Consider the following 56,319-nt stretch of genomic DNA (forward strand, 5'->3'; position numbering starts at 1 on the left):
ATGACGCGCGCACCCTGTTCCACGAATTCGGTCATGCGCTGCATCAGATGCTGTCGGATGTGCGCTGGGAGGGTGTTTCGGGCACCTCCGTCGCGCGCGATTTCGTCGAGCTGCCGAGCCAGCTTTATGAGCATTGGCTGGAGGTGCCCGAGGTGCTGCAGCGCTTTGCCACCCATATCGACACCGGAGAAGCGATGCCACAGGCGATGCTGGACAAGGTGTTGGGGGCGGCGAATTACGACCAGGGCTTCCAGACGGTGGAATATGTCGCCTCGGCCCTCGTCGATCTGGAGTTTCATGACGGTGCCGCACCCGCCGACCCGATGGCGAAACAGGCCGAGGTGCTGGCCGATCTGGGGATGCCCAAGGCCATCGTGATGCGCCACGCGACGCCGAATTTCGCGCATGTGTTCTCGGGCGATGGCTATTCCTCGGGCTATTACAGCTACATGTGGTCCGAGGTGATGGATGCTGACGCCTTTGCCGCCTTCGAGGAGGCCGGCGGGGCGTTTGACCCGGACGTGGCGGGCAGGCTTGAGGAATTCATCCTCTCCAAAGGCGGCTCGGAAGAGGCGGAGGTGCTTTATAAGCGGTTCCGTGGCCGGTTGCCGGGGGTCGAGGCGCTGCTGAAGGGGCGCGGGCTGGACCAGGCGGGATGATCCGGGAGGCACCGCTCGCCAATTTCCGAGACAGGGCAGGGCGCCCGGTTTCGAGGAGCGATATCGCCTCGGTGACCGCCACCGACGGAAGGCAACGCAACCCACTGGCTGAGGGCGGCGACTGGACGCAGAGGCAAAGCTGACTGTTCCACCCTTGGGCTGTGCTGTCTTTGCTCAGGCGCGGTTTGCGCTGAATTGTTGACCGGTGCGATCCCAACCAATATCAGAGGCTCAGGCGGGACGACCCGCTTTTCCAAATCATTCCGGGACGGCCCGGCCCAGTAGAGAGCGCCGTCTCATGGCTTGGATTTACCTTGTCTCCGCAGGGGTTCTGGAAATTGTCTGGGCGTTCTATATGAAGAAATCTGCTGGTTTCACGCTCATCGTGCCCAGCACGATTACCATCGTCGCGATGAGTGCGAGCTTCATCTTGCTCTCGATCGCGATGCGATCGCTTCCACTCGGCACCGCCTACACGATCTGGACCGGCATTGGTGCCGTCGGGGCGTTCGTCGTTGGCGTTGTCGTGCTGGGAGAATCCCTGACGACAATGCGTTTGATCGCGGCGCTTCTGATCGTCGCGGGGATTGTGCTGATGAAGGTTTCCAGCGCCGCAGCATAGGGCTGTCTCTGGCCCCCCCTGTCTGCGCGTGGAGGCCCTGCCGAAGGGCGCGGGCTGGACGGGGTGGGGTGTGAGTTTGGGGCGGTTGGCCGGGTGGTGCCGTAGCACCTTTCTGAGACAGGCCCGCGCGGTCATCGGACGTGTTCTTGTGGCCTCGGCTTCGTCCATTCGCAGACCAGCCCTGGCAAGCTTGGCGACAAGCCGCGCGCCGCCGTGTTCGCGGGGCGGCCCCCTTTTCGGCGCTTGCAAGCCATCGCCCGCCGGGCAAGGGGCGATGCCCGGCGGCCTGCGGCCCGTGAGTCCGCGCCTGTGTGCCGCCGCCCCAATCTCACCCTGCCTTGCGGATCTCCTCCAGCACCGGTTTCAGATAGGTCAGAAACACCTCCGGGTTTTCCGACATCGGGAAATGGCCCATCTTCGGCATCACTGTCACCTCGATCCCCAGCCGGGCGGCGAGTTCCTGACTGTCCTCGGGCCGGCAGGAGAAATCATATTCCCCGGTCAGCAGGTGCAGCGGGCATTTCGAGAGGTCGATCTTGTCGATCTCGGCCCGGAAATCGCCGTCGATCTGGTAAAAGAACAGATCGCCTTTGAACACGCCCGGCCCGCCCTGCATGTAATGCCAACGGGTCTCGTCCTTATGTGTCAGCGGGCTGTTCGGGGCCATCAGCCCGTCGGCAAAGGAGCCGCAGACCCGGCCGCCATGCACGTCGGGGCGGTCCAGCCAGTCGGCGTCGTAATAGCGCGGCACATGGGCGGCGCATTGCAGGCCGATCAGGGCGCGGAACGCCTCTGGATGGCGTTTGGCCAGATGCAGCACGATCCGTCCGCCGATCGAACAGCCCATGGCGACCGGGCGCTCCAGACCCATCGCCTGACAAAACGCCATGATCTGCGCGACATAGGTTTCGGAGGTCAGGGCATACTCGTCATCCACCGTCCCTGGCGCCGGGCTGGATTTGCCGTGGCGCGGCATGTCGAACACCATGACACGGTACTGTGCGGTCACCTCGGGATCGTTCAGGATCGCGCGGAACTGGCGCCCGTCGCTGCCTGCGGTGTGCAGGCAGACCAGCGGGATGCCCTGGCCGGCTTCCTCCCAATAGATGCGATGCGACACGCCTTCGATGTCGATATGGGCGTAGCGGCCAAGGATCGGTTCGATACGGATGCTCATTGCGCCACCTCCGGGCGCAGCGACGCCAGCAGGCGTTTGATATAAAGCAGGTTCTGCATCATCGGCAGCAGGTTGCCCTCAAACCGGATCGCCTCGGCGCGCAGCAGGGCAAAGATGTCGTGATAGCCGGGCCGCGGCAGAGGTGCGAGGAATTCGGCCCAGGCCTCGGGCGCGGCGGCCAGCCTTGTATCTCAGGAGGCCATCACATGCGGGCCGCTGTCGGTGGCGGTCACCGCGCCTTCGCGGATGGTGACCAGCGTGTCGGTGTCGCCCGCGCGCAGCATCAGGCGCATATCAAGCTGCGGCGCCATTGCCGCCAGGGCGCTGCCGGGGGCGGCGGTTCGGGTCAAATCCTGAAACATCTTTTCTCCTCCTCCTATCGTTGCGACGCAGTCTAGCGCCGTGTCGGGCGACCGTAAGCGCAAACTTGTGATCGCCCGGGCTTCGCAAGTCCGGCGGGATCGGCTAAGTTGCGCGGCAACACCGCCTCAAGGCAGGGACATGAGCAGGCTGATCCATCACATTCTGGGCGCGCTGGTGCTGGCACTGGCCACAACGGCACCGCTAAGCGGGCAAGAGCGGGATTTCACCGCCTTGGCCCGCGTCGACATGAGCCAGAGCCAGATCACCGATGCCGGTGCCGGGCTGAGCGTCGAGCTGACCCTCAGCCAGGGGGTGCCCTGGCGGGCCTTTACCCTGACCGATCCGCCGCGTGCGGTGTTCGATTTCCGCGAGGTCGACTGGACCGGCGTCGACAAGCGGGCGCTGCTGAATGCTGACCGGGCCACCGATCTGCGTTTTGGCGTGTTCCGGCCCGGCTGGTCGCGGCTGGTGCTGGATCTGGCCGGGCCGCTGGCGCTGGACCGCACCGGGATGAGTATTGCAGAGGACAGCGGCCGCGCCCGGTTGACCGCGCGGTTCCTGCCCGCCACCGTCGCCGATTTCGCCGCCGTCTCAGGCGCGCCGCCGGATGGTCCCGGCTGGGCGATGGCGCAGGATGGCAGCAAGGCGCCACCCAAGGGGCGCAGCGGGCCGCTGGTCGTGGTGATTGACGCCGGGCATGGCGGCATCGATCCGGGGGCCGAACGCGAAGGGCTGGTGGAAAAAGACCTGATGCTGGCGCTGGCCCGGGAAATGTCGGAAACCCTGATCCGCGCCGGGGGCATCGAGGTGGTGCTGACCCGAAACGACGACAGCTTTGTCTCGCTCGAACGCCGGGTCGAGATCGCGCATGAAGTCGGTGCCCATGTGTTCTTGTCGCTGCATGCCGACGCGCTGGCCGAGGGGCGGGCGCGCGGTGCGGTGGTCCACACCCTGTCGGACACCGCCACGGATGCGGCCTCGGCCAAGCTGGCCGAGCGCCATGATCGCGACGATATCCTTTCAGGCATCGATTTGTCGGGCAAGGCTGACGAGGTGGCGGATGTGCTGCTTGACCTGGCGCGGCTGGAAACCCGGCCGCGCACCGACCGGCTGGCCGATGCGCTGGTCGCCGCCCTGCGAGCCGCCGGGGCACCGTTGAATTCGCACGCGCAGCGCTCGGCCGGATTTTCGGTGCTGAAGGCCGCCGATATCCCCTCGGTGCTGATCGAGGTCGGGTTCCTATCGGACAAGCGCGACCGCGCCAACCTGAACGACCCGGCGTTTCGTGCGCGTGTTGCCGGTGCCGTTCGCGATGCGTTGGCGGTCTGGCTGCGCGAGGATGCGGCGCTGGCGCCATTGGTCCGGCAATAGCCGTATCGGGCGCTTTGGCGCGGGCTTTGCGGCGATCATCGCGAAAATCATTGTTTGGTGGGCCGAAAACCGGTCTCCTGAGCGCAGAGAGCAGGAGGAGGCCCGATGCCTGACACCCCGAAATCCGGCGTGCCGCCGATCCGCAAGGTCGATTTCGCGATGCTGGCCACCGCGCTGCGCCGGGCGCTGCGCGACATGGCCCGGGCGCCGCTGCACGGGCTGGTCTTTTCGGCGCCCTATGTGGCCATCGGCTGGCTGCTGGTCTGGATCACCTATGCCACCGGGCAGAGCTATTGGCTGATCTTCGCCGCCGTGTCTTTCCCGCTGATCGGTCCCTTTGCGGCGGTCGGGCTTTATGACGTGTCGCGGCGCATTGAACAGCAGCGCAGCCTGGCGCTTGGCCCGATCCTGACCGTGGTGACCCGGCAGAGCCGTCGGCAATTGCCCTCGCTCTGCGCCATCATCGTGTTTCTGTTTCTGTTCTGGTTCTTCATCGGCCATATGATCTTTGCGCTGTTCATGGGGCTGTCGGTGATGACCAATGTCTCATCCTCCTACGACGTGTTCCTGACCATCAACGGGCTGACCATGCTGGCGGTCGGCACCATCGTCGGCGCCGGATTCGCGCTGCTGCTTTACATGATCACCGTGATTGCGTTGCCGCTGCTGCTGGACCGCGAGGTCGATTTCGTCACCGCGATGATCATCTCTTTCACCACGGTCACGCTGAACCCGGTGCCGATGCTGGCCTGGGGCGTGTTCATCGCCCTGACGACTTTTGTCGCGATGCTGCCGGGATTCCTGGGTTTGTTCGTGACCCTGCCGCTGCTTGGTCATGCCACCTGGCATCTTTACGACCAGATCGCCGGGGAACCGGCGGGCTGAACCTGCCCGGGTTCAATAGTCTTTCTGAAAGTACAGCCCGATGCCGGTGTCGCCGCGATCGGTGACCTTGCCGCGCGCGGTGATGCTGTCGCTGACATCAAGGTTGATCGACAGGCTGGTGTCGCCATTCGAGGTGACCTCGACATCGGTATAGACATTCTCGGTGATGTATTTCCCGGCGCTGAGCGTGGTTTCGCCATCTGCCGTCTGGTTGACGTCCAGATCATCCAGCGCAAAGGCCGACCGGATCTTGCCCGCCACCCCTTCATTGCCCGAGCCGGTCAATTCCGCCACCGCCGCCGCCAGCTTGGCCGCCTGCAGGATCGACAGAGACGACAGGTCGCGGTCAAAGAACAGCTGTGCCAGCACCTCGTCCTGGGGCAGGTCGGGCTGCGAGGCAAAGGTCACCTCGGGCGCCGAGGCGCTGCCTTCGACGGTGATGTCGATGGTGTAATCGGCGCTTTGATGCTGGGCCACCAGGCGGATCAGCGGATCGAATGCCCCGGCCATGCGCAGCCGCCCCTCGACCAGGTCGAGGCGCTTGGTCAGGATGTTGAGCCGACCGCGCACCAGGTCGATCTGGCCGACCGGGCGGACATCGGCGCTGCTGCCCAGCACCCGCAGTTCGCCGCGCATTTCGGCGTCGAGGCCGCGGCCGCGGATGAACATCGACTGATCGGTGCGGATCAGCAGATCGAGGTTGAGCGTACCGCCGCCGCCGCCGCTGCTGCTGCCGTCGCTGATCAGCCCGGCGCGGCTGCGGGTCAGGCGGCTGGCCGAGGGTTCACCGATATGGGTGATCTCGGGAATCGCCTCGACGCCGCCGAACCCGCCTGAGGGGATGCGCATTTCGGTATCGCTCAACCCGATGAGGCCGCTCAGCGTGGCGCCCGCCGCCACCGGGCCGTTCAGCGCCAGATCGGCGTTGATCCGGGTCGACAGCAGCCCCTTGCGTTCGATGCGGGTATTGGCAAGCTGGATGCCGAGGTCGGCAGGGTAGGGCGCGCTCAGCTGCAGCGGGCCCGAGACGCTCAGGCGACCGCCGCCAACACTGCCGGTCAGCGCCAGATCGGCGCGCCCGGCGGCCAGGGTGATGGTGCCGGAAAGGGCTTCGCCGATCAGTTGCAATTCCGGCAGGACCAGCCGCCCACCGGCCAGGCTGAGCGGCCCGGACAGCGCCGCCAGCCCCGGTTGGCCGTCAAGGCGCAGGTCGAACGTGGCGGCGCCGGTCGCCGATTGCGGCGCGATCAGCGCATTGGCCAGCGCCAACTGCGCCTGGCCCTTGATATCGAGGTCCACCGCGCCGCCGGGCAGTGCCACCTGACCGCCGATACTGGCGGCGATGCCGCCGGGGCCATCGGCCTGCAGTTCCAGGCTTGTGGCGCCGTCCGCCCGGTTGACCCGGCCGGACAGGCTCAACGGTCCGCTCAACCCGGTGGTCAGCCGCGCCACATCGTCAAGCCGGGCGTCAAAGCCGAGGTCGATCAGAGCCGCTGAGAGGCTGCCGCTGGTCTTGGCCGCAATCGCTGTGCCGTCAAACCGGGCCTCCTCAAGCGTCAGCGTGCCGCCGTCCAGCTGGGCACGGACGCTGACGGTGCTGATTCCGGCGAGCAGCGGATCGACCGCGCGATTGCCGATGCCGATGTCCTGGCCTTTGGCATCAAGCTGCAGCGCATAGGCGGTGCCCGCCTGCGTCGCGCTGGCGGTGAAGTCGAGCGGCCCGGCCCGGCCCTTGGTGAACAGCGCGGTGTTCGCCAGCCGTCCGGTGGCCTCAACCCGGCGCGCGCCGGCGGTCAGATTGCCATTCAGCGCGATATCGAGTTCGGCCGTGGTCAGCGCCAGCCGCTCAAGCAGCAGCTGCTCCCCGGCGCGCAGGTCCAGCGCCAGCGTGGTTTCCCCGGCAAACAGCGCATCCACGGCGGCGCTACCAATGCCGATGTCGCGCCCGCCGCCATCGGCGGTGACATGCCAGCCGTCGGTGCCCTCTTGGGCCACACCACTCAGGCGGATCGCCCCGGCCGTGCCGCCGGTGAACAGCGCCGAATTGTTCAGCCCCGCGGCAAAATCCACCCGGCGCTGGCCCGCCGTCAGATCGCCCCGGGCGGAGAGGTCGACCGCATCGGTTTTCAACCGGATGTCGCGCAGGAGCACCTGTTTCCCGGCGATCACGTCATATCGAAAACTCGCTTCGCCGCCGAGCAGCAGGTCAGCCTGTGCCATGCCGGTCTTCAGATCGCGCCCGCCGCCGAGCCCGTGGATCCGCAGCCCTTCGGCACCCATCTCGACCGCGCCATCCAGGGTGACCGGGCCGCTGTCGCCGCCGGTGAAGATCCCGGCGTTTTCCAGCCGGGCGGCATAGCCGATGCTGCCGGACTGGCTGGCCAATTGGCCCGAGGCCTGCAGCGACAACTCGGCATTGCTGAGGTCGAATTGGGTGATGTCCAACGCCTCGGTGCTGCGCGCGATGTCGAGGGAGAGCTTGGCTGGCGGGGTCAGCAACGGGTCCAGCGCCGCGATCCCGGTCGAGAGGCCTGTGGTGTCGCCTGCGGCGGTCAGGTGAAAGGTGCCGCCAAGGGCATCGGCGGCCAGGGTCAGCTCCAGCCCCGCCGCGCCGCTCAGATCGGTGCCGCTCAGCGCCGCAAAGGCCGAGAGGTCGCGCGCATCCAGCCCTCCCTTGGCGTCGATCAGCAGGGTGCCGTCGCCCGGTGCCAGGCTGGCGTCCAGCACCGCACCATAGCTTGCGCCGTTCAGCTCTAGCCCGGTCAGGCGAAACGGCGTTCCCGCCTGCCAGGTCATCCCGGTGCGCCCCGTCAGCTGCGCGCCGATCGCCTGCGCCAGCGCCGGGTCATCGGCGTTGAGGCCGCTGGCGTCAAAGTTCAGCGCGGCGTCAAAGGCAGGGTCGCGACCCAGGGTGATGCGGCCATCCAGGGTCAGTGCAATCCGCTCTGCCGCATAGCCCGGCAGGTCCAGCCCGGCGAGGTCGAAACGCCCGCTGACGGCATCGCCTTGGGCCGCGTCAAACCGGGCTTCGATCAGCGCATCGCGCAGGTTGATCCCGGTGCCGAACGGCAACAGCACCTCTGCACCGTCCGGGCTGGCGATCCGCCCGGTCAGGGCAAAGGCGTGGGGCTGGCCAGCGGCGTCGATCTGGCCCGCGCCAGCGAGGCTCAGCGCCGCGGCGCGCAGGTCGAAATCGGCCAATGTCAGCGCGCCGTCCGCGGCCCGTACCCCATCGGCATGCAGCGTCACCTCGGGGCCAAAGAAGTCACGGTATTGCGGCAGGATCAACGCGGTAACATCGCCGTCGAGATCGGCGGCAAAGCCATGACCGCCGTCGCTGGTGCCGGTCAGGGTCACTTGGCCGTTCAACCGGTCGTCGCCGTCGGTGTTGAGCGCCAGCACCGCCTTGAAATCATCCAGCGGTCCGGCGCCGGTGACGCTGAGGTCGACCGAGGGCAGGCCGGGCAGATCGAGCATCCGTGCCGCCAGCCCGTCGGCGGGTTCGCGCAGCTGCAGATCCAGCGCCAGAGTAGCGGCACCGGGGTTATAATCGCCTTTCAGCAAGAAATCGCCGGGCTGATCGCTGCGCGTCACCACGATATCCGCCGCCGCGCCACCGTCGATGAGAGACAGCGCGCCGGAGAGGGTGAAGTCCGCCGCTTCGCCCAGCACTGCGGCGCCGAGGCTGACCTTGCCCGCCGTCACCGCGCCAATGGTGACCGAGACCGGCAGATCGGGAATGGAGAAGCCCGAGGCCTCGGGCTTGGTGGTGGCCTCGCCCTTGGGCAGCCGGGTCAGGGTGATCGAGGCAGCGCTGAGTTCGCGCACCTCCAACCGGCCCGACAACAGCGCCGCGCGGGTCCAGTCCAGCACCGCGTCGTTCAATTCCAGCCAGATGCCATCGTCGTCGGCGATGGTCATCCGCTTCAGCGTTGCCCGCGACGACAGCGCGCCCTCAAATCCGGTGATGTCGACCACCCGGCCGGTGCCAGAGAGGCTGTCCTGGATCAACCGGGTGAGGAACCCCTCGCCATCATCATCTTGCGCCAGCGACGGCGGCGCCATGGGCAGGATCAGGGCCAGGATCAGGGCCAGGGCGAGACCAGCGCGGCGCATCAGAATGCCTGCCCGATGCCGACATAGACGCCAAGGCCGGAGGGGCCGGTGACCGGCACGGCGACATCGACGCGGATCGGCCCGATCGGGGTGTAATAGCGCCCGCCGAGGCCGGCGCCACCATGCCAGGTGCCGCCGCCAAACTGGGTATCGGCGGCGACATAGCCATAATCGACAAAGCCGACGAGGCCGATCTTGCTGGTGATCTTGGCCCGCACCTCGCCCGACAGCCCGAGGAAACTGCGCCCGCCAACCTGCTGCCCGGCGATGGTGGAGCCGCCCAGCGATTGATAATCCTGGCCGCGCACGGTGCCGCCACCGCCGGAAAAGAACAGGTATTCCGGCGGGGTCCCGGACAGCGGCGCCATCACCACTGACCCGGCCTGAACCCGTCCGGCCAGTGAAAACCGGTCGCTGCCCAGCGGCACATAGGCGCGCAGATCGGTGAACAGCCGCGCCCCGGTGTCGGAGCCGTCAAGACCAAAGAACGGCTTGGCCTCGGCGTTCAGGAAAAAGCCCCGGGTCGGATCAAGGTCATTGTTGCGCCGGTCCCAGGTGATCGCGGCGCGACCGATCAGATGGTTGAAATTGCGAGTGCCGTACGCGTCCGAGACATGCGCCAGCCGCAGGCCGATATCGGCGTCGAGGGTGATCTCCTCGCTGACAAAGCGCTGCACGCCGATTGTCGCCTCGGCCAGGTTCGACCAATAGGCCGGTTCGTCGACATGCTGCAGATTGGCGGCAAAGCGCAGGTTCATGTCCGGGTGGCGAAAGGCCGGGCGGATCAGCGAGGCGGTGATCCCGTAATCAATGCCGTCGGTGTCGCCACCCAGCGTCCCGGTGTCCAGCCCCTTGAGTGAGGCATCGACCCGGAACCGTTCGGCGCCGCCCAGCAGATTGCGGTGCAGCCAATAGGTGGTGACCGAAGCGCCCTCGGTGGTGCTGGCCTCGACGCCAAAGCCAAAGCGGCGCGGCTTGGCATCCTCGACTGCGACGATCATGTCGAGGCTGGCATCGGGGTTCGGCTGTTCGGCCTCACTGACCACCGCCGAGCGAAAGGCGCCGGTGCGGCGCAGGCGGCGTTCGGCGGCGGCGACCTCATCGGGGGAGAATTGGGTGCCGGTTTCGATCCCGGCGATGGCGCGGATCCGCTCGGGGCGCACCTTGCTCGGGGTGGCGTCGCTGGCAATCTGCGTGGCACCAAAGCGCAGGCGCGGGCCGGGGTCGAGCGCGATGGACGCGCGGATCTCGGTCTTGGTATGGTTGGCGGTGATCTGCTGGCCCGCAACCCTGGCCTTGGCATGGCCAATCTCGCGCCAGCCGGTCACCCCGGCCTCGGCGGCCTTGCGCATCGCCGGGGTGGTCGCCAGCGCGCCGACGGCAAAGCCCGGTGCAGGCGTCGCGCCGCCGGGCAGCGGCGCGATCCGCGCCTCTGCAAAGCGATAGGCCGGGCCGGGGGTCACGGCGATCTCGATCCGGTCGATCTCGGGCAGTTTGTTCAGCACCGACAGCGCCGCGGCCTCGCGCCCGTCGACCTTGATCGATACGGCACCGCCGAAGCGCCCGGCGGCATAGAGCGCGGCGACCATGCGTTTGTAATCGGCCTGGGCCGCGGCCAGCAGCTCTTGCCCGTCACTGACCTCGCGGGCGATTGCCCCGACGCTGAGCGAGGCGTCGCGCAGCGCGCTCAACAAGGCCTTGTCGGCGCCCTCGGCTTTCACCTCGACCGTCGCCGCCGACAGGTCGGTGACGGAAAATAAGCCTGCGGCCAAAGCGGCCAGGAGGGGGCGAAACATGGGGCCTGCTGCCTCAGCGATCTGTGTTGATCATTTTCAGCATAGATAGCACTTTTGCGGGCACTGACCAGCGTATCCGATCACTTAGTCCGGCGCTGGCCCGACTTGGGCGAAAAAGCGCGGGTTTGTGCCACCAGCGACACCGCGCCCCTGCGGTTCAGGGCGTGTTTTTGCGACACAGTTGACCTTGTCCGCCGCACAGGCTCTGATTGCCGGGTAACAGTCGGAAGGGGCGCAGATGATCGGACCGGTGCATGAGGAATTGTTGATCGGGCTCGAGGGCTTTACCGCCACCCGGTTCAGCGACGACAATCTGGCCGCCGCACGGGAGGTCCGCCGCGACGCGGTGCTGCCGATCGGCCCGCTGCCCGGGGTGATTTATGAAGAGCGCCATATTCCTGGCCCGACCGGCGCGCCGCAGGTGCGGGTGCTGGTCTATCAACCCGAGGCTGAGGGCGAGGACCGCCCGGCGATCCTGCATTTCCACGGCGGCGGTCTGATCGTCGGCTTGCCGGAGATGGGCCATGAACGCAACGGTCAGCTGGCGCGCGAGCTGAATTGCGTGGTGGTGTCGGTCGATTACCGCAAGGCGCCCGAAGCACCGTTTCCCGCCGGACCCGAGGACGGTTGGGCGGCGCTGAGCTGGCTGCGTGCCAATGCGCAGGATCTGGGGGTCGATCCGAGCCGCTGGGCGCTTCTGGGCGAAAGCGCCGGGGGCTGCATGGCCGCGACGATGGCGTTTATGGCGCGCGACCGCGCCGGGCCGGCGCCGCTGCTGCAGGTGCTGGTCTATCCGATGCTCGACGACCGTAGCGGCCAGGACCCGGTGCCTGCGGAAGCCGAGTGTCTGGTCTGGACCGACACCTCGAACCGCTACGGCTGGTCCGCCTATCTGGATCAGGCCGCAGGCGGCGCCGATGTGCCGGTCAAGGCGGTTCCGGCGCGGCGCGACGATCTGGCCGGGCTGGCCCCGGCCTGGATCGGGGTCGGGTCGATCGACCTGTTTGCGCAGGAAAACCTCGATTACGCCCGCCGTCTGCTGGCCGCCGGGGTGGATTGCGAATTCCTGATGGTGCCGGGCGCCTATCACGCCTTTCAAAAGCTGGTTCCGGACGCCCCCATATCGCTCAGCTTCGAGGCCAATTATCAGGTCGCCCTGCGCCGCGCACTGACCCGCGCGCCGGGCTGATCCGGGGCGCTGCTTTGTCTGGTCCTGACCGGAACGGCGACGGGTTGACGCCACGTTACCGGGGCGGTGAAACCTGCCAAAACCGCGAAGATGCTGAAAAAAATATCATATGAGAAAGTGGTTTATCCGCTATCATGGGGGGGAATTGACGTGACCCTTGTGCCGGATGCTGGAAATGGCGCAGGATCAACTCATGGGCTGGCGTGGGGATGAGACAAGCCGATTACCTGCGGTCAGCCAAAACCTGAAGTGTCCACCAGAAGACGAGGCGGAATGACCGGAATCGAATTCTTCGACGAGATGCTCGACAGCGCTGGCATGGCGCGGCGACCCTATTCCGATTACGCCGAATGGTTTGCGGGCGAAGACCCGAAATCGCTGATCAAGACCTCGACCGAGGCCGAAACCTTCTTTCGCCGGATCGGCATCACCTTCAATGTCTATGGTCAGAAGGGCGCCGACGAACGGCTGATCCCCTTTGATATCGTGCCGCGGATCATCGCCGCCCAGGAATGGCGACAGTTGGAACGCGGCATCGAACAGCGGGTGCGGGCGATCAACGCCTTTCTGTCCGATATCTACAACCGGCAGGAAATCCTGAAAGCTGGTCGGCTGCCACGGGAAATCATCACCAACAACGCGGCATTCCTGCCGCAGATGATCGGGGTGTCGCCGCCGGGCGGCGTCTATACCCATATCGTCGGCACCGATCTGGTGCGCACCGGCGAAAACCAGTTCTATGTGCTTGAGGACAATTGCCGCACGCCGTCCGGGGTCAGTTACATGCTGGAAAACCGCGAAACGATGCTGCAGATGTTCCCTGATCTGTTCTCGAAAATGCGGGTGCGGCCGGTCAGCAACTATCCGATGGAGCTGCGCCGTTCGCTGTCGGAATCCGCGCCGCCGGGCTTTACCGGCTCCAAACCCTGCCTGGCGGTTCTGACCCCGGGGATCCACAATTCCGCCTATTTCGAACACAGCTTTCTGGCCGATCAGATGGGCGCCGAGCTGGTCGAGGCCTCGGATCTCAGGATCGTCGATGGCCGGGTCGCGATGCGCACCATCCGGGGGTACAAGCCCATCGACGTGATCTATCGCCGGGTCGATGACGATTACCTTGACCCGCTGAATTTCAATCCCGAAAGCCTGCTGGGGGTGCCGGGGATCATGGATGTCTACCGCGCAGGCAATATCACCATCGCCAATGCGCCGGGCACCGGGATCGCCGATGACAAGGCGCTCTACAGCTACATGCCGGATATCGTGCAATTCTACACCGGCGAAAAGGCGATCCTGCAAAACGTGCCGACTTGGCGCTGCTCGGAACCCGACAGCCTGGCCTATGTGCTGGACCATCTGCCAGAGCTGGTGGTCAAGGAGGTGCATGGATCGGGCGGTTACGGCATGCTGGTCGGCCCCGCTGCCAGCAAAAAGGAACTGGCGGCATTCGAGGCCAAGTTGCGTGCCAAGCCGGACAATTACATCGCCCAGCCGACGCTGGCCCTGTCGACCGTCCCGATCATGACGAAATCCGGCCTGGCGCCGCGCCATGTCGACCTGCGCCCCTTCGTGCTGGTTTCACCAAAGTCGATCTATATCACCGCCGGCGGGCTGACCCGGGTGGCGCTGAAAGAGGGATCGCTGGTGGTGAATTCCAGCCAGGGCGGCGGCACCAAAGACACCTGGGTCCTGGGGGATTAATGGCCATGCTGGGACGCAATGCAGGTGGATTGTTCTGGATGTTCCGTTACCTGGAACGCAGCGAGAATACCGCGCGCCTTCTGGACACCGGATTCCGGATCGCGCTGACCGCATCGGATGGCGCGGAAACGGAATGGGAAAGCATTATCAGCACCACCGGGGTGCGCGAACAATATCTGGAAAAGTTCGACACCTTCGAGCAGGCGCAGGTGATCAATTACCTGCTGCGCGACAAGGACAACCCATCCTCGGTGATGTCGATGTTTGACGGCGCCCGCACCAATGCGCGGATGGTGCGCACCGCCCTGTCGTCCGAGGTCTGGGAGGCCACCAACGAGGCCTGGATGAACATCAAGCAGATCCTGGCGCGACCGGTTTCGGTCAAGAATCTGGCGCAGGTTCTGGCCTCGATCCGGCAGCATTCCAGTCAGGTGCGCGGCGCCCTGCACGGCACCATGCTGCGCAACGAGATTTTTGACTTTGCCCGCATTGGCACCTTTGTCGAACGGGCGGACAACACCGCGCGGATCCTTGACGTCAAATATTATGTGCTGTTGCCCTCGGCGGCCTTCATCGGGTCGAGCATGGACAATGCGCAATGGGAAACCATCCTGCGCTCGGTCTCGGCCTTCCGGTCTTTCCGTTGGCTGAACGAGGCCGAGACCACGCCGATGGCGATTGCGCAATTCCTGATCCTGGACCGGCGGATGCCACGGTCGCTGGCGTTCTGCTATTCCAAGATCAGCGGCAACCTGCGCTATCTGGCGCAGAACCATGTTGGCGAACTGCCCTGTCTGGAAATGGCGCAAGAGGCCTATGCCCGCCTCGACAATTGCGAGATCGAGTCGATCTTTGACGAGGGGCTGCACGAGTTTCTTGAGGCCAGTATCGGTGGCACCGCGCGGCTCGCCAGTCAGATCCAGCAGGATTTCCGATTCACCCGATAACAATGGGACAGGGTGCGATGCGTCTGAAAATCTCTCATAAAACGGTCTATTCCTATGACCGGCCGGTGCATTACGCGCTGCAACAGCTGCGTCTGACCCCGCGTGAATCGATTGGGCAAAAGGTTCTGTCCTGGTCGCTCGAGGTGAGTGGTGCCAATCGCGAATTGTCGTTCGAGGACCAGTTCCGCAACCATGTCGATCTGCTGTCGATGCAGGAGTCGCAAAAGGTTGAAATCATCAGCCAGGGCGAGGTCGAGATCGAAGACCGCACCGGGGTGATCGGCAAGGGCCGCAGCATCACGCCGCTGTGGCTGTTTCAACAGAAAACCGATGCCACCGCGCCGGGCGCAACCATCCGGCGCTTGGTCCGCGACCTGGGCAAGACCGTCGAAGAGGATCAGCTGCAGGCGATGCACGACCTCTGCGCCGCGGTCGGCGAAGCGGTGGCCTATACCAAAGGCAGCACCGGCGTCGCCACCAGCGCCGAAGAGGCCCTTACCGCCGCACAGGGAGTGTGCCAGGACCAGGCGCATGTGATGATCGCCGCCGCCCGGCTGATGGGGCGCCCGGCGCGCTATGTTTCGGGCTATCTGATGATGGACGGGGCCACCGACCAGGAGGCCAGCCATGCCTGGTGCGAGGTCTGGGTGGACGGGCTCGGCTGGGTCGGGTTTGACGTCGCCAACGAGGTCTGCCCGGATGATCGTTATGTCCGGGTCGCCATCGGGCGCGATTATTCCGAGGCGGCGCCGGTGCATGGCCTGCGGCAAGGTGTGGCCGAAGAGGAGCTTTGCGTTTCCTTGCAAGTTCAGCAATAGAGTGCTCTCGCAGACTCACGGGCCAGGAGAGCCAAAGCGATGACCTATTGCGTCGGGATCCAATTGCAGGCCGGGATCGTGTTCATGGCCGATACCCGGACCAATTCCGGCGTCGATAACGTGTCAATCTTTCGCAAGATGTTCACCTTTGCGACCCCCGGCGACCGCTCGATCACTCTGATGACCAGCGGCAATCTGGCGACCACCCAGGCGGTGGTCAGCCTGCTGCAGGAACGCTCCAAGCGTCCCTCGGATCGGGCGCCGGATATTCTGCAATGTGAATCGATGTTCCAGGTCGCACAGCTGGTGGGCGCGACGCTGAAAGAGGTGATCGCTGCGCACAGCGATGCCGGCATGCGCGCTGACAGCGCCTTTGGCGCGACGCTGATCCTGGGCGGTCAGATCAAGGGCGGCGAACCCCGGCTCTATCTGATCTATCCTGAGGGCAATTTCATCGAGGCCAGCGAGGACACGCCGTTCTTTCAGGTTGGCGAGACCAAATATGGCCGCCCGATCATCCTGCGCGCCTATGATCCCGCGATGAGTTTTGAAGAGGCGATCAAGCTGTTGCTGGTGTCTTTTGACAGCACCATCAAGGCGAACCTGTCAGTGGCGTTGCCGCTGGATTGGCACGTCTATGCGCGTGACTCGCTCTGCACCGGTCGGATTGGCCGGATCGAGCGTGACGATCCCTATTTCGAACTGATCTCGAACGGCTGGGGCGGGGCGCTGCGCGATGCCTTTGACGCATTGCCCGATTTCGAGATGCCCGATTCCCAAGTGTCGGCCGAATCCTGACCTTTTTGGCGGTGTTCTGACCCGTTTCAGAGCCATCCCGGCCCCCGAATGTTGACCTTAAGGAAGCACGACTCGCGGTGGTTTCACGCTTGGGTTGAGAGGTTTTTGGGCAGGTTGATTAGTCGAGCTGCCCAATTATCAGGCGCCGACCGAAACATCGCCCATTATTCAGGCAAGATCCCCGATTCTCCACCTCGGACAGCGCCCGCCCGATTTCCCAGCTGCAGCAAAGCGGTTTTGGTGAGTGTCGCGCCACATGGCGCACCGAAAAACTGCGACGGCACGCTGACTAGCCAGACACGCCCGCCGCCGCAGTGACGCAACAAGACGTCGCCCGGGGACTTAAGGGGGGATCGTGACGGCTGCAATCGTCACACACCCGTTTCCGCGAAGGCGATATTCATAAGGGATACTTTGTTATCATGTCGCAATTTCTGAAAACCATGCTGGGCGCTGCCGCCGGGTCGCTGATGTTGAGCACCGCCGGTTTCGCCGCGGACACGATCAAGATTGGCGTTCTGCATTCGCTTTCCGGCACCATGGCGATCTCTGAAACCACGCTGAAAGACACCATGCTGATGCTCATCGATGAGCAGAACAAAAAGGGCGGTGTCCTGGGCAAGCAACTCGAAGCCGTGGTTGTCGACCCGGCCTCTGACTGGCCGCTCTTTGCTGAAAAAGCCCGCGAATTGCTGACCGTCTCGGATGTCGATGTGATGTTCGGCTGCTGGACCTCGGTGTCGCGGAAATCGGTTTTGCCGGTGATCGAAGAGCTGAACGGCCTGCTGTTCTACCCGGTGCAATATGAGGGCGAAGAATCCTCGAAAAACGTATTCTACACCGGCGCCGCACCGAACCAGCAGGCAATCCCGGCCACCGATTACTATCTTGAAGAGCTGGGCGTCGAGAAATTTGCGCTGCTGGGCACCGACTATGTCTATCCCCGCACCACGAACAACATCCTGGAATCCTACCTGAAAACCAAAGGCATCCCGGCCGAAGACATTTTCGTCAACTACACGCCCTTCGGTCACTCGGATTGGTCGAAAATCGTCGCCGACGTCGTGGCGCTGGGCGCTGACGGCAAAAAGGTCGGTGTGATCTCGACCATCAACGGCGACGCCAACATCGGTTTCTACAAAGAACTGGCGGCCGCCGGTATCTCGGCTGACGACATCCCCGTCGTGGCCTTCTCGGTCGGCGAAGAAGAGCTGTCGGGTCTCGACACCTCCAACCTCGTCGGTCACCTGGCCGCCTGGAACTACTTCCAATCTGCTGAATCCGACGCCAACGCCGCGTTCATCAAACAGTGGAAAGCCTTTGCTGGCGAAGAACGCGTGACCAATGACCCGATGGAAGCGCATTTCATCGGCTTCAACATGTGGGTGAATGCCGTCGAAGCCGCTGGCACCACCGATGTCGACGCCGTGCGCGCCGCGATGTGGGGCCAGGAATATCCGAACCTGACCGGCGGCACTGCGGTGATGGGGACCAACCACCACCTGTCCAAGCCGGTTCTGATCGGTGAAATCCAGGCCGATGGTCAATTCGACATCATCTCGGCGACCGAGCCGGTTCCCGGCGACGCATGGACCGACTTCCTGCCGGAATCCGCGGTGCTGAAATCGGATTGGAACGACCTGGATTGCGGCATGTACAACACCGCCACCAGCAGCTGCGTTCAGCAGAAATCCAACTACTGATCGGATCATTGATCCCGACCTGGCGGCGGGACTATCCCCGCCAGGTCACTGCCTCTGCCTTCGCAAATGCTCCCAACTTACCCGAGCAGGTCCAAAATGAACCGCATCCTCCGCGCGGCCCTGATGCTGCTCGCCGTTTCGGCCATGCCGCTCGTGGCCCAGACGACGCCGACACCATCCCCGATCCAGGCCCCGATCCAGGCCCTGCTGCAAGAGCATCGCGAGACGATTGAAAAATCCTCACGCAGATCCATACAGCCCGCCATCGACGCGATCCGCGACAGCGGTTTGCCCGCCGCCAAGCTGGTGCTGGAAAAATGGGGCGCCCGTGACATGTGGCAACGCAAGTCCGACGGGTTGTTCTTTTATGTCGAAGAGGTGGCTGGATCTGATCTGACCCTGTTCGACTTTGCCGACAGCACCCAGATCGGCAACCTGCCCAAATCCGATTTCAAACAGATCAAACCGAATTCCGGCATCCAGGGGCTGATCGCCCTGAGCCTGGTCAAGTTTCAGCTGAGCGATCCCGATCCGGCCCGCCGTGGCGCGGCGTTGGACGCGCTGGCGCGGATCGGCGAGGCGGCGCAATTGCCGGCGCTGCGGGCCAGTATCGACAGCGAACCCGATCCCGCCCTGAAGTCCCGCAAACAGCGGCTGGAACGGCTGATGACCATCCGTTTTGGCGAAACCGACGCCGAGCGGATCGCCGCCATCCGCCATTTCGCCGGTGACCTTGGGGTCGATGTGCGCGGCGCGCTGAACCCGATCACCGCCACCACCCGCCGGGCCGCGCCGGGCTCGGTTCCGCCGCAAGACATGAATGTCGCGCGGATCCTGCGCCCGGGCGGCGAGGCGCTGAGCCGGACCGAGGCCTATGACCTGCTGATCGCCGCCGGGTTGGCCCCGGCGCGGCTGACCATCGCCGATCAACGCGCCGCGCTGATCGCCAATATCAACGCTGGCTCATCCGGCGGCGTGGCGGTCAGCGCGCTTGACGACCCGGCGGCCCGCGACCGCGCCTATGCCGGTCTGGTTGTCGCCGGGCTGGCCCCCGCAGCGGCCACCGGCACCGAGATTGACGCCGCCCTCGCGGCACATGTGTTCTTTGATACCTTCGCTGAACCGGCCAGGCCTGTCACCGATGCCGCCCAAGAGACCCTGCGCTCGATCGAACTGAAGGTCGGAATCAATCAGAGCCTCGATCTGGCGCTCGACGCATTGTCGCTGGCCTCGATCTACTTCCTCGCCGCGATTGGCCTGGCGATCACCTTTGGGGTGATGGGGGTGATCAACATGGCGCATGGCGAATTCATCATGATGGGCGCCTATACCGGCTATGTCGTGCAGCAGGTGATCCCGGATTACACGCTGTCGCTGATCGTCGCGATTCCCTGCGCCTTTGCCGTAACGTTCGCCGCCGGGGTGGCGATGGAGCGGCTGGTGATCCGCTGGCTCTATGCACGGCCGCTGGAAACCCTGCTCGCCACCTTCGGCATCTCGATCGCGCTGCAGCAGCTGGCCAAGAACATCTTTGGCACCCAGGCCCGGCCGCTGACCTCACCCGCCTGGCTCGACGGGCAGATGGTGATCAATGACGTGGTCAGCATTTCCTATATCCGCATCGCGATCTTCGTGTTGGCGTTGATCTTCCTCGGCTTTTTCCTGTTCCTGATGAAGAAGACCCGCCTTGGCCTGGAAACCCGCGCCGTCACCCAGAATCCGAAAATGGCCGCCTCGATGGGGATCAACCCGGACCGGGTGAACATGCTGACCTTCGGCCTCGGCTCCGGCATCGCCGGCATCGCCGGGGTGGCGATCGGACTCTACGCCAAGGTGACGTCAGAGCTCGGCGCCGATTACATCGTGCAGAGCTTCATGACCGTGGTGGTCGGGGGTGTCGGCAATATCTGGGGCACCCTGCTGGGCGCCACGATGATCGGTTTTCTGCAAAAGGGCATCGAATGGTTCAACCCCTCCAACACCCTGGCGGCACAGACCTACATGATCGTTTTCATCATCATCTTCATCCAGTTCCGGCCACGCGGCATCATCGCGCTCAAGGGCCGGGCTGCGGGAGATTGACCATGCTCAGAGCCGCCGCCAACCGCGACCAGCCGCCACTCCGCCTGCTTCCTCTGGTCAAAAATATCCCGGGGGAGCGCCAAAGGCGCGGGGGCAGCGCCCCCCCTTGCGCCCCCCCTCCATCTGCCTCTCCCCACCGGGGAGGGGGTCGGGGTGAGGGGGCCAAAGCCGCGACCCCAGCGTCACACCACCCCCACCAAAGCGCCACATGCGCTCCCCATCCAACTCCCTCTCCCCAGGGGGGAGAGGGTCGGGGTGAGGGGGCCAACCGCTGCAATTGGAGCCATCCGAAATGAGACAGAGCTTCATCTTCCGCAACCCGTCACTGCTGATCTTCCTCGCTTGCCTGGCCGGTTTCACCCTTGCCATAACTCTGCTCAGCCATGCCTATGGCAGCGCCTTCATCTCGACCTCCTTCGTCAAGACGCTGGGCAAGACCCTGTGCCTGTGCCTGGTGGCCATCGCGATGGATCTGGTCTGGGGCTATTGCGGCATCCTGTCCCTCGGCCATTTCGCCTTTTTCGGGCTCGGCGGCTATATGATCGGCATGTGGCTGATGTATGCGCGCACCGAGCTGATCATCGTGCAGAGTCTGGCCAATGCGCCGATCCCGGCGACCCCGCAAGAGCTGCGCGATGCCATCGGCACTCAGATCTTCGGGGTGGTCGGCAGCGCCGATTTCCCGGCGATCTGGATGTTTGCCCACAGTTTCTGGGCGCAGATGGCGCTGGTGGTGCTGGTCCCGGGCCTGTTGGCGTTGGTCTTTGGCTGGCTGGCGTTCCGCAGCCGGGTCACTGGCGTCTATCTGTCGATCCTGACCCAGGCGATGACCCTGGCGCTGTCGCTCTACCTGTTCCAGAATGAATCCGGACTGCGTGGCAACAACGGGTTGTCCGGCCTGCAAAACCTGCCCGGGGTCACCGCGTCACAGGATTTCATCTCGATCTGGTTCCTCTGGGCCTCGGCGCTGGCGCTGGGCCTCGGCTATCTGCTCGCCGCCTGGGTGGTCTCGGGCAAGTTCGGCTCGGTGGTGCGTGGCATTCGCGACGACGAGGCGCGGGTGCGCTTCCTTGGTTATTCGGTCGAGGGCTACAAGCTGTTCATCTTCACGCTCACGGCCATCATCGCAGCGATTGCCGGGGCGCTCTATTATCCGCAGGCCGGGATCATCAACCCGGGCGAGGTGGCACCGATCGCCTCGATCTATCTGGCGGTCTGGGTGGCAATCGGCGGGCGCGGTCGGCTCTATGGCGCGGTCATCGGCGCCGCCTTGGTCAGCCTGGTTTCGACCTGGTTCACCGGCGGGCTGGTGCCGTCGATCCGGCTCGGGTTTTATACCATCGACTGGGTCGATTGGTGGCTGGTGCTGCTCGGCCTCAGCTTTGTCCTGGTCACCCTGTTCGCACCCAAGGGCATCGGCGGGCTGGTCGATCTGATCGCCGGGCGACTGGTTCCGAACCGGCACGGCGCCGATTACGGGCCGGACACTGGATCGCTGCAGGAATCGGAGGGCCGCGAATGAGCAATCTCCTCGAAGTTTCGGGTGTCTCGGTCACCTTTGACGGCTTCCGCGCGATCAACAACCTCAGCTTTCAGATCGGCAGCGCCGAGATGCGGGCGATCATCGGGCCGAACGGCGCCGGCAAGACCACCTTCATGGATATCGTCACCGGCAAGACCCGGCCTGACTCGGGCAAGGTGCTCTGGGGCGAAAAAACCCAGAACCTGCTGAAGATGTCCGAGGCGCGCATTGCCCAGGCCGGAATCGGCCGCAAGTTTCAGCGCCCGACGGTGTTCGAGGATCAGAGCGTGCGCGACAATCTGATGATGGCGTTGCAAAACCCACGCGCCCCGGTGCCGGTGCTGTTCTGGCGCCCGGCCCGCAAGGACAGCACGCGGGTCGAGGCGCTGGCCGAACAGATCGGCCTTGCCGACGCGCTGGCCCGCAAGTCGGGCGAGCTCAGCCATGGCCAGAAACAATGGCTGGAAATCGGCATGTTGCTGGCCCAGGAGCCACGGCTTCTGTTGGTTGACGAACCGGCGGCGGGGATGACCCTGGCCGAACGCGAACACACCACCGATCTCCTCAAGGAAGCGGCCAAGAGCCGCGCCGTGGTGGTGGTTGAACATGACATGGAATTTGTCCGCCGCCTGGAGTGCAAGGTCACCGTCCTGCACGAAGGATCGGTCCTGGCCGAAGGCAGCCTCGATCATGTGACGGCCAACCAAGAGGTGATTGATGTCTATCTGGGGCGCTGAACCATGCTGAACGTGACCGACCTGACCCTGCATTACGGCCAGAGCCAAATCCTGCATGGCATCGATATCGAGGCGGCGACCGGTCAGGTCACCTGCATCATGGGCACCAACGGGGTCGGCAAGACCTCGTTGCTCAAGGCGATTTCGGGAACCCACATGCGCTCGGGCGGCACCATCACGCTGGACGGGGTCGATCTGGGCCGCGCCCCCGCGCATCAGCTGGCCCGCGCCGGGATCGGCTATGTGCCGCAGGGGCGGATGATCTTTCCGCTGCTGACGGTCAAGGAGAATATGGAAACCGCCTTTGCCTGTCTGCCGAAATCCGAACACCATATTCCAGATGAGATTTACGAGCTGTTTCCGATCCTCAAGGATTTCCTCGGTCGTCGCGGTGGCGATCTGTCCGGCGGCCAGCAACAGCAATTGGCGATTGCCCGGGCGATGCTGACCAAGCCGAAGCTGCTGCTGCTGGATGAACCGACCGAGGGCATCCAGCCCAATATCATCCAGCAGATCGGCCGGGTGATCGAATACCTGCGCGACCGCGGCGACATGGCGATCATCCTGGTCGAGCAATACTTCGAATTCGCCTATGGGCTGGCGGATCGTTTCTACGTGATGAAACGCGGTGCGGTGACCGCCTCCGGCGCCAAGGGCGATATCGCCAAGGAACGGTTGATGGCCGAGGTCTCGGTCTAGAAGGCGATCCCTTTGGCCTGGTCCTCGACGCCATCACCCGGCGCGGCGCCGACGGGCTGGCGCCCAACCCCGGCACCGGCCCGGCAGCGGCTGGCCGGTCATATGCTGCAACCCTGCGGATAGAGGGTATGGAATGCGCTGCAACCCAGGTGCCTAGATATCCAGGCCCTCAACCTCTTGCATCATGTCGGCGACGTTTTCCGCGATCATCATCGTAGGCGCATTGGTGTTTCCGGCAATTAGATTCGGCATGATCGAGGCATCGACGACCCGCAGGCCCTGAACGCCACGCACCCGGGCTTGCGGATCGACAACCGACGCAGAATCCTGCCCCATCCGGCAGGTTCCGACCGGGTGATAGATGGTCTCGGCGCGGGCTCTGATATCGGCGATCAGCGCGGCATCCGATTGCAGGGCCGCGCCGGGCACGATTTCGGCCTTGATCCGCAGCGCCAAGGCAGGCGCGGCCATGATGCGCCGGGCGATTTTCAGACCGCTCAGCAGGGTTGCGATGTCGTCGGGGTGGCTCAGATAATTGGCCTCGATCTTCGGTGGTGACAATGGATCGGCGCTGGCCAGCCGGATACGGCCACGGCTCTTGGGGAGGAGGTTGCAGACATGCAGGGTAATCCCGTAGCCCCAGGAAACCCGGCGCCCGTGGTCCCGCAGATAGGCCGGAATGAAATGGAACTGCAGGTTCGGGCGGGGCTGGGATGGGTCGGATTTGGCGAACCCCCCGGCTTCGGCCACGTTGGAGGTGAGTTCACCGGTATTTCTGGTCATGAACTGCCAAGCGGCCTTGATCGCGCGCGGCAGAAAGCGCGGCGCCAGACCGATGGGTTCGCGGCCTCTGGTGGAGGACATGACGCTGATATCGAGGTGATCGGCCAGGTTCTTGCCGACCTCGACGGCGTCGTGAAGCAGCGGGATGCCATGTCGCGCCAGCTCGGCGGCCGGACCAATGCCGGACAACATCAAGAGCTGCGGAGAATTCACCGCACCGCCCGACAGGATCACCTCGCCGCCCGGGTTTAGCCTCAGCACTCGCCTCCCGAGCTGCACGCCGATGGCACGCCGGTTTTCGAAAAGGACGCGTTCGACCTGCGCCCCGGTTTTGATCGTCAGGTTGGACCGCTGCCGGATCGGATCAAGAAAGGCCCGGGCGGCGCTGAGACGTTTGCCGTCGCGCTGGGTGACCTGATACAGGCCGACACCCTCCTGTCGAGCGCCATTGAAGTCGGGATTTTCGGGAAGCTGGCAGGTGACACCCGCCTGCACGAAGGCGCGGCTCATCGGGTTCACCGCGCGCAGATTGCTGACCGAAAGCGGGCCGTTGGTGTTGTGATGCGGGTCCGTGCGGGCGGTGTTGCCTTCCATCCTCAGGAAAAGGTCGCGCACGCGCTGCCAGGACCACGCCGGGCCAGCGGAGGCGGCCCAGCCGTCGTAATCTGCGGGATGGCCCCGGATGTAGATCATCGCGTTGATCGAACTGGACCCGCCCAGGGTCTTGCCCCGCGGCCAATACAGGCGGCGATCATTCAACGCGGCCTCGGGGGCGGTGGCGTAGCCCCAATTCAGCTTTTTCATGCGTGCCAGTATCGCCAGCCCAAGCGGCAGGTGGATCATCGGGTTCCAGTCGCGTGTGCCAGCCTCCACCAGGCAAACCCGCGTCTTCGGATCCGCCGAAAGCCGGTTTGCCAGAACGCAGCCCGCCGATCCGGCGCCGACGATGATATAGTCATACATGCGCTATCCCAGAAATCGCTTGGCAAGGCCGATCAGCCGTTTCACCCGCGCGGTATAGGGCGGAAACAACAGAGGGAGCGACGAGAAGTGATTGGTGAGAATGGCGCGTTCGTGGCTGAAGGCGCGGTAGCCGTCCTGGCCGTGAGACGCGCCAATGCCAGAGGAATTCACCCCGCCAAACGGCAATCCGGTGTGAGAAAAATGCGCCATCGTCAGATTGACGCCAACCCCGCCAGAGCTGGTGGTGGCGATGATATGGTCAATGCGTTCGGATGACTTGTCAAAGACATAAAGGGCCAGCGGTTTGGGCCGGGCATTGATCCGCCGGGTCACCTCGTCGATATCGTCATAGGTCAGTATTGGCAGGATCGGGCCAAAGATTTCTTCTTGGTCGATCTTCATCTCCGGGGTGATCGCCTCGATCAGAGTCGGGGCCATCCGCCGCTCTTGCCGGTCGCTGCCGAGGGTGACCTGTGCGCCCTTTGCAATGGCATCGCGCAGCAGCCCGGACAGGCGTTCGGCGTGGCGATCATTGATGATCCGTGCAAGGTGCGGGCTCTTGGCGCCCGTGCCATAGGTCCTGGCGATCCGGTCGCGCAAGGCTGCCAGGAAATCATCCTTGACCGACGCGTGGACGAACACATGGTCAGGGGCGATGCAGGTCTGTCCGGCATTGGCGAATTTACCAAAAGCGATCCATGATGCTGCACGTTTCAGGTCGGCGTCGGGCCCGACGATCGTTGGTGACTTGCCACCCAGTTCCAGCGTGATCGACGCCAGTGTTTTTGATGCGGCAGCCATCACGATCTTGCCCACAGCGGGGCTGCCGGTGAAGAAGATGTGGTCAAAGGGCAGGGCCAGCAGGGACTGCGATGCCTCCACACCGCCTTCGACGACTGTCACCAGCTCGGCCGGGAAGGTGTCTTTGATCAAACGCGCCACCACAGCCGATGTCGCCGGTGCCATTTCGGACGGTTTGATGATGGCGCTGTTGCCGGCGGCTAGGGCCGAGACCAAAGGGCCGATTGCAAGGTTGAACGGATAGTTCCACGGCGCGATGATCAGGCAGACACCTCGCGGCTCTGACCGCACCCGCGCCCTGGTGCCGAAGGTCACGAGGGTTGGCGCAACCCGGCGCGGACGCATCCAGCGCCGCAGCTGACGTGAGGCGTGGCGGATCTCCTGCATTACCGGCAAGACTTCCGTCAGGATCACCTCGGTCTCGGGTTTGCCGAAATCCGCAGCCATGGCGGCGACCAGCGCGGATTCGTTGACCCGGATGGCGGCAGCAAGGCGGTCCAGTGCCGCCCGGCGTTCGGCCAGGCCAAAGGTCAGCCGACGCGTCACAATCCCCGCGCTTTGCGCGGCAAAGGCCGCGGTTGCGCGCTCAGTGAGAGGTGCGGTGATATCTGTCATTCGATCGCCAGTTCTGTCCGCGTCACGGGCTGCGACGACATGTCAAAACCCACTAAAGAGAGCGGACCGACGACCGTCAATTCCGCAAACATTCTGAGGCGCCGGATGATCTGGCGGGTTTCGGCGGCGGCCAGGAAAATCCAGCGCCTGTCCGCAAGACGATCCTGAGTCCCAAGCGCCCTATGCAGGGCTGTGCTGTCGCTTTCGCCGGGTGTTGGTCGGTCGCTGTCATCGCTCAGCCTCAGATGCCAGTGCCGGTCATTGGTTTGTGCATTTCGATCCAGCGCCCGGATGACCGCATCCGGCCTTCGCTTTCCAGACGTTTCATCAGGCGGGACAAGGTTTCCGCCTGAACCCCCAGAATATCGGCCAGATCCTGACGCGAGATCGGCAAACGCATCCGCCGGATGTCGTGTTTCTCTGTGCCGTGGCTGGCCATCAAGTCGTCCAGCAACTGCGCCAGCCGGTCCTTGTTGGACGAGCGGGCCGCGTCCTGAATGCGGTCGTGGCAGCGGTCGAGCTCATCGGCGCAGTGTATGGCCAATCCGGCGAGAACCTCGGGACAGGCCCGCAGGACATTCTTGGCGTCACGATGTGCGACAATGCAAACCCGCGACGGCAACAGGGCCTGAGCTTCGGTTCTGTGATCCCGCTCGGTCAGAAACGCGCGGTAGCCGATCAGCTCGCCAGGATAGGCCAGCCGCAGCAGGCTTGAAGACCCGTTCGGGGCAAAGCTGCGGATGGCGATCAGCCCTTGCGAAACACAATAGACCCCGTCGCTGGGCGCGCCCTGGTGATAAAGCACGTGTCCGGCATCCAAATTCCGCCGGGTAAAGCTGCGATTGAGGGTTGAGATGTTGCCGCCAGCAACAGGCCGCCACAAGCTGTGCTCGTAGAAACTGCAATTTGCGCAGGGATGTGCCTCAATCGCCATTATGTAATCCGGCCACACCTCGTGCAGCATTGTCCAATGCGGTCAGCCGCATATCCGTCGGAACAGAAACCAGACTTCAACCCCGTGACATGATCTGAATCAAATCCAGAACTCGAAAACCCGCCTGTTTGTGGACGGCCGGCAAATTTTGACGACCGTCAAGGACGCGCGACCCTGCGATGACCAGACTGGCCAAAACGCCCGACCCTGATCGGTCGGCTTGCAAGAAGGTCATCCGCTTGTCTGACACCAACGCTATAAAGCCGCTGCCGCCCAAGCCGGCATCCCGGGCCGGGAATGTCTCGCTCTGGGCCTATTTCAAACTGTTCAAAAGGGATATCCTTTCGGCGCAACCGGCGCGACTTTACCACGCCTGGATGGCCGAATTCCGGACACCTTTCTTTCGCTCCTATTTGTGCAATGACCCGGAGCTGGTCAAACTCGTGCTGCGCGAACGACCAAGGGATTTCCCCAAATCCGAGCGCATCCGCACCGGGTTAAAGCCGCTGTTGGGCGAGTCGATCTTTATTTCCAACGGCGCGCTCTGGGAGCATCAGCGCCGCATCATCGACCCGGCCTTCGAGGGCGGGCGCCTGCGCAGCGTTTTCCCGGCGATGTGGGACAGTGGCGTTGCCGTGGTCGACCGGTTGCGCCCGCTGGCCGATGGCCGCCCGGTCGAGATCGAGGGCCATGCCAGTCATGTGGCGATGGACGTGATCTTTCGCACCCTGTTTTCGGTGCCGGTCGAGCATGAAATCGCCAGTGCCGCCTTTGCCACCTTCCGCGAACATCAGCAGGAACAACCGGTGGCCAACCTGTTCTCACTGTTGCCGTTGCCAAAGTGGTTCCCGCGCTATCATTCGCGCCGCACAAGGCGAACCGCCGCCATCATTCGCGGGCTCATCGCCGAGCTGACCGAGACCCGTGCGCAAGAGATTTCCGCAGGCCGCGCGCCAGATGATCTTGCCACCAAGATCATGACCACGCCCGATCCTGAGACCGGTCAGTGTTTTGAAACCGACGAGATGATTGACCAGGTCGCGATCTTCTTTCTTGCAGGGCATGAAACCTCGGCTGCGGCGCTGGCCTGGGCGCTCTATCTTCTGGCCATCAACCCCGACTGGCAGGACCGCCTGGCCGCCGAGGCGCAGGCGTCGTTCGATCCTGAAAAGATCTATTTCTCGACCCTTGGCAAGCTGCGCCATTCGCGCGCAGTGTTCCGCGAAGCGATGCGGCTGTACCCGCCGGTGCCGATGTTCGTTCGCGAAGCGACCTGCCCCGAGCGGCTTCGCGAGCGCGATGTGCCCTCGGGATCGCAGGTGATCCTCAGCCCCTGGCACCTGCACCGCCATGACCGCCTGTGGGTGCGGCCCGATGAATTCGATCCCGGCCGCTTTGACACCCCGAATGGCAAGGATTGTCTGCGCAACGCCTATATCCCGTTTTCCGCAGGTGCGCGGGTCTGCCCCGGGTCGGCCTTTGCCATGGCCGAGGGGCCGCTTTTGCTGTCGATGCTGGTGCGGGCCTACCGCTTTGAGCCGGTAGAAGGCCGCGTGCCGATCCCCGAGGCGCATCTCACCGTGCGCGCCCGCGACGGGATCCATCTGCGCCTGATCCCGCGTGACACCGACCGTTTAACAAACAAGGCCATGCAATGACAAAATCACCCGCCGCCGCCCTCAGGGCCTGGCCTTACTGGCTGACCCTGACATTCGTTCCGCTGGTGGTTCTGGCGCTTGGCCAGGGCGGCTGGACCATCCTTCTGATCCCTGCCTATGGCTGGCTGCTGATGCCGCTGCTCGACACATTGCTGGGCAAGAACCTGACCAACCCGGATCCCGACACGCCCGACAGCGAGCTGTTTTGGTTCCGCCTGCTCACCTGGATCTGGTTTCCGATCGAATTCTGTCTCGTCTTCGGGGCGATCTGGGCGCTGACCCGCTGGGACGGGTATTCGGGTCTGGAAACCTTTGGCATCATGTTCGGCATCGGCGTCACCACCGGCACGGTCGGGATCGTCTATGCCCATGAATTGTTTCACAAACCCGCAAGGTTTGAGCGCGGCCTGGGCGATTTGCTCATGGCGATGGTGCTCTATGGTCATTTCCGCACCGAGCATCTGTTGGTGCATCACCCGCATGTCGGCACCCCGCGCGATACGGTGACCGCGCGCTATAATGAAGGCTTCTTGCGGTTCTTTCCCCGCGTCCTGCGGCAAGGCCCGGGGTCTGCGTGGCGGGCCGAGCGGGCGCTGCTGGCGCGGCGGCGACGCGGCCCCTGGCATCCGGCCAACCCGATTTTCAAATACGCCGCGTTGCAGATCACCTTTCTTGGGCTTGCCTATGGTATCGGTGGCTGGACCGGCGTCGGTCTCTTTGTCCTGCAGGCGTTTCTCGCCGTTTGGCAGCTCGAACTGACCAATTATGTCGAACATTACGGGCTGACCCGGAAATACCTGGGCGACGGCAAATACGAACCGGTGCGCGCGCATCATTCCTGGGATTCGGCGCATCGGGTTTCGGGTCTGTTGCTGATCAATCTTCAGCGCCACGCCGATCACCATCTGCACCCGCTGCGCCGCTTCCCGTTGCTGCAAATCTTTGATGAAACCAAGGCGCCGCAATTGCCCACAGGCTATCCGCCGATGACCTCGATGGCGATGATCCCGCCGCTTTGGCGTCGTCATTTCAATCCGCGCGTGCGCGCCTGGCGCAGGCAGTTCTATCCCGAGATCGAGGATTGGGCGCCCTACAAGCAGATGGCCTTTCCGCCGCCACGCGGTGCCGGCTGAGAAGTCTCAGTTCAACCGCGCGGCGGCCATGCACCATGCGCTGATCGCGGCGGCATCGGCGGGCAGAGGCTCGGCCAGCCCGTCGGTAAATTCCTCGAAGCCTGTGTGGCTGGACCGGCTCAGCCCCACGACGATGGGAAGGCCAAGCGCCAGCGCCCGACCGATCACATCGCGAAACCCGCGCCCTGCCGCCTCTTCGGGGCCGAACTTGTTCAGGATGAACACCTGCGCCAGCGACAGATCGCCGATTTCGACCTGCGCCACGGCGTTGGCAATTGCCCCTGGATCAAGCCGACAGGCGTTTGAGCCTTTGCCCAGATACTGGGTGATCTTGATCACCGGCCCATCCGGCAGCACCCGCACCTTCATGTCACAACCGTTGTCAAAGGCGCTTTCATACGAGAGGTCGCGGACAATCCCGGCGGCAAAGACCCGCTGGCGGGCCAGCAGGGCCGCAGTTTCGGCCAGAATCCGGTCGGTTTCGCCGGGCTCCATGGCGTTGACAAAGGCGATGTTCACGGCAGTTTCCTTTCAGGTTGTGGAAGAGGTCCGAGCGGAGTCGCCCGACCATTCGGCGCCGCGCGTGCCGGTCAAGAAACCGTCGCTGAGCGGAATTCCCGGTTGCATGGTTTTCAGCGCCCCGGCGACCGCGCCGCGCTCGATCTGGCCGTCGATGCGCGCACGATAGAGCGCGCAGACCGCCGCGAAATCGCCGCTATGAGGCGACAACCGCACCCGCGTGACACCCGTTTCCCTGAGCCGTTCAATCTGGTGATCGGCGCAGGCAAAACTGTCTGACAGGGTCTGCACGCCGTTTATCGCCAGAAAATCCTGCCCCTCCAGCGTCGCCAATTTCAGCCCGTCTGGATCATCCTCGCAGGCGAACCGGCAATTGTCCTTGCTGTGCCCGTGCAGGCGCGCGTGATAGCAGCGCCCCGAAATCGCCAGCGGCACCCGGCCATGGCCCCAGACCTCGATCGCCACGCCAAGATCGCGGCCCAGGTGCGCCAGCCGCTCCACCGAGTCCAGCGGCAGTTCTGGCGGCAGGCAGATGCTGGTTGCGCCACGCCCGGCCAGCCAGCTCAGGGTGCTGTCGTTATAGACATTGACCAGCGGCCCGACGGAAAAGCCCGCGCCTTCAGGCAGGTAGGCCAGCATCGTCAGGTCGTTGATTTCGACCTCGACCCCGGCCTCGATCAGTTCGGCGCTGAGCTTGCGTTCGCGTTTCAACGTGATCAGCGCCAGCGAGGTCACCGCCACCGCCTTGCCCGCGCCCTGCAGCGCCTCGATCGCGGCCGGGATGCGGTCCTGGTAAAACGGCAGGCGTTTGGAACAGACGAGCTCACCCAGAACAACCCGTTCCACCGGTGCCTCTGCCAGGGCCGTATAAAAGGCGCTCCACTCTTCGGGTTTCCAGAAAAACTGGTTCGGCCCAACTGTCAGTTTCATGGCGCTACCTCCAGGTTTTCTTATAGGCCCCGGCGGTGGCGGCCTGGCCTTCGGTGAGGCTGGCCAGCATTCCCTCGGGCATCGGCAATCCTGCCGCCTGCGCATCGACCGCGGCGCGAAAATTGCGCACCACCTTGGCCACATAGGCGCGCGACCGTTGCCGCCCCTCGATTTTCAGCGCGGTAACCCCGGCCTCGGCCAATTGCGGGATCAAGGTCTCGGCGTTGAGGCTGACCGGGTCCTCAAACAGGTGGCCGGTCTTTTCCCCGGCCTGGAAACACCCTTTGCAAAGGGTCGGATAGGGCGCTGGCTCTCCGGCCGCGACCTGGTGGATCGTATACCCGCCCAGCCTGGCCGAAAGCGCGCCCGCTTCGTCGTGATAGTCAACATGGCTCGCCGGGGAACAGACCCCGTTCATGTTGGGTGATTGTCCGGTGGCATAGGACGAGAGCATACAGCGCCCCTCGGCCATGACGCATAGGCCACCAAACACGAACACCTCGGTCTCGACCTCGGTTTCGGCGTTGATCGCGGTGATTTCCTGCACCGAGAGCACCCGCGGCAGCACCACCCGTTTCACGCCAAAGGCACGGGCATAGAAATTGATCATGTCGGCATTGGCGGCGGCCGCCTGCACCGACAGATGGCGGCGCAGGTTCGGGTGATGCTGCGCGGCATGGGCCAGCAGCCCCAGATCGGCCAGAATGACCGCATCGGCGCCCGCGCTTTCGGCATCGGCGAGGGCGCGATGCCACAGGGGTTCTGCACCGGCGCGTGGAAAGGTGTTGATCGCCACCAGCACCTTGGCGCCGTGATCATGGGCAAAGGCGATGCCGTCGCGGATCTCGTCACGATCAAAATTCAGCCCCGGGAAATTGCGCGCATTGGTCTCGTCGGCAAAACCGCAATAGACCGTATGCGCCCCGGCCTTGACGGCAGCGCGGAGCGAGGCCGGCGTACCAGCCGGGCAGACGATCTCCATTACCATCCGTCGATCTCCTCATGCCGGGACAGGGCCACGCCGGTTCTGGCTTCGGCCAGCGCGATCAACCGCTTCACCTGCGCGGCAAACGGCCCCGACATGGCCTGCGCCTCTGCCGAGAGGTCCAGTTCGGCATCGTCAATCGCATTGCGCAGCGCCAGCACGGCGGCGGTGTCGCCCTCGATCAGCAGATCGCGTGAGAAAAACAGCGCGTCGCCATCATAGGTGCCATGCACCATGCCCAACAAACCGGCCAGAGGTCCGGCGATGCGGGCATCTCCGCGCAACTTCCGGCGCGATAGATAGAGCCGGGGTTTGCCGCCGCGCGGTTCCAGCAGAATCGAAATCGGAAGGTCGGTCGGATCCAGCACAAAGCGTGTCTGATCATAGCGGCCAAGCCTGCGAAACATCCCGGGATGACGCTGGGCCAGGTGCCGGGCAAACCCGGCAAGCGCCATCGAAAGTGGGGTCACAGGCACCCAGCGCAGCGCCAAGGCCGGCAAGCGCGGGAACAGGGGCAGATGAACCGATTGAGATGACATAAGGGCAGCTCCGTTTCGGGGAGGCAACGCCTGAGGCGGCGGCGCTGCAGCGGTCCTAACGGGTTTGACCGGTTCAAAACTTGACGATGGTCAAGTTTTCCCGGGCGACCCGATGTTAGGGCGGCAGAAAGCCCAAAAGGAATTCTCCAATCCGCTCGCTGCCCGCCTTTGCATCCCTGCGCGCGTTTCTGGATTGGAATGCGGCGCAAGGCGATCTGGTCACCATTCCCGATGCGGTTTCGGTGCGTCATCAGATGACGGCCGTTCATCGTGCGGTGCTGGAAAGCGGCGGCCCGATCCTGCGCTTTGACAATCCGGTTCTGGATGACGGAACCCGCAGCAAGATGCCGGTGGTGGTGAACCTTTTCGGAAGCACCGAACGGGTCGCTGCCGGGCTTGGCGTGGCGCCGGAGGGGCTGGACGATCTGGGGGCGTTCCTGGCCGCCTTGCGCGCGCCCAGCCCGCCCGAGGGCATGCGCGATGCGATGTCGCGCTGGCCGATGCTGAAGGCGGCCCTGGCGACACGCCCCAAGCTGGTGAAGAACGCGCTGGTGCAGCAGAACGTGATCGAGGATGTCGATCTGGCCCGCCTGCCGATCCAGACCCATTGGCCGGGCGATGCCGGGCCGTTGATCACATGGCCGGTGGTTCTGACCCGCCCACACGACAGCAAGCCCGACGAGATTGGCCGCTATAACGCCGGTGTCTACCGCGCACAGGTGATCGGACGCGACCGGATCATCCTGCGCTGGCTGGCCCATCGCGGCGGGGCCGCACATCATCGCAGCTGGCAAAAGGCGGCGGCACCGATGCCCGTCGCAATTGCCCTTGGGGCAGATCCCGCGACAGTGCTTTCGGCCGCGCTGCCACTGCCCGAAACCATCAGCGAGCTCAGCTTCGCCGGGGTCTTTTCCGGCGCCCGTCCGCGCCTTGTTCCCGCCAGAACCGTGCCGCTCATGGTGCCAGCCGATGCGGAAATGGTGATCGAAGGCTGGGTCGATCCCGCCGAAACCGCCCCCGAAGGCCCGTTTGGCGATCACACCGGGTATTACAACGCGCCCGCCGCCTTTCCGGTGATGAGTGTCAGCGCCCTGACCACCCGCGACGATCCGCTTTATCTTTCCACCTATACCGGCCGCCCCCCGGATGAACCGTCCATCATCGGCGAGGTGTTCAACCGGCTGGCCTTGCCGGTGATCCGGGGCCAGATCCCCGAAATCCGGGATCTCTGGCTGCCACCGGCGGCCTGTTCCTATCGCATGGCGGTGATTTCGATCGACAAGCGGTATCCCGGACAGGCGCGTCGCGTGATGATGGCGCTGTGGGGAATGTTGCCGCAGTTCAGCTATACCAAGATGATCATCGTGGTCGACGGTGACATCGACCCGCGCAACTGGGATGACATCGCCTGGGCGCTGGCCACGCGGATGGACCCGGAACGCGATGTGATGATCGTGGAAAAGACACCCATGGACTATCTCGATTTCGCCTCGCCCGTGGAAGGGCTGGCCGGAAAGATCGGCATTGATGCCACCAACAAACTTGGCGCCGAGACAACCCGCGACTGGGGCCAGGTGATGCAGACCGCCCCGGAGGACGCGGCATTTGCCGCCGATCTTCTGGCGCGCCTGAAAGGAATGACATGACCCGTATTGTTCTTGGCGTTTCCGGTGCTTCCGGGGCCGCGCTTGCATTGGCCACCGCGCGCCTTCTTGTGACTCTGGGCATCGAGATTGATCTGGTCGTTTCCCCGGCCGCCGAAAGGACCCTGCGCGAGGAATGCGGGGCCGGGGCATTGGCCGAACTGACCGACCTCGCGGATCAACGACACGGGTCCGGCGATATTGGCGCGCGCATCGCCTCGGGCTCGGCTCCACTCGCCGGAATGATCGTCGCCCCCTGTTCGATGCGCAGCCTTGCAGCAATAGCCAACGGGCTTGATGACAACCTGATCACCCGCGCCGCCAGCGTGCAACTCAAGGAACGCCGCCCGCTGATCCTGCTGGCACGCGAGGCACCACTCACCCTTGCCCATCTGCGCAACATGACCGCCGCAACGGAAATGGGGGCGATTGTGCTGCCGCCGGTGCCCGCCTTTTACCTCAAACCGCAGGGCCTGAACGCGGTGGTTGACCAGATCGCGGCACGGGCCGTCGATCTGTTGCGGCTTGGGCCACAGGTGGCGCAGGGCTGGACCGGATAGAGATTGCGGTGGTTCTGGAGTGGGGGCCGCCCGCGCGGCCTGCCATGGCACAGTTTGCGCAGGGGGCAGGGCGCTGACCGCCGGTTTCACTGGCGGACCGCGCCCGCAGGCGATGGTTTCGAAAATGCGCGGAGGGCCTGTAAGCCGGATTCTGTTCCCCGGGGTCGCCCCCGGTTCGATGACCATTCCTCTTGACCCGCGGTTGCCCACGCGCCTCTAGCTGCCAACCCGGATCCCGGGGCCAAGGCGGCCCTGCGGCGGTATCGCCACCTCCCGAAGAAGGCCCGACCGGCCCGCAATGGGATCCCTATTCGGCATTGCTCCCGGTGGGGCTTGCCGTGCCGGTCCGGTTGCCCGTCCCGCGGTGCGCTCTTACCGCACCGTTTCACCCTGACCACGGCGGACCGTGGCGGTCTGTTCTCTGTGGCGCTTTCCCTGGGGTTGCCCCCGCCGGGCGTTACCCGGCACCGTTGCCTTGTGGAGTCCGGACTTTCCTCGAACGGTCGAAACCGCCCGCGGCCATCCGGCCCTCCGCGCAGCGTGTCGCCTATCGCAAAACCCGGCGCCTGGTCAACAGAAACGACATCGCCAGGGGAAATGGTTTTCGACGAAAACCATTGGCAAAACTCTTGGCCAAGAGTTTTCGCCGCGCCGTTCCCGCCGGAATTCGGTGATGGACGGATTTGCGTCCATGCGTCATCATTGCTGCCGGGAGACCCAAAAATGATGCGCAAGTTTCTTGTCATCCTCGATGACAGCCGCGAATGCCTGAACGCCATGCGCTTTGCAGCGATGCGCGCCGCCAAGACCGGTGGCGGTGTCGCCATCCTGTCGATCATCGCGCCCGAGGAGTTCAGCCATTGGATCGGCGTCGGCGAGGTGATGCGCGAAGAGGCCCGTGAGCGGATCGAGGTGCATTTCGAGGTCTTTGCCAAATGGATGCGTGACCGGCAGGGGGTCGACCCGACGCTGATCATCCGCGAGGGCGAGGCGGTGCCGGAAATTCTGGCGCAGATCCGCGAGGATCCGGATATCGGGGTGCTGGTGTTGGGGGCGGGGAGCGACAAATCCGGTCCCGGCCCGCTGGTCAGCCAGCTGACCAAAAGTGCCGGCAGCTTGCCGATTCCGGTGACCATCGTGCCGGGCGATCTGTCGAAAGAGCGGCTTGAGGCGATCACCTGACCCCAATCCGGCCCGGCGGAGAATTCAAACCGCCCGATTGTTGACTTCCCCGGCGCCGAGGCCCATATCAAAGACCTCAGGACAAAGAGGCATTGCCGATGTTCATTCAGACCGAATCCACCCCCAATCCTGCGACGTTGAAATTCCTGCCCGGGCAATCCGTGCTGGACACCGGCACCGCGGATTTTCCGGTTGCCGAGGCCGCCAATGCTTCGCCGCTGGCACAGCGCATCTTTGCCGTCGAGGGCGTCACCGGCGTGTTCTTTGGCACCGATTTTGTCACCGTCACCAAGGCGGATTCGGTGGAATGGGACCATATCAAGCCCGCGCTTCTGGGCGCGATCATGGAACATTTCCAATCCGGCGATCCGGTGATGGCGGTGGATGGCAAGGCGGCTTCCGGCCATGCCGATCACGATGGCGAAGATGGCGAGATTGTCAGCCAGATCAAAGAATTGCTTGACACGCGGGTGCGCCCGGCGGTGGCCCAAGATGGCGGCGACATCACCTTTCACGGCTTTGACCGCGGTGTTGTCTATCTGCATATGCAGGGCGCCTGCGCCGGTTGCCCGTCCTCGACCCTGACCCTGAAGATGGGCATCGAGAACCTGCTGCGCCACTACATTCCCGAAGTAACCGAGGTGCGACCGGTTGCCGTCTGATCATCTGACGCTGGGCTTTGACACATCGGCCGCGCATTGCGCGGCCGCTTTGCTGTCGGGCTCCGAGGTGATTGCCGCCCGCGCCGAGGCGATGGGGCGGGGTCAGGCCGAACGGCTGTTTCCGCTGATCGAGGAGCTGCTGACCGAATCCGGGATCCGCTGGCGCGATCTGAGCCGGATCGGGGTCGGCACCGGGCCGGGCAATTTCACCGGCATCCGCATCGCGGTTGCGGCGGCACGCGGTCTGGCGCTGTCGCTGGATGTGCCCGTGATCGGGATCAGCAGCTTTGCCGCCACCCGTCTGACCCGCCCTGGCGCCGCAGTTGCGGTGTCGGCACCGCGCGGTCAGGTCTATCTGGAGCGCCCGGGTGATCCCCCGGTGCTGGTCGATGCCGCCGAAGCGCAGGGCGCCGCCATGCCGCCGGCGGCGGTGGACCTCGCCATCGCCATCGCCCGCGCGGCGAATGCGGTGGCGTATCAGGCCAGTGATCCGTTGCCGCCGCCTGCGCCGCTTTATCTGCGCGCTGCCGACGCCGCGCCGCCGCGCGATGCGCCGCCCGAGATCGTCGATGACGCCTGAGGCAATGACAGCCGCTGCGGTCAATCCCGTCGATCTGGCGGCGCTGCATGCTCGCGCCTTCACCACGCCGCGGCCTTGGGGCGCAGAGGAATTCACAGCGCTTCTGGCCAGCCCCGGGGTGTTCTGCCTGACTGCCCCTGCCACCGCCACCGCTGGCCTCGGCGCTCTGCTGCTTGGCCGGGTGGTCGCGGATGAGGTGGAGTTGCTGACCCTGGCCACCGCCCCCGAAGCGCGGCGTTGTGGCCATGGCCGCGCCCTGCTGGCCGGGTTCGAGGCCGCAGCGGCAGGCCGTGGCGCCGGTTCCGCCTTTCTCGAGGTCGCCGCCGACAATGCCGCAGCACTTGCGCTCTATCAAAGCGCCGGTTGGATCGAGGCCGCACGGCGCCCGGGCTATTTCCGCGCGCCGGACGGGCACCGCAGCGATGCCGTGATTCTGCGCAAATCGCTGGTTTGATGTTACGCTGAAACCGGTGGGACCGTCTCTGATTGCCGGATTTCACTATTGACGCGGTTTCGCGGCATGGTCCTAACTTGACCGCGTGATCAAAAATGATCTGCTAGCATAACGGGCGCCGGGCCTGGCCCTTTGCTGAACCAACCGGGAGAACACCAATGACCGTGATGACAAGAATCCTCGGCGCCGCCGCCGCACTTGCGCTGAGTGCAGGCGCGAGCTTGGCTGAGCCCGCGCTGATCTTTGACCTTGGCGGAAAGTTCGACAAATCCTTCAACGAAGCCGCGTATAACGGTGCCAAGCGCTGGGCCGAAGAAACCGGCAGCACCTTCCGTGAGATCGAGCTGCAATCCGAAGCGCAGCGCGAACAGGCGCTGCGCCGCTTTGCCGAAGCCGGGGCCAACCCGGTGATCATGACCGGGTTCGCCTTTGGCAATGTGTTGTCCGAAGTCGCCCCCGATTACCCGGACACCAAATTCGCGATCATCGACATGGTGGTTGATCAGCCCAACGTCCGCTCGGTGGTGTTCAACGAACATGAGGGATCGTTTCTGGTCGGGATGATGGCGGCGATGGCGTCGAAATCCGGCACGGTCGGGTTCATCGGCGGCATGGATATCCCGCTGATCCGCAAATTCGCCTGTGGCTATGTCCAGGGCGTCAAGGCGGCGAACCCCGACGCCAAGGTGATCCAGAACATGACCGGCACCACCCCGGCGGCCTGGAACGACCCGGTGAAGGGGTCTGAGCTGACCAAGGCGCAGATTTCCCAAGGCGCCGATGTGGTCTATGCCGCCGCCGGTGGCACCGGGGTCGGCGTTCTGCAAACCGCAGCGGATGAGAACATCCTGTCGATCGGTGTCGACAGCAACCAGAACTACATGCATCCGGGCAAGGTTCTGACCTCGATGCTGAAACGGGTCGACAACGCGGTTTATGACGCGATGACGGCCGGGCCGGACATGGAAACCGGGTTCAACGTGATGGGCATCGCCAATGGCGGTATCAGCTTTGCAATGGATGAAAACAACGCATCGCTGGTGAGCGACAAGATGCTGGCGGTCACCTATAAGGCCGCGCTGGATATCGCGACCGGCGCGGTTTCTGTGCATGATTACATGTCCGACAACACCTGCCCGGTCGAGTGATCTGAGCAGGGCAAGTTAAAGCGAAGCGGCGGGCAACCGCTGCTTCGTTTTTGTCGCGGCGGGGCGGCGCCCCTCCAAACCATTGACGCAAAAAGATTGCGCGCCCGGCGCAGTCAGGCATGGTGAGCGCATGACCGACACAGCCCCCGCCATCGAACTCAAAGGCATCTCCAAGGCCTTTGGCTCGGTCCAGGCCAACAAGGATATCTCGATCCGGGTGATGCCGGGCACGATCCACGGCATCATTGGCGAAAACGGCGCCGGGAAATCGACGCTGATGTCGATCCTCTACGGGTTCTACAAAGCTGACCGGGGCGAGATTTTCATTTCTGGCAAGAAGACGGAAATCCCCGACAGCCAGGCCGCGATTGCCGCCGGAATCGGCATGGTGTTCCAGCACTTCAAACTGGTCGAAAACTTTAGCGTTCTGGAAAACGTCATCCTTGGGGTCGAAGAGGGCATGCTGTTGCGCCCCTCCCTGGCCAAGGCGCGCAAGTCACTGAAATCGCTGGCCGAGGAATATGAGCTGAACGTCGATCCGGATGCGTTGATCAAGGATCTCAGCGTCGGGCACCAGCAGCGGGTCGAGATCCTCAAGGCACTCTATCGCCAGGCCGAAATCCTGATCCTGGACGAGCCCACCGGGGTGCTGACCCCGGCCGAGGCCGACCACCTGTTTCGGATCCTCGACAATCTGCGCAAAGAGGGCAAAACCATTGTCCTGATCACCCACAAGCTGCGCGAAGTCATGGAAATCACCGATACTGTCAGCGTGATGCGGCGCGGTGAGATGACCGCGACGGTGAAGACCGCCGACACCGATCCCGAACATCTGGCCGAGATGATGGTGGGCCGCAAAGTGCTGTTGCGGGTCGATAAGAAGCCCGCGACGCCGGGTGATGTCGTGCTCTCGGTCAAGGAGCTGCGGGTGGTTGACGATAGCGGTGTCGAGCGGGTCAAGGGCATCTCGTTTGATATCCGCAAGGGGGAAATCCTTGGCCTCGCCGGGGTTGCGGGCAATGGCCAGTCCGAATTGATGCATCTGCTGGGCGGGATCGCCGACGGCACTGGCACGATCACCGTCAATGGCGCGGCAATTGATCTGACCGGCAAGCAGTCCGATGGCCAGTCACGCCGGGCGCGTGGCATTGCCCATGTGCCCGAGGACCGGCAGCGCGAAGGCCTGATCATGGATTTCGCCGCCTGGGAGAACCTGATTTTCGGCTATCACCGAGATCCGCGCTGGGGCGCCGGGCCGCTGATGAACAACGCGGCGATCATCACCGAGGCCGAGGCCAAGATGCAGCGCTTTGACGTGCGCCCGCCCAATCCCAAGCAGTCGGCCAAGAATTTTTCCGGCGGCAATCAGCAAAAGCTGGTTCTGGCCCGCGAGATCGAGCAGAGCCCGGCGCTGTTTCTGGTCGGCCAGCCGACACGTGGGGTGGATATCGGCGCCATCGAATTCATCCATCAGGAAATCATCCGGCTGCGCGATCAGGGCGCGGCGGTGCTGTTGGTGTCGGTTGAGCTGGAGGAGATCCTGTCGATGTCAGACCGCATTGCGGTGATGTTCGACGGGCGGATCATGGGGTTTCGCGATCCTGTCGCGACCGATGAAGGCGAACTTGGCCTGCTGATGGCCGGGATCGACAGTCAGAGCGCAGATCAGTCCGCAGGACAGGCGGGGGCGACAGCATGATCCTTGTGGCCGCCATCCGCGCGACCAGGGCCCCCCGGGGGTCATGTGAGCCGTTGTCGCTCTCCTTGCGGGGGGCATTCTGATGGAGCGCATGCCAGTCTGGGCCGATGTGGTCCTGATTCCGCTGATCTCGCTGTTGCTGGCCGCGGGTCTGTCGGCGCTGGTCATCCTAGCGATTGGCGAAAGCCCGGTGGCGGCCTTCCAGCTGATGGTGGACGGGGCGCTGATGCGGTCGGCCGGCTGGGGCTATACGCTCTATTACGCCACCAATTTCATGTTCACCGGTCTGGCGGTTTCGGTCGCCTTTCACGCCCGGATGTTCAACATCGGCGGCGAAGGTCAGGCGATGCTCGGCGGGCTTGGCGTGGCGCTGGCCTGCCTCTATATTCCCTGGCCGCATTGGAGCCTGGCGATCCTCGGCTCGGCCTTTGGCGCGGCGCTGTTCGGGGCGGCCTGGGCGCTGATCCCGGCCTGGCTTCAGGCCAAGCGTGGCAGCCATATCGTGATCACCACGATCATGTTCAATTTCATCGCCGCCGCCCTGCTGAACTATGTTCTGGTCAATGTGCTGCGCCCGGTCGGGGCGATGGACCCGGCCACGGCGAAATTCCCCGAGCCGACGCATCTGCCGACCTTCCGCGATATGTTTTCAACCGCCGAAACCATCCTGTTCCGGGGCGCGCCGGCGAATGTCAGTTTTTTCTTGGCGCTGGCCGCCTGTGTGCTGGTCTGGCTGCTGATCTGGCGCACCAAGCTGGGCTATGAAATCCGCGCCCAAGGGTTTTCCGAAAGCGGCGCCCGCTATGCCGGGATCTCGCCCAGCCGGATCATCGTCATCTCGATGCTGATTTCCGGCGGGCTGGCCGGGATGATGGCGGTCAACTCCACCCAGGGCGAGGCCGAGCGGCTGATCCTGAACATGACCGAAGGCGCCGGGTTCATCGGCATCGCGGTGGCGCTGATGGGGCGCAATCATCCGTTCGGGGTGTTCCTGGCGGCGCTGTTGTTCGGGTTTCTCTATCAGGGCGGCGCCGAGTTGGCGCTGTGGACCAATATTCCCCGCGAATTGATCGTGGTGATTCAGGCGCTGGTGATCCTGTTCACCGGGGCGCTCGACAATATGGTGCGGATGCCGCTGGAGCGGATATTCTTGGCGCTGCGCCGGAAGGAGGCCTGAGATGCTGGAGGTTCTGCCCGGGGTCCTTGCCGCCTCTTCCATCCTGTTGATCGCGGTGCTGTCGCCGGGCCCGGCGGTTGCGATGCTGCTGGCGGCCTTCGCCTTCAAACGTGCATCTGCGCGGGGCTGAGCATGGATTTCGCCACCCTCCTTCAGCTCCTCGACGCCACCATCCGCCTTGGCACGCCGCTGTTGCTGGCCTGTCTTGCCGGGCTGTTTTCCGAACGTGCCGGGATTTTCGATATCGGGCTGGAAGGCAAGATGCTGATCGCCGCGTTCTTTTCGGCGGCCATCGCCTATATGTCCGGGTCGGTCTGGCTGGGGCTGCTGGCCGGGATTCTCGCCTCGATGGCGCTGTCGGCCTTGCATGGCCTGGCCTCGATCACCTTTCGCGGCAATCAACTGATCTCGGGCGTCGCGATCAATTTTCTGGCCGCCGGGCTGACGGTGTTGGTGGCGCAGAGCTGGTTTTCCCAGGGCGGGCGCACCCCGTCGCTGATCGGTCAGGCCCGGTTCGAGCCGGTCACCCTGCCGCTGGCCGAGGCGCTGCGCGAAGTGCCGGTGCTGGGCCCGATCTATTACGATCTGATTTCTGGCCACACGATCCTGGTCTATTTCGCCTTTCTTTGCGTGCCTGCGACCTGGTGGATCCTCTATCGCACCCGCTTTGGTCTGCGCCTGCGCGCGGTCGGTGAAAATCCCGCCGCGGTCGACACCGCCGGGGTGTCAGTGATCGCGCTGCGCTACAGCGCAGTGGCGATCTGCGGGCTGCTCTGCGGGGTTGCCGGGGCTTACCTTGCGACCGCGCTGCAGGCCGGGTTCGTCAAGGACATGTCGGCGGGGCGCGGCTATATCGCGCTGGCGGCGCTGATCTTTTCCAAGTGGCGGCCTTGGTATGCGCTGTTCTCCACCATGCTGTTCGGCTTTCTGCAAGCCTTGGCGCTGCGTCCCGACCTGATCGAAAAGGCGACTGGCGTGAAGGTGCAGGTGCAGCTTTTGGATGCGCTGCCCTATATCCTGACGGTGATCATCCTGGCCGGGTTTGTCGGCAAGGCAATTCCGCCGCGCGCCGGTGGCGAGCCCTATGTGAAAGAGCGCTGAGGCGGGCAGGGCGCACGACACGGGGTGAATCCGACCTCAGCGGCACGCATTTCCGACTTGCCCCGTTGCGGCAACGCGGCATTCGGGCATAGTGAGGACCATGCAAATCTACCTGCCCATCGCCGAGGTCTCAGTGAATTTCTTCACTCTGCTTGGCATTGGCGGGATCGTTGGCATCCTGTCGGGGATGTTCGGGGTCGGCGGCGGCTTTCTGATCACGCCGCTGTTGTTCTTTGCCGGGATTCCGCCTGCGGTGGCAGTGGCCACCAGTGCCAATCAGATCGTCGCCTCGTCGTTCTCCGGGTTGCTGGCGCATCTGCGGCGCAAGACCGTGGATATTCGTATGGGCGTGATCCTATTGGTCGGCGGGCTGATTGGATCAGGGCTTGGGGTGCTGGTGTTCAACTGGCTCAGGGCGCTGGGCCAGGTCGATCTGCTGGTGCGGCTTTGCTATGTGATCTTTCTGGGCATTGTTGGGGCGCTGATGCTGGCGGAAAGCCTGCGGGCGATCCGTCGGGCGCGCGGCGGACGGGTGCCGTCGAAACCGCGACGTCAGCGCAACTGGGTGCACACCTGGCCGCTGAAGATGCGGTTCCGCACCTCGCAACTTTATATTTCAGCGATCCCACCGCTGCTGGTCGGGCTGGCGGTCGGGGTGCTGGCGGCGATCATGGGGGTCGGCGGCGGCTTTATCATGGTGCCGGCGATGATCTACCTGCTGGGCATGCCGACCAAGGTGGTGGTCGGCACCTCGCTGTTCCAGATCATGTTCGTCACCGCCTTTACCACCTTGCTGCATGCCACCACCAACCACACCGTCGATCTGATGCTGGCGCTGGTGCTGATCATCGGCGGGGTGATCGGGGCGCAATTCGGCACCCAGATCGGGCTCAGGATGAAGGCCGAACAATTGCGGGTGCTGCTGGCCAGCCTGGTGCTGCTGGTCTGCGGCAAGCTGGCGTTCGACTTGTTGCTGCGCCCGGCCGAGCTGTTTGTGATCGGTGGGGTGGGCGGATGAGCCGGACGCTTCCGATTTGGGCTGTGTGCCTTGGCCTCGGTCTCGGGCTGGGGGCGCTGATCGGGACGGCATCGGCGCGCGAGGATGTGGTGCTGGGCCTGTCGCAGAACCGGGTGCAGATCAACGCCAATTTCGACGGCTCGGAAATCCTGATCTTTGGCGCGGTAAAACGCGAGGCGCAGATCCCGGCCACACCGCTTGAGGCGGTGATCACGGTGGCCGGACCTTCGGCACCGGTGGTTGTCCACCGCAAGGCGCGCCGCGTCGGCATCTGGGTGAACGCGGAAACCGTGCAGATTGACAGCGCGCCCAGCTTTTATGCCGTCGCCACCACCGGGGCGATGCACAGCGTGTTGAGCTACACCGAGGATCTGCGTCATGCGATCACGGTGCCACGGGCGGTGCGCTCGGTCGGGGCCGAGGCCGAAGACCCGGCCAGCTATACCGAGGCGCTGATTCGCATTCGCGAGGCGGATGGCCTTTATGCGACGCTGGAAAACGCGGTGGTGATGGAGCAACAGACGCTGTTCCGGACCCGCATCGCTCTGCCGTCCAATCTGACCGAAGGCGGCTATCAGGTGCGGGTGTTCCTGACCCGTGATCGCCAGGTGGTGTCGCAACTGGATACCATCATCGATGTCCGCAAGGTCGGACTGGAACGCTGGCTGTTTGCGCTGGCGCAGGATCAATCTCTGATCTACGGGCTGCTATCGCTGGTGCTGGCGGTGTTGGCCGGTTGGGGCGCCTCGGCGGGGTTCCGGTTGCTGCGCGGCTAGGATGGTGCGGGGCGGTGGCCGGTGAAAATTTTTTGAAAAATTTTCGCCACCCGCTGATACGGCGGCGCCCGAAAAGCCTTGGCCAAGGCTTTTCCCAAGACTTTTCGAGAAAAGTCTTTCCCGGCCTCAGCCGCGCGCCTTCTGTCCGGCGATCCAGACTGCTTTCACCGCCCGGTCATCGCCCATCATGATGGTGGCAAAGACCTGTTCCCAGATGTCGTCGGCCCGCGCAGCGCGCTGGGCGATGGCCGGGGTCGAGGTCAGGTCGAGGGCGATGATATCGGCCTCATGGCCGACCTGCAGGTTGCCGATCTGCCCCTCCATCCGCAGCGCCTGGGCCGATCCGGCGGTGGCCAGCCACAGCAATTGCGCCGCATGCAGCGGGGTGCCGGTGAGCTGGCCGATTTCATAGGCCGCCGCCATGGTGCGCAGCATCGAAAAACTGGACCCGCCGCCGGTGTCGGTGGCCAGCCCGACGATCTGGCCCTCGGCCTTGCGTCGGGCCATGTCGAACAGGCCCGAACCGATGAAGGTGTTCGAGGTCGGGCAATGCACCAGCGCCGCACCGGCTTCGCGCAGCCGGTCGCATTCGCGCGGCTGCAGGTGGATCGCGTGGCCGAACAGCGCCCCGGGGCCGAGGAGCCCGTGGGTTTCATAGGTGTCGAGGTAATCGCGGGCTTCCGGATAGAGGTCGCGCACCCAGGCGATTTCATCGGTCTGTTCGCTGAGATGGGTCTGCATCAGGCAATCGGGATGCGCCGCCCAGAGCGCGCCGAGCGAATCCAGCTGTTCCGGCGTCGAAGTCGGCGAAAACCTTGGGGTGACCGCATAGGTTGCCCGCCCGCGTCGATGCCATTTCTGCAACAGCGCCAGACTCTCGTCATAGGCGCTTTGCACATCGTCGCGCAGCCCGTCCGGGGCGTTGCGATCCATGCAGGTGCGCCCGCCCGCCACCCGCTGACCGCGCTTTTCGGCTTCGGCGAAGAACGCGTCGACGCTCTCGGGATGGATGGTGCAGAACGAACAGATCGTGGTGGTGCCCTCGGCCAGGGTCAGGTCGAAATAGCGGGCCGCGACATCCCGGGCATAATCGGGATCGGCAAATCGGGTTTCCTCGGGGAAGGTATAGGTGTTCAGCCAGTCGATCAGCCGTTTGCCCCAGGAGGCGATGATTGCGGTCTGCGGATAATGGGCATGGGCGTCGATGAACCCGGGCAGGATCAGCGCCTCGCCCATCGCCTCGATTGTCGCCAACGGATGCGCCGCCCTGAGCTGCGCCGCCGTGCCGATCGCGGCAATCCGCCCTTCGCGGACCAGCACCGCGCCGTTGCTGTCAATGCGCACGGAATCGGCCAGCGGCCGCGCAAAGGGATCACCCTGCCAGCTGAGAACCTGCCCACAAATCAGCCGTTCCGTCATCCGTGCTCTCCTCGCGACATGATGGCAGGCTACCCTTGGTCGCGACGCAGGTAAATCGCTGCTGACCATTGTCGGCGGGGGGGGGCGGCCTCTATGCTCACCCCCAGTCGGCAGGGGGCGCGAAAATGAGCGAAGACACGGATCAGATCGCGGAAATCGAGCCCGAGGCCGAGGATGACGACGCGGCCTATGCGCTGAACCGCCGCGCCGTGGCGGCGATTCTCTTTGCGGTCGATACCGGGGATCGCGAAAAGCTGATCGAATTGATGGAGCCGCTGCACGCGGCCGACATCGCCGACCTTCTGGAACAGATCAACACCTTTGACCGTCGCAAGATGGTCGAGCTTTATGACCGCGAATTCGACGGGGAGATCCTGTCAGAACTCGACGAATCGGTGCGTGAAGAGGTCATCGGCCTGCTCTCGCCGCAGGTGCTGACGGACGCGGTGCGCGAGCTCGACAGCGACGATGTCGTCGATCTGCTCGAATACCTGGAAGAACCGCAACAGGAACAGATCCTCGACGCGCTGGAAGACAGCGATCGGGTCGCGGTCAAGCAGGCGCTGACCTATCCCGAGGAATCCGCCGGTCGCCTGATGCAGCGCGAGATCGTCGCGGTGCCCGAACATTGGAGCGTCGGCGAGGCGATTGATTTCATGCGCGCCCGCGAGGATCTGCCGGATCAATTCTATCACGTGATCCTGGTCGACCCGCGGATGAAGCCGGTGGGCTATGTGGCGCTGGGCAAACTGATGGCCTCGCCGCGGGTGCGGGCGCTGTCCGACCTGCTGGAACCTTCGTTTCGCACCATCCCGGTGGATCAGGACGAGGGCGACGTGGCCTATGCCTTCAACCAGTATCACCTGATCTCGGCCCCGGTGGTGGATGAGGACGAGCGTCTGGTCGGCGTTATCACCATTGATGACGCGATGTCGGTTCTGGACGAGGAACACGAAGAGGACATTCTGCGTCTCGCCGGTGTCGGCGAAGGCTCGCTCTCCGACAGCGTTGTCGAAACCACCAAACAGCGGTTTCCCTGGCTGGCGGTGAACCTGGCCACCGCGATCCTGGCCTCGCTGGTGATCGCGCAATTCGAGGCGACGATTGCCAGTTTCGTGGCCCTGGCGGTGTTGATGCCGATCGTCGCCTCGATGGGCGGCAATGCCGGCACCCAGTCGCTGACCGTGGCGGTGCGCGCCATCGCCACCCGTGACCTCACCGGCTCAAACGTCTGGCGGGTGATCCGCCGCGAGGTGCTGGTCGGGCTGGTGAACGGCGTGGCCTTTGCGCTGGTGATGGGGGGGGTCGGCGTGCTGTGGTTCGGGCAGCCGCTGCTGGGCGTGGTGATCGGCATCGCGATGATCGTCAACCTCGTGGTTGCCGGTCTGGCGGGTACGGTGGTGCCGGTGGTGCTGGAAAAAGCCGGGGTCGATCCGGCCCTTGCCTCGGGGGCCTTCGTCACCACGGTGACGGATATCGTCGGGTTCTTCGCCTTTCTCGGGCTGGCCGGGGCGGTGCTGCTGTGAGGGCGGCGCAGTGACGCTGGCCAAGAGCAAGGCCGCCGCCCGCGCCGAGGCCCTCGCCCGCCGCGCTGCGGCCTTTGCCGCGGGCGGGCCGGGGCAGGCCGGAGTGCTGTCCTCGGTTCTGGCCGGGTATCGCGGGGTGCCGCTGGCGGGATACATGGCGATGCGGACCGAAATTTCGCCGCTGCCCGCAATGGAAGAAGCCGCCGCGCATGGCCCGGTCTGTGTGCCGGTGATCGAGGGGGCGGGAATGCCGCTGCGCTTTGCCCGGTGGGAACCGGGGATGGCCATGGTGCCCGGGCCTTTCGGGGCGGCGGTGCCCGAATTCTGCGACTGGATCACGCCCGAAATCCTGATCGTGCCGCTGGTGGCCTTTGACCGGACGGGCAACCGGCTGGGCTATGGCGGCGGCTTCTATGACCGGACACTGGCCGCCCTGCGCGCCGCCGGGCCGGTGCTGGCCATCGGCTTTGCCTGGGCCGCACAGGAAGTCGCGGCGCTGCCGCTCGAGCCGACGGATGAAAGGCTCGACATGTTGGTCACCGAGAAAGGGATCGTGAAAGGCTGAGCCATGAGCGCGAACAAGGCACAAGACCGATCGGGACGTCCGGGCCTCTCTTGACGGGGCCTCCCTTGACGGGGGCGAACTGTGCGGCGGCGAGACCACGACCGGCGCCTTCCCGCCCTGACCATGGGGCGAGAGCATCGTCGGCGACGGGCGCCATGAGTCTGCCTAAGCATCGGGGCGCAGCGGGTCCTGGCCCGCCACCGGCTTTTCCCCGCGCAAAGCGGCGGTTTCGGGCTATATTGATTGTGCCGGGCTAGGCGGATTTCGATACCTTGCTGGCGCGGGTCAGGCCGCACCGGATCGGCAGATCCTGCCGCTACCTGGCCAACCCGGACCGCAACGACTTGGCTGCAGTGGCCGGGTTGATCCGCGCCGGTCTGGATCACCTGGCAAGCCGCAGGACGATCCATCCGCAGTCGCGCCGCCATGGACAAACCGCGCCGCATATGGAATGGGAGCGGCCAAGGAGACCCATCATGACAACCACCCGCTTTGCCCCGTCACCGACCGGCTATATCCATGTTGGCAACCTGCGCACCGCGCTGTTCAACTGGCTGATCGCGCGCAAGTCCGGCGGAACCTTTATCCTGCGTATCGACGACACCGATCCCGAACGCTCGAAAGAAGAATATGTCGAGGCGATCAAGGAGGATCTGACCTGGCTGGGTCTGACCTGGGATCGGGTGGAACGGCAATCCGAGCGGCTGGATCGCTACGCGCGCGCAGCGGATCAGCTGCGCGGGATGGGACGGTTCTATGAGGCGTTTGAAACCCCGGTCGAGCTTGATCTGAAGCGCAAGAAGCAACTGAACATGGGCAAGCCGCCGGTCTATGACCGCGCCGCGCTGGCCCTGTCCGAGGCCGAGCGCGCCAAGCTGCGCGGCGAGCGCGGCGATGGGGTCTGGCGGTTTAAGCTGGATCAGGAGCGGATCGAATGGGTCGACGGGATCCTGGGCGACATTTCCATTGATGCGGCCAGCGTCTCGGACCCGGTGCTGATCCGGGCCGATGGCCAGGTGCTCTATACCATCGCCTCGGTGGTCGATGACATCGAGATGGGGGTGACCCATGTGGTGCGCGGATCGGACCATGTGACCAACACCGCGACGCAAATCCAGATCATTCGCGCGCTTGGCGCCGAACCGCCCGCCTTTGCCCATCACTCACTGTTGACCGGCCCGCAAGGCGAGGCGCTGTCGAAACGGCTGGGCACCCTGTCGATCCGCGACCTGCGCGCCCGCGGGGTGGCGCCGATGGCGCTGCTCAGCCTGATGGCGCGGCTGGGATCGTCGCAACCGGTCGAGCTGCGCGACAGCCCCGAGGCATTGGTCGAGGGGTTCGAGCTGAGCCATTTCGGCGCGGCGCCGACGAAATTCGATGAAAACGACCTGTTCCCTCTGACCGCTCATGTGCTGCGGGCGACGCCGCTGGCGGAGGTGGCCGAACGGCTGACCGCGGCGGGGGTTCCGGCAGGCCAAGCGGAACGGTTCTGGCTGGTGGTGCGCGACAATATAACCACCTTGGGCGAGGTCGACGACTGGTGGAAACTCTGCGCCGAGGGCGCCGATCCGGTGATCGAGGACGAGGACCGTGACTTCGTCGCCGAGGCGCTGGCGCTGCTGCCGGATGGGCCCTACACCGACGAAAGCTGGAGCCAATGGACCAATGCGGTCAAGGCCGCCACCGGGCGCAAGGGGCGCGGGCTGTTCATGCCGCTGCGCAAGGCACTGACCGGTCAGGCGCATGGGCCGGATATGGCGCAGCTGCTGCCGCTGTTGCAGGTCATCCGCGCGAAACAGGGGTAGTGGGCGAAAACTTTTAGCTAAAAGTTTTTCACCGCGTCGATCCGAGGTCTGTGTGGGTCGGCAAGAAAGGACAAGCGATATGAGCGATCTGTTCAACTCATTCATGAGCGGCCCCGATGAAAACGGGCGCTTTGGCCTGTTCGGCGGGCGGTTTGTCAGTGAAACCCTGATGCCGCTGATCCTTGAGCTGGATGCGCAATATCAATTCGCCAAGACCGACCCGACCTTCTGGGCCGAGATGGACGATCTGTGGAAACATTACGTCGGTCGCCCCAGCCCGCTTTATCACGCCGACCGGCTGAGCAAGCATCTGGGCGGCGCCAAGATCTATCTGAAACGCGACGAGTTGAACCACACCGGCGCGCACAAGATCAACAACGTGCTCGGACAGATCATTCTGGCGCGGCGGATGGGCAAGACCCGGATCATTGCCGAGACCGGCGCCGGGCAGCACGGGGTGGCAACGGCGACGGTCTGCGCCAAGTTCGGGCTGAAATGCGTGGTCTATATGGGCGCCCATGATGTCGAACGTCAGGCGCCCAATGTCTTTCGCATGCGTCTGCTGGGGGCCGAGGTGGTGCCGGTGACCAGCGGCCGGGGCACCCTGAAGGACGCAATGAACGACGCGCTGCGCGACTGGGTGACCAATGTGCGCGATACCTTCTATTGCATCGGCACGGTGGCCGGCCCGCATCCCTATCCGGCGATGGTCCGCGACTTTCAGTCGATCATCGGCAAGGAAGTGCGCTGGCAATTGGCCGAGCAGGAGGGCGAGGGCCGTCTGCCCGACACGCTGATCGCGGCCATCGGTGGCGGCTCGAATGCGATGGGGTTGTTTTACGAATTCCTCGACGACAAGGACGTCGGGATCATCGGGGTCGAGGCCGGGGGCAAGGGCGTCGACGACAGGATGGAGCATTGCGCGTCTCTGACCGGGGGGCGTCCGGGTGTGCTGCATGGCAATCGGACCTACCTGCTTCAGGATGACGATGGTCAGATCCTTGAGGGGTCTTCGATTTCGGCAGGGCTCGATTACCCCGGCATCGGGCCGGAGCATGCCTGGCTGCACGATACCGGGCGGGCGGAATATGTAGCGATCACCGACGCCGAGGCGCTGGAGGCGTTTCAGCTGTCATGTTCTACCGAAGGGATCATCCCGGCGCTGGAACCCAGTCACGCGCTGGCCCATGTGATGAAGATCGCACCGAAGCTGCCGCCTGAGCATATCATCGTGATGAACATGTGCGGGCGCGGCGACAAGGACATCTTTGCCGTGGCCAAACACCTGGGGTTTGACATCCGCACTTGATCCCGGCGCACGTGATCCCGGCGCCTGTGCGGGCGCCTGGAGCGGCTCAGCCTGTCTCAGGACTGCATTGTTCCTGCAGCACCGCCAGCGGCACGATCTCCAGCGCCTGGGCGTGGGTGGCGTGCAGCGACACCAGCGGCGCGCAGCCCTCGTCATGGGCCTGCAGGAAGCGGCTGGCGCAGAGGCACCAGCGATCCCCCGGCTTCAGCCCGGCAAAGCCGAATTCGGGCCGCGGGGTGGACAGGTCATTGCCGACATATTTCGAATAGGCGAGGAATTCCGCCGTCATCACCGCACAGACCGTATGGCTGCCGGCATCCTCGGCGCAGGTGTTGCAATGGCTGTCGCGAAAGAACCCGGTGACCGGGTCGGCGGAGCAGGGCCGCAGAGCCCCGCCCAGAACATTCACTGAGGGTGCTTTGTTCATCACCACGATCAGTAATCCGTCGGCAGGCCGCGCAGCGCCTGATCGAGCGCGGCATAGGCCCAGCTGTCCCCACCGCCGCGTACCTCGATCTCGCGCAATTGCGCCAGCGCGCCGGTCAGATCGCCCTGGGCGATCAACCCCTGGCCCATGTAGGAGCGCGCCAGCACATAATCGGGATCGGCGGCGATGGCCTGTTGGTAGAACACCATCGCGACGTCGAGGTTGCCCAGCTTGCGATTGACGAAACCGCGATAGTTCAGAATGCGCGGGTCGCTCTGATCCTCGGCCGCGTCCAGCACCATCATCGCGCTCTGATAGCGTTCGCCATAGGCCAGTTCGCGCGCCGCCAGGTAGCGCATGTCGTCATTCAGCAGCGAGGCATCGGCTTTGACACATTTCTTGGTGGCCTTGTCATAGACCATCCCGTCTTCACATTTGGTGGTGGTCTCGGTCGGCTTTGGCGGGTCCGAACTTTCGCCGCCTGCGGCCAGGCCGACGCTGGCAAAGCCGAGCGACAGGATCGCGGCAGGGAAGAGGCGGGCAAGGCGCATCAGAGGTCCTTTCAGGGGCGAATTTCAACCCAAGCCTAACACGGTCAGGGAGACCTGGCGTTCACGGCGTCGTGACAGGAAAATCGCGGCGCTGGCGGCGGCGGAAAAAATTTTGAATGCGGGCAAAAATTCCTCTTGATCCGACTCACGTTTGGCCCGATATGCGCTCTCAAGACGCCAACGCACGCGCCTCTGGCGAGAGGGGTTCACCCCTGCGGTTACGTAGCGACGGTAACGTCTCCCTTGGAACTGAGCGGTCATATATGGCCGAGTCTATTGGAGATGACCATGAACGCCTACGTAGCCGAATTTTCGGCGCGCGCCGCTGTTGCACGCGCCGCTCGCATCGAAGACTTCATCAACACCCACGAATTTGATCGCCCCACCTTGGTGCTCGACGTTGATCGCGTCGAAGATCAGTATCACATGCTGGAGGCTGGTCTCGGCGATGCGCGCATCCATTACGCGGTGAAAGCCAACCCGCAGCGCGAGATTGTCGAGCGTCTGGTCGACCTCGGCTCGGGCTTTGATGCCGCCTCGCGCGCCGAGATCGAGCTTTGCCTGTCGCTGGGCGCCCGCCCCGATCACATTTCCTTTGGTAACACGGTCAAGAAACCCCGCGACATCGAATTCGCGTTTCACGCCGGGGTCACGCTGTTCGCGGCAGATGCCGAAGAAGAGCTGGCAAAGATCGCCGAATTCGCACCTGGGTCCGAGGTCTACATCCGCCTGATCGTCGATGCCTCTGAGGCCGATTGGCCGCTCAGCCGCAAATTCGGCGTGTCGCGGGGCAAGGCGGTGTTGCTGCTGGATATGGCTCGCGATCTGGGGCTGAAGCCGGTCGGCTTTTCGTTCCATGTCGGCAGCCAGACCAAACGCGCCACCATGTGGACCACCACCCTGGATCAGGTCGCCGCCATCTGGAATGCCGCCAAGGCCGCCGGTCACGACCTTACCCTGCTGAATATCGGCGGTGGTTTCCCGGCCTATTACGGCGAAGAAATCGACGGCCCGACCCCCTATGCCCGCAAGGTCATGGAGTTGGTCACCGCGCGGTTCGGCAAGGTTGCCCGTGTCATGGCCGAGCCGGGCCGTGGTCTGGTTGCCGAAGCGGGCATGATCGCCGCTGAAGTGCTGCTGGTGTCGCGCAAATCCGACGATGACCTGCACCGCTGGGTCTATCTGGACATTGGCAAGTTCTCGGGTCTGGCCGAAACCATGGACGAGGCGATCCGCTATCAATTCGTCACTGAGCGCGATCATGAAACGATGGCGCCCTGCATTCTGGCCGGCCCGTCCTGTGACAGCGCCGATGTGCTCTATGAAAAGCGCCCGGTGGAACTGCCTGTCGGTCTGAAATGCGGCGACCGGATCCTGATCCGCAACTGCGGCGCCTATACATCGACCTATGCCTCGATCGGTTTTAACGGCTTTCCGCCGCTGGATGTCGTGGTGATCTGACCGGCATCGCGCCGCGCGCTCCCCTCGGGTGCGCGGCGCGGGTGCTGAACATGTGCGTCACGCAAGTGTGACCCCTGTCACGGGCAAGAGCCGTCGATTTCATTTACATTCCAAAAGCCGCATGCGACGATTGGCGATCAGCCGAGGAGGGCGCAGATGGCGAATACCCTATTTCACAGGTCCCGGACCCGGATCATCGGCACTGTGGCGGTCGGGGTCGCGATTGGCGGTCTGGCGCTCTTTGGTCCCGGCGCGATGGCGCAGATGGCGGGCCATGGCGGCGGCATGGGCATGCACCGCCATGGCGCGGATGGCACCGGCCATGACGAAGCCATGATGCCGGGCCTGCGTGGTCTGGACGCCACGCCGGAAGAAAGCGCCGACCTGGCGACCATGTTCCGCAATTTCCCCGACATCACCCGTGAGGTGACGAACCTGCCGGACGGCATTCGCACCATCACCTATTCCGCCGACGAGGCGCTGATGAATACGGTGGTCACCCATGTCGTCGGAATGATCGACCGGGTTGACGAGGGTCGCGATCCGCAAATCTTTATTCAAAGCCCGACGCTCGATATCCTGTTTGAACGCCGTGACCGGATCACCACCGAAATCGATGTGACCGATCTGGGCATCGTGGTGGTGCAGACCTCGGACGACCCCGATGTCGTCGCCGCGCTGCAAAAGCATGCCGGCGAAGTCTCGGACATGGCCAATCGCGGCATGGCGGCGGTGCATGACATGATGATGGCGCGCCCCGGGAACTGATCCGCCGTTTCGCCGGGATGAAACCTGAATTGACCTGCATCATTTCGCACCCGCCCGCATGACCCTAGGTTAATCCATCTTTTACGCGCCAATTTATGGCGGCGCTGCATTGCGATTATTCAAAGGAGGTTATCTATGGCACATGTTGTGGTACTGGGCGCCGGACTTGGCGGCGTCATCATGGCTTACGAGTTGCGGGATCATCTGGGCCCGAAACACCAGATCACCACGATCAACCAGGGGTCGGTCTATTCCTTTGTCCCCTCCAACCCCTGGGTGGCGGTCGGCTGGCGTGACCGCGAGGATATCGAGGTCGACCTGACCACGGTCATGGCCAAGCGCGATATCGCCCTGCGGCCCGAAGGTGCCAAGCGCCTGCATGCGGACGAGAACCGGATCGAGCTGAACAATGGCGACAGTGTCGACTATGATTATCTGGTCATTGCCACTGGCCCGGAACTCGCCTTTGACGAGATCGAGGGGCTGGGGCCCGAGGCGCATACCCAATCGGTCTGCCAGATCGACCATGCGCTGAAGGCCAAGGACGCCTTTGACCAGCTGCTGGCCAAACCCGGCCCGGTGATTGTCGGGGCGGTGCAGGGGGCGAGCTGCTTTGGCCCGGCCTATGAATTTGCCTTTATCCTGGAAACCGCCCTGCGCCGCGCCAAGAAGCGCGATCAGATGCCGATCACCTTTGTCACCTCGGAACCCTATATCGGGCATTTGGGCCTGGATGGGGTGGGCGACACCAAGGGGCTCCTGGAAAGCGCGATGCGCGAGCGACATATCAAATGGATCACCAACGCCCGGGTGAAATCGGTCGAAGACGGCACCATGCATGTCGAGGAGGTCGGTGAGGATGGCGAGGTCGCCAAGACCCATGATCTGCCGTTCAGCTATTCGATGATGCTGCCGGCATTTCGCGGCGTCGAGGCGGTGCGCGATATCGAAGGGCTGACCAACCCGCGCGGCTTTGTCCTGATCGACAAGTATCAGCGCAATCCGAAATACGGCAATATCTTTGGCATCGGTGTTGGCGTTGCGATCCCGCCCACCGGCAAGACTCCGGTGCCGATCGGGGTGCCCAAGACCGGGTTCATGATCGAAAGCATGGTGACCGCGACCGCCGTCAACATCGCCGCGCTGGTCGAGGGCAAGGACCCGCATGAGGTGGCAACCTGGAACGCCGTCTGTCTGGCGGATTTCGGTGACACCGGCATCGCCTTTGTCGCGCAGCCGCAGATCCCGCCGCGCAATGTCAATTGGTCGTCCTCGGGCAAATGGGTGCATTATGCCAAGGTCGGGTTCGAGAAATACTTTCTGCGCAAGATCCGCCTCGGCAAATCCGAACCGTTCTATGAGCGCCTGGCGTTTCAGGCGCTGGGTATCGACAAGCTTAAGGAAACCCATTCAGAGTGAGGACAAGGCCCGCCGACATCTGCG

The 56,319-nt window shown here is 64.1% G+C and carries 50 protein-coding genes and 1 other RNA gene (1 of these 51 running past the window's edge); 36 read left to right on the plus strand and 15 right to left on the minus strand.

Annotated elements, in window-relative coordinates; translation table 11 throughout:
- Nucleotides 1-659, plus strand: the end of a protein-coding gene (locus P1U48_RS04165) for a M3 family metallopeptidase (RefSeq protein WP_301067530.1). It extends 1,369 nt beyond the left edge of the window; only the last 659 of its 2,028 coding nucleotides appear in the window; its start codon lies beyond the left edge, outside the window; the stop codon is at nt 657-659.
- 298 nt (nt 660-957) lie between these two features.
- Nucleotides 958-1,281, plus strand: a complete 324-nt coding sequence (locus P1U48_RS04170; protein ID WP_301067533.1) for a multidrug efflux SMR transporter — start codon at nt 958-960, stop codon at nt 1,279-1,281.
- 328 nt (nt 1,282-1,609) lie between these two features.
- Here the strand turns inward: P1U48_RS04170 and P1U48_RS04175 are convergent, their stop codons facing one another.
- The gene (locus tag P1U48_RS04175; protein ID WP_301067535.1) at nt 1,610-2,458 is read right to left on the minus strand and encodes an alpha/beta hydrolase; all 849 of its coding nucleotides are present in this window, start codon (nt 2,456-2,458) and stop codon (nt 1,610-1,612) included.
- A gap of 191 nt (nt 2,459-2,649) precedes the next feature.
- Nucleotides 2,650-2,820 carry a hypothetical protein gene (locus tag P1U48_RS04180; RefSeq protein ID WP_301067537.1) on the minus strand — a complete coding sequence of 57 codons (171 nt, stop codon included), beginning with the start codon at nt 2,818-2,820 and terminating at the stop codon, nt 2,650-2,652.
- A 139-nt stretch (nt 2,821-2,959) separates the two neighbouring features.
- On the opposite strand from P1U48_RS04180, the gene P1U48_RS04185 reads away from it, so the two are divergent.
- Both P1U48_RS04185 and P1U48_RS04190 read left to right on the plus strand, forming a co-directional pair.
- Entirely contained in the window at nt 2,960-4,192 is a 1,233-nt protein-coding gene (locus tag P1U48_RS04185) for an N-acetylmuramoyl-L-alanine amidase (protein ID WP_301067539.1), read from the plus strand.
- Nucleotides 4,193-4,297: 105 nt separating this feature from the next.
- Nucleotides 4,298-5,077: a DUF2189 domain-containing protein gene (locus tag P1U48_RS04190; RefSeq protein WP_301067541.1), complete on the plus strand. Its 780-nt coding sequence runs from the start codon at nt 4,298-4,300 to the stop codon at nt 5,075-5,077.
- A gap of 12 nt (nt 5,078-5,089) precedes the next feature.
- Here the strand turns inward: P1U48_RS04190 and P1U48_RS04195 are convergent, their stop codons facing one another.
- Nucleotides 5,090-9,193 (minus strand): translocation/assembly module TamB domain-containing protein, encoded by a 4,104-nt coding sequence (locus P1U48_RS04195; RefSeq protein ID WP_301067543.1) that lies wholly within the window; start codon nt 9,191-9,193, stop codon nt 5,090-5,092.
- The gene (locus P1U48_RS04200; protein WP_301067546.1) at nt 9,193-10,989 is read right to left on the minus strand and encodes a BamA/TamA family outer membrane protein; all 1,797 of its coding nucleotides are present in this window, start codon (nt 10,987-10,989) and stop codon (nt 9,193-9,195) included. Before P1U48_RS04200 ends, P1U48_RS04195 begins: the two co-directional genes overlap by 1 nt.
- A 238-nt stretch (nt 10,990-11,227) precedes the next feature.
- Between P1U48_RS04200 and P1U48_RS04205 the strand changes: the two genes are divergently transcribed.
- The 10 genes from P1U48_RS04205 to urtE all read left to right on the plus strand — a co-directional run bounded on the left by P1U48_RS04205 (nt 11,228) and on the right by urtE (nt 23,185).
- Nucleotides 11,228-12,178, plus strand: a complete 951-nt coding sequence (locus P1U48_RS04205) for an alpha/beta hydrolase (RefSeq protein ID WP_301067547.1) — start codon at nt 11,228-11,230, stop codon at nt 12,176-12,178.
- Between the two features lie 273 nt (nt 12,179-12,451).
- Nucleotides 12,452-13,879, plus strand: a complete 1,428-nt coding sequence (locus P1U48_RS04210) for a circularly permuted type 2 ATP-grasp protein (RefSeq protein ID WP_301067550.1) — start codon at nt 12,452-12,454, stop codon at nt 13,877-13,879.
- 5 nt (nt 13,880-13,884) lie between these two features.
- Nucleotides 13,885-14,826, plus strand: coding sequence for an alpha-E domain-containing protein (locus P1U48_RS04215; RefSeq protein WP_301067553.1), 942 nt, complete (start codon nt 13,885-13,887; stop codon nt 14,824-14,826).
- Nucleotides 14,827-14,843: 17 nt separating this feature from the next.
- A complete protein-coding gene (locus P1U48_RS04220; protein WP_301067555.1) occupies nt 14,844-15,644 on the plus strand; it encodes a transglutaminase family protein in 801 nt (266 codons plus the stop codon).
- 39 nt (nt 15,645-15,683) lie between these two features.
- On the plus strand, nt 15,684-16,442 hold the full coding sequence (locus P1U48_RS04225) for a proteasome-type protease (protein ID WP_301067557.1): 759 nt from the start codon (nt 15,684-15,686) through the stop codon (nt 16,440-16,442).
- A gap of 422 nt (nt 16,443-16,864) precedes the next feature.
- A complete protein-coding gene (urtA, locus tag P1U48_RS04230) occupies nt 16,865-18,145 on the plus strand; it encodes an urea ABC transporter substrate-binding protein (protein ID WP_301067559.1) in 1,281 nt (426 codons plus the stop codon).
- Between the two features lie 96 nt (nt 18,146-18,241).
- On the plus strand, nt 18,242-20,227 hold the full coding sequence (urtB, locus tag P1U48_RS04235; protein ID WP_301067562.1) for an urea ABC transporter permease subunit UrtB: 1,986 nt from the start codon (nt 18,242-18,244) through the stop codon (nt 20,225-20,227).
- Nucleotides 20,228-20,519: 292 nt separating this feature from the next.
- Nucleotides 20,520-21,749, plus strand: a complete 1,230-nt coding sequence (urtC, locus tag P1U48_RS04240) for an urea ABC transporter permease subunit UrtC (RefSeq protein WP_301067565.1) — start codon at nt 20,520-20,522, stop codon at nt 21,747-21,749.
- The gene (urtD, locus tag P1U48_RS04245) at nt 21,746-22,486 is read left to right on the plus strand and encodes an urea ABC transporter ATP-binding protein UrtD (RefSeq protein WP_301067568.1); all 741 of its coding nucleotides are present in this window, start codon (nt 21,746-21,748) and stop codon (nt 22,484-22,486) included. Before urtC ends, urtD begins: the two co-directional genes overlap by 4 nt.
- 3 nt (nt 22,487-22,489) lie before the next feature.
- Nucleotides 22,490-23,185 (plus strand): urea ABC transporter ATP-binding subunit UrtE, encoded by a 696-nt coding sequence (gene urtE, locus P1U48_RS04250; protein ID WP_301067570.1) that lies wholly within the window; start codon nt 22,490-22,492, stop codon nt 23,183-23,185.
- A 153-nt stretch (nt 23,186-23,338) separates the two neighbouring features.
- Here urtE and P1U48_RS04255 read toward each other — a convergent pair whose 3' ends face one another.
- The 3 genes from P1U48_RS04255 to P1U48_RS04265 all read right to left on the minus strand — a co-directional run bounded on the left by P1U48_RS04255 (nt 23,339) and on the right by P1U48_RS04265 (nt 27,311).
- On the minus strand, nt 23,339-24,931 hold the full coding sequence (locus tag P1U48_RS04255; RefSeq protein ID WP_301067572.1) for a choline dehydrogenase: 1,593 nt from the start codon (nt 24,929-24,931) through the stop codon (nt 23,339-23,341).
- 3 nt (nt 24,932-24,934) lie between these two features.
- Complete coding sequence (locus P1U48_RS04260; RefSeq protein WP_301067574.1) at nt 24,935-26,347, minus strand: aldehyde dehydrogenase family protein; 1,413 nt, start codon at nt 26,345-26,347, stop codon at nt 24,935-24,937.
- 241 nt (nt 26,348-26,588) lie between these two features.
- Nucleotides 26,589-27,311: a Crp/Fnr family transcriptional regulator gene (locus tag P1U48_RS04265; protein WP_366142862.1), complete on the minus strand. Its 723-nt coding sequence runs from the start codon at nt 27,309-27,311 to the stop codon at nt 26,589-26,591.
- A 149-nt stretch (nt 27,312-27,460) separates the two neighbouring features.
- Between P1U48_RS04265 and P1U48_RS04270 the strand changes: the two genes are divergently transcribed.
- Nucleotides 27,461-28,939, plus strand: coding sequence for a cytochrome P450 (locus P1U48_RS04270; RefSeq protein WP_301067579.1), 1,479 nt, complete (start codon nt 27,461-27,463; stop codon nt 28,937-28,939).
- Entirely contained in the window at nt 28,936-30,072 is a 1,137-nt protein-coding gene (locus P1U48_RS04275) for an alkane 1-monooxygenase (RefSeq protein WP_301067581.1), read from the plus strand. The genes P1U48_RS04270 and P1U48_RS04275 overlap by 4 nt, the downstream gene beginning before the upstream one ends.
- Before the next feature lie 6 nt (nt 30,073-30,078).
- On the opposite strand, the gene P1U48_RS04280 is transcribed toward P1U48_RS04275, so the two are convergent.
- The 4 genes from P1U48_RS04280 to P1U48_RS04295 are packed head-to-tail and all read right to left on the minus strand — an operon-like array spanning nt 30,079 to nt 33,045.
- Complete coding sequence (locus tag P1U48_RS04280; protein WP_301067584.1) at nt 30,079-30,591, minus strand: DUF2478 domain-containing protein; 513 nt, start codon at nt 30,589-30,591, stop codon at nt 30,079-30,081.
- A gap of 12 nt (nt 30,592-30,603) precedes the next feature.
- Nucleotides 30,604-31,521, minus strand: coding sequence for a U32 family peptidase (locus tag P1U48_RS04285; protein ID WP_301067586.1), 918 nt, complete (start codon nt 31,519-31,521; stop codon nt 30,604-30,606).
- Between the two features lie 4 nt (nt 31,522-31,525).
- Nucleotides 31,526-32,503: a peptidase U32 family protein gene (locus P1U48_RS04290; RefSeq protein ID WP_301067676.1), complete on the minus strand. Its 978-nt coding sequence runs from the start codon at nt 32,501-32,503 to the stop codon at nt 31,526-31,528.
- A complete protein-coding gene (locus P1U48_RS04295) occupies nt 32,503-33,045 on the minus strand; it encodes an SCP2 sterol-binding domain-containing protein (RefSeq protein WP_301067588.1) in 543 nt (180 codons plus the stop codon). Before P1U48_RS04295 ends, P1U48_RS04290 begins: the two co-directional genes overlap by 1 nt.
- A 149-nt stretch (nt 33,046-33,194) precedes the next feature.
- Between P1U48_RS04295 and P1U48_RS04300 the strand changes: the two genes are divergently transcribed.
- Both P1U48_RS04300 and P1U48_RS04305 read left to right on the plus strand, forming a co-directional pair.
- On the plus strand, nt 33,195-34,691 hold the full coding sequence (locus tag P1U48_RS04300; protein ID WP_301067678.1) for a UbiD family decarboxylase: 1,497 nt from the start codon (nt 33,195-33,197) through the stop codon (nt 34,689-34,691).
- A complete protein-coding gene (locus P1U48_RS04305; protein WP_301067590.1) occupies nt 34,688-35,248 on the plus strand; it encodes a UbiX family flavin prenyltransferase in 561 nt (186 codons plus the stop codon). The genes P1U48_RS04300 and P1U48_RS04305 overlap by 4 nt, the downstream gene beginning before the upstream one ends.
- A 124-nt stretch (nt 35,249-35,372) precedes the next feature.
- Here P1U48_RS04305 and rnpB read toward each other — a convergent pair.
- Nucleotides 35,373-35,783, minus strand: an RNA gene (rnpB, locus tag P1U48_RS04310) — RNase P RNA component class A.
- Between the two features lie 188 nt (nt 35,784-35,971).
- Between rnpB and P1U48_RS04315 the strand changes: the two genes are divergently transcribed.
- From P1U48_RS04315 to P1U48_RS04365, 11 genes are all read left to right on the plus strand, one after another.
- Entirely contained in the window at nt 35,972-36,430 is a 459-nt protein-coding gene (locus tag P1U48_RS04315) for a universal stress protein (protein ID WP_301067591.1), read from the plus strand.
- Between the two features lie 98 nt (nt 36,431-36,528).
- Complete coding sequence (locus P1U48_RS04320; protein WP_301067592.1) at nt 36,529-37,092, plus strand: NifU family protein; 564 nt, start codon at nt 36,529-36,531, stop codon at nt 37,090-37,092.
- Nucleotides 37,082-37,672, plus strand: coding sequence for a tRNA (adenosine(37)-N6)-threonylcarbamoyltransferase complex dimerization subunit type 1 TsaB (gene tsaB / locus P1U48_RS04325; protein ID WP_301067593.1), 591 nt, complete (start codon nt 37,082-37,084; stop codon nt 37,670-37,672). Before P1U48_RS04320 ends, tsaB begins: the two co-directional genes overlap by 11 nt.
- Nucleotides 37,673-37,676: 4 nt before the next feature.
- Nucleotides 37,677-38,126 (plus strand): GNAT family N-acetyltransferase, encoded by a 450-nt coding sequence (locus P1U48_RS04330; RefSeq protein WP_301067594.1) that lies wholly within the window; start codon nt 37,677-37,679, stop codon nt 38,124-38,126.
- A 158-nt stretch (nt 38,127-38,284) separates the two neighbouring features.
- The gene (locus P1U48_RS04335; RefSeq protein WP_301067596.1) at nt 38,285-39,274 is read left to right on the plus strand and encodes a BMP family ABC transporter substrate-binding protein; all 990 of its coding nucleotides are present in this window, start codon (nt 38,285-38,287) and stop codon (nt 39,272-39,274) included.
- 130 nt (nt 39,275-39,404) lie between these two features.
- On the plus strand, nt 39,405-40,973 hold the full coding sequence (locus tag P1U48_RS04340) for an ABC transporter ATP-binding protein (RefSeq protein ID WP_301067597.1): 1,569 nt from the start codon (nt 39,405-39,407) through the stop codon (nt 40,971-40,973).
- An 82-nt stretch (nt 40,974-41,055) separates the two neighbouring features.
- A complete protein-coding gene (locus tag P1U48_RS04345) occupies nt 41,056-42,150 on the plus strand; it encodes an ABC transporter permease (RefSeq protein ID WP_301067598.1) in 1,095 nt (364 codons plus the stop codon).
- A 1-nt stretch (nt 42,151) separates the two neighbouring features.
- Entirely contained in the window at nt 42,152-42,280 is a 129-nt protein-coding gene (locus tag P1U48_RS04350) for a hypothetical protein (RefSeq protein ID WP_301067599.1), read from the plus strand.
- Between the two features lie 2 nt (nt 42,281-42,282).
- Nucleotides 42,283-43,251 carry an ABC transporter permease gene (locus P1U48_RS04355; RefSeq protein ID WP_301067601.1) on the plus strand — a complete coding sequence of 323 codons (969 nt, stop codon included), beginning with the start codon at nt 42,283-42,285 and terminating at the stop codon, nt 43,249-43,251.
- A 100-nt stretch (nt 43,252-43,351) separates the two neighbouring features.
- Nucleotides 43,352-44,269, plus strand: a complete 918-nt coding sequence (locus P1U48_RS04360) for a sulfite exporter TauE/SafE family protein (protein ID WP_301067603.1) — start codon at nt 43,352-43,354, stop codon at nt 44,267-44,269.
- The gene (locus P1U48_RS04365) at nt 44,266-45,045 is read left to right on the plus strand and encodes a TIGR02186 family protein (protein ID WP_301067604.1); all 780 of its coding nucleotides are present in this window, start codon (nt 44,266-44,268) and stop codon (nt 45,043-45,045) included. Before P1U48_RS04360 ends, P1U48_RS04365 begins: the two co-directional genes overlap by 4 nt.
- Nucleotides 45,046-45,171: 126 nt before the next feature.
- Here P1U48_RS04365 and guaD read toward each other — a convergent pair whose 3' ends face one another.
- Nucleotides 45,172-46,464 (minus strand): guanine deaminase, encoded by a 1,293-nt coding sequence (guaD, locus tag P1U48_RS04370; protein WP_301067605.1) that lies wholly within the window; start codon nt 46,462-46,464, stop codon nt 45,172-45,174.
- A 125-nt stretch (nt 46,465-46,589) separates the two neighbouring features.
- On the opposite strand from guaD, the gene mgtE reads away from it, so the two are divergent.
- The 4 genes from mgtE to trpB all read left to right on the plus strand — a co-directional run bounded on the left by mgtE (nt 46,590) and on the right by trpB (nt 51,669).
- Complete coding sequence (gene mgtE, locus P1U48_RS04375) at nt 46,590-47,990, plus strand: magnesium transporter (RefSeq protein WP_301067606.1); 1,401 nt, start codon at nt 46,590-46,592, stop codon at nt 47,988-47,990.
- Between the two features lie 10 nt (nt 47,991-48,000).
- The gene (locus tag P1U48_RS04380) at nt 48,001-48,555 is read left to right on the plus strand and encodes a 5-formyltetrahydrofolate cyclo-ligase (RefSeq protein WP_301067607.1); all 555 of its coding nucleotides are present in this window, start codon (nt 48,001-48,003) and stop codon (nt 48,553-48,555) included.
- Nucleotides 48,556-49,031: 476 nt separating this feature from the next.
- Nucleotides 49,032-50,360 (plus strand): glutamate--tRNA ligase, encoded by a 1,329-nt coding sequence (gene gltX, locus P1U48_RS04385; protein WP_301067608.1) that lies wholly within the window; start codon nt 49,032-49,034, stop codon nt 50,358-50,360.
- Between the two features lie 79 nt (nt 50,361-50,439).
- The gene (trpB, locus tag P1U48_RS04390) at nt 50,440-51,669 is read left to right on the plus strand and encodes a tryptophan synthase subunit beta (protein WP_301067610.1); all 1,230 of its coding nucleotides are present in this window, start codon (nt 50,440-50,442) and stop codon (nt 51,667-51,669) included.
- A 46-nt stretch (nt 51,670-51,715) separates the two neighbouring features.
- On the opposite strand, the gene P1U48_RS04395 is transcribed toward trpB, so the two are convergent.
- Both P1U48_RS04395 and P1U48_RS04400 read right to left on the minus strand, forming a co-directional pair.
- Entirely contained in the window at nt 51,716-52,096 is a 381-nt protein-coding gene (locus P1U48_RS04395; protein ID WP_301067612.1) for a DUF2237 domain-containing protein, read from the minus strand.
- Between the two features lie 8 nt (nt 52,097-52,104).
- Entirely contained in the window at nt 52,105-52,647 is a 543-nt protein-coding gene (locus P1U48_RS04400) for a tetratricopeptide repeat protein (RefSeq protein ID WP_301067613.1), read from the minus strand.
- Between the two features lie 288 nt (nt 52,648-52,935).
- On the opposite strand from P1U48_RS04400, the gene P1U48_RS04405 reads away from it, so the two are divergent.
- The 3 genes from P1U48_RS04405 (at nt 52,936) to P1U48_RS04415 (ending at nt 56,295) form a co-directional block, all read left to right on the plus strand.
- Nucleotides 52,936-54,108, plus strand: coding sequence for a type III PLP-dependent enzyme (locus tag P1U48_RS04405; RefSeq protein ID WP_301067614.1), 1,173 nt, complete (start codon nt 52,936-52,938; stop codon nt 54,106-54,108).
- Nucleotides 54,109-54,264: 156 nt separating this feature from the next.
- Nucleotides 54,265-54,876: a hypothetical protein gene (locus tag P1U48_RS04410; protein WP_301067616.1), complete on the plus strand. Its 612-nt coding sequence runs from the start codon at nt 54,265-54,267 to the stop codon at nt 54,874-54,876.
- A gap of 135 nt (nt 54,877-55,011) precedes the next feature.
- On the plus strand, nt 55,012-56,295 hold the full coding sequence (locus tag P1U48_RS04415; protein ID WP_301067617.1) for an FAD-dependent oxidoreductase: 1,284 nt from the start codon (nt 55,012-55,014) through the stop codon (nt 56,293-56,295).
- The last annotated feature ends 24 nt before the right edge of the window (nt 56,296-56,319 follow it).

The sequence above is a fragment of the Pseudooceanicola sp. genome (genome assembly GCF_029213205.1).
In the GTDB taxonomy this organism is placed as follows: domain Bacteria; phylum Pseudomonadota; class Alphaproteobacteria; order Rhodobacterales; family Rhodobacteraceae; genus Pseudooceanicola.

What these genes read in the sequence shown, in the direction of transcription:
- P1U48_RS04170 (WP_301067533.1), top strand. Translation starts at nt 958, where the DNA reads ATGGCTTGGATTTACCTTGTCTCCGCAGGGGTTCTGGAAATTGTCTGG.
- P1U48_RS04175 (WP_301067535.1), bottom strand. Translation starts at nt 2,458, where the DNA reads ATGAGCATCCGTATCGAACCGATCCTTGGCCGCTACGCCCATATCGAC.
- P1U48_RS04180 (WP_301067537.1), bottom strand. Translation starts at nt 2,820, where the DNA reads ATGTTTCAGGATTTGACCCGAACCGCCGCCCCCGGCAGCGCCCTGGCG.
- P1U48_RS04185 (WP_301067539.1), top strand. Translation starts at nt 2,960, where the DNA reads ATGAGCAGGCTGATCCATCACATTCTGGGCGCGCTGGTGCTGGCACTG.
- P1U48_RS04190 (WP_301067541.1), top strand. Translation starts at nt 4,298, where the DNA reads ATGCCTGACACCCCGAAATCCGGCGTGCCGCCGATCCGCAAGGTCGAT.
- P1U48_RS04195 (WP_301067543.1), bottom strand. Translation starts at nt 9,193, where the DNA reads ATGCGCCGCGCTGGTCTCGCCCTGGCCCTGATCCTGGCCCTGATCCTG.
- P1U48_RS04200 (WP_301067546.1), bottom strand. Translation starts at nt 10,989, where the DNA reads ATGTTTCGCCCCCTCCTGGCCGCTTTGGCCGCAGGCTTATTTTCCGTC.
- P1U48_RS04205 (WP_301067547.1), top strand. Translation starts at nt 11,228, where the DNA reads ATGATCGGACCGGTGCATGAGGAATTGTTGATCGGGCTCGAGGGCTTT.
- P1U48_RS04210 (WP_301067550.1), top strand. Translation starts at nt 12,452, where the DNA reads ATGACCGGAATCGAATTCTTCGACGAGATGCTCGACAGCGCTGGCATG.
- P1U48_RS04215 (WP_301067553.1), top strand. Translation starts at nt 13,885, where the DNA reads ATGCTGGGACGCAATGCAGGTGGATTGTTCTGGATGTTCCGTTACCTG.
- P1U48_RS04220 (WP_301067555.1), top strand. Translation starts at nt 14,844, where the DNA reads ATGCGTCTGAAAATCTCTCATAAAACGGTCTATTCCTATGACCGGCCG.
- P1U48_RS04225 (WP_301067557.1), top strand. Translation starts at nt 15,684, where the DNA reads ATGACCTATTGCGTCGGGATCCAATTGCAGGCCGGGATCGTGTTCATG.
- urtA (WP_301067559.1), top strand. Translation starts at nt 16,865, where the DNA reads ATGTCGCAATTTCTGAAAACCATGCTGGGCGCTGCCGCCGGGTCGCTG.
- urtB (WP_301067562.1), top strand. Translation starts at nt 18,242, where the DNA reads ATGAACCGCATCCTCCGCGCGGCCCTGATGCTGCTCGCCGTTTCGGCC.
- urtC (WP_301067565.1), top strand. Translation starts at nt 20,520, where the DNA reads ATGAGACAGAGCTTCATCTTCCGCAACCCGTCACTGCTGATCTTCCTC.
- urtD (WP_301067568.1), top strand. Translation starts at nt 21,746, where the DNA reads ATGAGCAATCTCCTCGAAGTTTCGGGTGTCTCGGTCACCTTTGACGGC.
- urtE (WP_301067570.1), top strand. Translation starts at nt 22,490, where the DNA reads ATGCTGAACGTGACCGACCTGACCCTGCATTACGGCCAGAGCCAAATC.
- P1U48_RS04255 (WP_301067572.1), bottom strand. Translation starts at nt 24,931, where the DNA reads ATGTATGACTATATCATCGTCGGCGCCGGATCGGCGGGCTGCGTTCTG.
- P1U48_RS04260 (WP_301067574.1), bottom strand. Translation starts at nt 26,347, where the DNA reads ATGACAGATATCACCGCACCTCTCACTGAGCGCGCAACCGCGGCCTTT.
- P1U48_RS04265 (WP_366142862.1), bottom strand. Translation starts at nt 27,311, where the DNA reads ATGCTGCACGAGGTGTGGCCGGATTACATAATGGCGATTGAGGCACAT.
- P1U48_RS04270 (WP_301067579.1), top strand. Translation starts at nt 27,461, where the DNA reads ATGACCAGACTGGCCAAAACGCCCGACCCTGATCGGTCGGCTTGCAAG.
- P1U48_RS04275 (WP_301067581.1), top strand. Translation starts at nt 28,936, where the DNA reads ATGACAAAATCACCCGCCGCCGCCCTCAGGGCCTGGCCTTACTGGCTG.
- P1U48_RS04285 (WP_301067586.1), bottom strand. Translation starts at nt 31,521, where the DNA reads ATGAAACTGACAGTTGGGCCGAACCAGTTTTTCTGGAAACCCGAAGAG.
- P1U48_RS04290 (WP_301067676.1), bottom strand. Translation starts at nt 32,503, where the DNA reads ATGGAGATCGTCTGCCCGGCTGGTACGCCGGCCTCGCTCCGCGCTGCC.
- P1U48_RS04295 (WP_301067588.1), bottom strand. Translation starts at nt 33,045, where the DNA reads ATGTCATCTCAATCGGTTCATCTGCCCCTGTTCCCGCGCTTGCCGGCC.
- P1U48_RS04305 (WP_301067590.1), top strand. Translation starts at nt 34,688, where the DNA reads ATGACCCGTATTGTTCTTGGCGTTTCCGGTGCTTCCGGGGCCGCGCTT.
- P1U48_RS04315 (WP_301067591.1), top strand. Translation starts at nt 35,972, where the DNA reads ATGATGCGCAAGTTTCTTGTCATCCTCGATGACAGCCGCGAATGCCTG.
- P1U48_RS04320 (WP_301067592.1), top strand. Translation starts at nt 36,529, where the DNA reads ATGTTCATTCAGACCGAATCCACCCCCAATCCTGCGACGTTGAAATTC.
- P1U48_RS04330 (WP_301067594.1), top strand. Translation starts at nt 37,677, where the DNA reads ATGACAGCCGCTGCGGTCAATCCCGTCGATCTGGCGGCGCTGCATGCT.
- P1U48_RS04335 (WP_301067596.1), top strand. Translation starts at nt 38,285, where the DNA reads ATGACCGTGATGACAAGAATCCTCGGCGCCGCCGCCGCACTTGCGCTG.
- P1U48_RS04340 (WP_301067597.1), top strand. Translation starts at nt 39,405, where the DNA reads ATGACCGACACAGCCCCCGCCATCGAACTCAAAGGCATCTCCAAGGCC.
- P1U48_RS04345 (WP_301067598.1), top strand. Translation starts at nt 41,056, where the DNA reads ATGGAGCGCATGCCAGTCTGGGCCGATGTGGTCCTGATTCCGCTGATC.
- P1U48_RS04350 (WP_301067599.1), top strand. Translation starts at nt 42,152, where the DNA reads ATGCTGGAGGTTCTGCCCGGGGTCCTTGCCGCCTCTTCCATCCTGTTG.
- P1U48_RS04355 (WP_301067601.1), top strand. Translation starts at nt 42,283, where the DNA reads ATGGATTTCGCCACCCTCCTTCAGCTCCTCGACGCCACCATCCGCCTT.
- P1U48_RS04360 (WP_301067603.1), top strand. Translation starts at nt 43,352, where the DNA reads ATGCAAATCTACCTGCCCATCGCCGAGGTCTCAGTGAATTTCTTCACT.
- P1U48_RS04365 (WP_301067604.1), top strand. Translation starts at nt 44,266, where the DNA reads ATGAGCCGGACGCTTCCGATTTGGGCTGTGTGCCTTGGCCTCGGTCTC.
- guaD (WP_301067605.1), bottom strand. Translation starts at nt 46,464, where the DNA reads ATGACGGAACGGCTGATTTGTGGGCAGGTTCTCAGCTGGCAGGGTGAT.
- mgtE (WP_301067606.1), top strand. Translation starts at nt 46,590, where the DNA reads ATGAGCGAAGACACGGATCAGATCGCGGAAATCGAGCCCGAGGCCGAG.
- gltX (WP_301067608.1), top strand. Translation starts at nt 49,032, where the DNA reads ATGACAACCACCCGCTTTGCCCCGTCACCGACCGGCTATATCCATGTT.
- trpB (WP_301067610.1), top strand. Translation starts at nt 50,440, where the DNA reads ATGAGCGATCTGTTCAACTCATTCATGAGCGGCCCCGATGAAAACGGG.
- P1U48_RS04395 (WP_301067612.1), bottom strand. Translation starts at nt 52,096, where the DNA reads ATGAACAAAGCACCCTCAGTGAATGTTCTGGGCGGGGCTCTGCGGCCC.
- P1U48_RS04400 (WP_301067613.1), bottom strand. Translation starts at nt 52,647, where the DNA reads ATGCGCCTTGCCCGCCTCTTCCCTGCCGCGATCCTGTCGCTCGGCTTT.
- P1U48_RS04405 (WP_301067614.1), top strand. Translation starts at nt 52,936, where the DNA reads ATGAACGCCTACGTAGCCGAATTTTCGGCGCGCGCCGCTGTTGCACGC.
- P1U48_RS04410 (WP_301067616.1), top strand. Translation starts at nt 54,265, where the DNA reads ATGGCGAATACCCTATTTCACAGGTCCCGGACCCGGATCATCGGCACT.
- P1U48_RS04415 (WP_301067617.1), top strand. Translation starts at nt 55,012, where the DNA reads ATGGCACATGTTGTGGTACTGGGCGCCGGACTTGGCGGCGTCATCATG.